This window comes from Kitasatospora sp. NPDC057223 (assembly GCF_042669755.1).
Lineage (GTDB): Bacteria > Actinomycetota > Actinomycetes > Streptomycetales > Streptomycetaceae > Kitasatospora.
Genome location: NZ_JBHUWW010000003.1, coordinates 115,343 through 162,126 on the forward strand (window position 1 = coordinate 115,343; position 46,784 = coordinate 162,126).

The window sequence follows — 46,784 nt, forward strand, 5'->3', positions numbered from 1 at the left end:
CTGCAGGAGGTGGGCGGCGATGAGCATGGCCTGGACACCGGAGGCACAGGCCGCCTGGGTGACGTCCAGGGGCAGGGCTCGGTGGGCGCCGAGGGCGTCCTTGACGATCAACGCGGTTGAGGGGAGCGGCTGGTCCCAGGTGTAGGTGGCGACGATGACCGCGTCCAGCTGGGCAGGCGCGACACCGGCGGCGTCCAGGGCCGGACGGGCTGCGGCAACGCACATGTCGGAGGTCGCCAGGTGCGGGGCCAACCGTCGGCGTTCACGGATACCGGTGCGGCTGGTGATCCATTCGTCGCTGGTGTCCAGGGTGCGGGTGAGCTGCTGGTTGGTGACGACGGTCGGCGGCAGGTACACCCCCGTCCCGGCGACGGCGAACGGCACGGGCAGGCCGGCGCCGGTCTGGTGGTAGAGCGTCTGGTCCGCGGTGACGGTCATAGCGGGGTGCTCCCCCCGGACTCGATCGGTTCGCCGCGAGAGGCTCCCATCATCCCTTTCCTTTCCTTCTCAATGCCGGTCCGTACATGGCTCAGCACAGTCCGGTCTACCGGTATTCTTTTCCGTACATCGCATCACTCCACGGCATATCAGGAAAGGCGCACCCTGATCCGCGAGGGCGACAAAGTCACGCATCGTTTGACGTCACGTCGATCCGACACCTCGCCCGGGCAGGCACACAAGGCCCGGCAGGCCACGGTGCACCTCCCCGCCCGCACGCTTGCCCGCAGGCCTCCCCACGGCATGCGCAGATCCCACGGCAATCGGATTTCCGGAATTGATCCGTACGCGAAAAAGGATACACCGCCCCCGTTCCTGATTTTCCTCCGAGAAAAGGGTACGAAAGGGGAACGAGTGAACGATCCAAGGCTTTCCGGCGAGGTTCCGACAGCCGGGGTGCCAAGCCGGGACCTCTCGACGGTGGCGCGGGAGGTGGTGCGCCGTCGCCTGGCGGCCAAGCGGGCAGGCGACGCCCGAGAGCGCTCTGCGTCACGACCGGGCTCCCGGCGCCTCACCAGCGGGACCAGCGCGTCGATCTCGTGCACTACCTGGTCTTCGGGCCGGACCTTCTGACGCCGCAGCTGGTCGAGATGCCGGGACCCAGGAATGCCGGGGCGGCTCATGCGGTAGGCGGCGTAACGAGCGGGCCGCCGTGACTGTCGTCGCCATATCCACTGCTCCGGCCGGAGGCCCCAAGCCGTTGGCGCCCAGGCCCACGAAGCAGTGCCAGTCGCCTTGTCAGTCGCCACCGGCACCGGGCGTCCCGAGCAGTCTCCGGCGTCCTGGGCGGAGCGCGGTGTGCAGGGCCGTGCGGGTGAGGTGCCGGACGGCCTGCGGTGGAAGCTTCTTGAGGTGTGCGTTGCTGGGCGTTGCGGTCCGGACCTCGGTGCCGCAGTTCGCCCATCGAAGGAGTTCCATGCGCAAGCACCTGCCGACGGCTGCACTGGCCGCCCTGGTCGTCACCACGGCGATCGCCGTCGCCGCTCCCGCCCACAGCCTCACCACGCATCGCGCCACCACCCAGGCACCGGCCGACGTGAAGGAGCGGGACGGTCTTCGCGCGATCGGCCTGACCGACGACCAGCGGCTCGTCGACTTCCCTGTCGAGCACCCCGAATGGGCCCGCACCCTCGGGCAGGTCTCGGGCCTGACGGGGGACCAGCGGATCGTCGGCATCGACTACCGGGTCCAGAACGGCATGCTCTACGGCGTCGGCGACCAGGGTGGTGTCTACACCCTCGACGACAGCAGCGCCTGCGCCACCAAGGTCTCCCAGCTGACCGTCGCCCTGACGGGCACCTACTTCGGCGTGGACTTCAACCCGGCGGCCAACCGGCTGCGGATCGTCTCCGACACCGGCCAGAACCTGCGCCACAACATCGACGACCCGGCGGGCGCCCCCGCCGCCGGCACCACCGCCGTCGACGGCACCCTCACCAACCCCGCCGTACCGCCCGCCACCACCGGCACCACCGCACTCGGCATCACCGGCGTCGCCTACACGAACAACGACCTCGACCCGGCCACCGCCACCACCCTCTTCGACGTGGACACCACCCTGAACCGCGTCGCCCTGCAGTCCCCGGCGAACACCGGCACCCTCGCACCCACCGGCGGCCTCGGCGTGGACGCCGACCCCGACGCGGGCTTCGACATCTACTACTCCCCCACCCGCGCCACCAACCAGGGCTACGCGGCCCTCGGCGTCGGCGGCGCCCGCTCCCTGTACCGGGTCGACGTGCTGACGGGGAAGGCCGTCGCGATCGGCGCCTTCGCCACCGCCACCGCCGTCGTCGATCTCGCGCTGCCGCTCGCCCAGGACTGACCCCCAGCACAGAAACCGGGGCCCAGCCCCGCACACGGCGGCCTGTGACCGCCGCAGCCTGACCCATGTCGGGCAGGAGCCGCCCATCCTCCACGATGCTGCGAACGGCTCCCGCCCAGCGCACGGCGCCGCCTGAGAACACCGCCGCGCGCACCCCTCCTTCGCATCCGACGGCGCATCGGCCTGGTCCGTTCCCCCGTCCGGCCCAACCGGAGGGCGACGCGGCCAAGGCACCCGCCGACACCGGCCGCGAGCCGGACCTTCATTCGAGGAAGGCCGCCCTTCTCCGCGCGCAACACTCAGGTGCGCCCTCCCTGAACGGCCACGCCGACGCCGGTGAGGCCCACTCCCTGCCCGATCCCGCCCCCCTGTCACGCAGACCGGACCATATGGTCGGCCCGGCCGAAGAGCGAACGATCACCGGTGAGCGCCAGGATGCGTGCCGCCACGCTGCATGAGGGACTTCGTCTTCGGCTCCGCCTGCCTGCCTGCCTGCCTGGCGGTACCTGCTCCCACCGCTGATCGGGTTCTCCCTGGCCACGCCGGCCCTGGCATCGGTGGTCAACGCTGTGGGCGGCGCGTTCGGCTTCGGAGGGATCATGAAGATCTGGGCGCAGGAGTCCTTCCCGAGCCTGCTTCGGGCGACCGCCCAGAGCGCAGTCATCACCGTCGCCCGCCACCTCGCCGTCGCGTTGGCCCTGGCCACCCCGGCGCTGCTGCGGCTCGACCCGGCCCTGCCAGATGAGTTCGCGATGGTGATCGGACCGGTGGAGGGGGTGCGTTCTCAGGTGCCGTGGAAGCTCAGGCCGGCCCAGTCCACGGGGTGGAGGTAGGGGCGCGCGTCCGGGTCGCGCAGCCGCATGCCGCGCACCAGCGCGTGCAGGGCCTCGTCCTCGGCAGGTCCGCCGGGGGCGGGCGCGAGGTCCCGGATCTTCTCCCGGTTGGTGGTGTCCCGCAGCCAGCGCTGGGCGTTGCGCAGCGCAACGGCGGGTTCCTGCCGGCCGGTCCGCCAGAGCTGGTAGAACCTGGCCGTCAGGAGGCTGACCGCTTCGCTGCGCACCGCCCACTGGCTGGCCACCACGCCGGCCACACCGGCCTGGATGAGTCCGGTGGGCAGGGAGATCACCTCGTCGGGCAATGCGGTACCGGGTCGGTCGGTGTCGCAGGCCGACAGCACGCTCAGGCGGACTCCGGCTCCGCTGTCGGGGTGGAGGAGTCGCAGGTCCAGTATCCGGCGCAGGGTCAGTTCCTGGTCCCCGGCCAGGACCAGCGCGCTGTCCAGCGGGCTGTCGGTTCGGGCCCGGCCGTGGCAGATGAAGTGGTGAACCTGCGCCCGGACCAGGGCCGTCGTGACCGTCCCGAGCCCGGCTGCCTCCCCGGGCAGGACGTCCTGCTGCGGGAACCACCGGGCGGCCCAGGCTGCTTCGGCGGCCGCGTACCCGATCGGGGGCAAGGAGGTCGGCGCGGGGTCGGCGACGACCAAGGTGCGGGTCACGGTGGTGCGTTCCGCGATCTCGCGGGTGACGCCGAGAGCCCGGGCGTTGGGGACGTAGCGCACGGTCCGCTCGTCCAGCAGGTAGTGCCGCCCGCCCGGCACTCCGGGCTCGGGCCGCCAGGCGGCGTGCAGGGGGAGCATGGCGAGCGCCCCGGACGGCACCAGGACGATGTCGGCGCAGTCGCCTGCCAGGGACAGCACGGGGTCGGCGACGGCCGTCCAGGCCCAACGGGTGACGGCGTCCAGGGTGCCCTTCAGGGCGCCGGGCCGTCCCGTCTGGTGCTCGCGCAGCGCGGTGACGCGTTGCCTGACCGCGGCGGCCGTCACTGCGGGGAGTTCGCGGGCGGCCACCCGGCCGGACCGGTCGGTCGCCAGCGCCACTCCCCCGAGTTCGGCCGCGGCGAGGTAGACGACCACGCTGCCGTGGGGCACCGTGCGGGTGATGTCGGCGAACTCGGCGCCCGGCAGGAAGGAGCGGAAGCCGTCGAGAGAGCGGATCCGCTCGACCAGTTCGTCGACCGCGGCCCGGTGCGACCGAAGTGCGCCCGGTGCGGCGCCCCCTCGCATGGCCTCGTCCAGTGCTGCGACTGCGGCCCGGTAGTCGTCGGCCGTGCGGGCGTGCCCGCTGTCGGCGAGTCGGTCGAGGCTGGAACGGTCCGTCTCCAAGGCCTCCGAGAGCAGCAGGCTCCGTCCGGCCTCCAGCGTGGTGATCGCCTCCACCGGGCGGCCCGCCCGGAACAGGGCGTGGGCGGCCTCCGTCGGAAGCCCCTGGGACTCGGCCAGCCACGCCTCCTTGGCGCCCCGCTGGAGCTGGAACCGGAACAACTGCCCGGCGGCTTCGAGGCCGCCCGCGTAGGCTTCGCAGGCCTCTTCCCAACAGCCCCGCCGCGCGGCCCAGTTACCCCACCGCCGGGCGGCCGGGAGGGCCCATTCCAGCGCGTTCTCCAGGCCGGCCCGGACGGCTTCCCGGTAGACGTCCGCGACTTCCGCCGTGGTGTCGGAGGATTTGTCGCCGGTAGCGGCCAGGTCTTGCAGGGTGACGGCCAGGTTGTAGGCCCGGGACGCCCGTTCGGGGGCGTGGCGCATCGTCCGGGCGAGTGCGTGCCGGTACTGGGTGGCGGCCTGTCGGCCGAGTTCGGGGTCCCCGGTCGTCCTCCAGGCCGCAGCCAGGGCATTGCCCGCGTTGTTGTGCGAGGAGGCGCGCCGCCAGTCGTTCTCCTCGCGCACCTCGAGTGTCTTCAGCTGCAGATCGACCGCTCGGAGCAGATCCGCCGGGTCGCCGTACCCCTGGTAACGGGTCAGGAGGACGTTGCCCAGGTTGGTCAGGCTGATCGGGTCGGCCCGGTAGTCGTCGTCGCCGACTTCCACCGTCAGCAACCGGACCGCTTCGTCGAGCACGGTCGCGTTCCGCGTCCGCAGGTACTGGCGGCGCAACAGGCCGGCGAGCGTTCCGTGGAACGCGTTGCCCGTCCTCGGAGCCATGGTGTAGTCACGGCTCAGGGCTGCCCTGCGCAGCAGTTCGATGGCGCGTTCGAGATCGTCCAGGTTTCCGTGGGCGTCGTACCGTGTGGTCAGTTCGGAAGCCAGGACGTACTGGAACCGGTGGCCGAGCGGGGTGTCGCCGGCCCTGGCCACCGCCCACTCGGCGTGTTCCATGGCCTCCGACAGCTTCTTCGGGTCACCGTCGGTGTGGAAGCCGATCCCGAGGATCGACGCGAGACCGCAGCGGCACAGCGCGGCCAGTCTGGGGTCGGCTCCGGCGCAAGCCACGCTCTGCCGGGCGTGGACCAGCGCATCGGCCAGCAGCTCGGGCTGGTTGGCCCGCTGGTACTGGTTGACGAGCGTGTTGGCCAGGCCGTACTCCAGCCATGCCCGTTCCGGGCCGGTGTCCCGGGCCGACCGGAGTCCGTCGGCGAGGAGTTCGTGCGCTCGGGCCAGTTCGTCGTCGTTCGACTCCGCAACTCCGCACCAGTTGTGCGCCAACGCGGCCCGGAGGAGCACCAGCAGTCTGAACTCGGGCGGGGCGGCCGAGAAGCGGGAGTGCAGCACGATCCGGTCGAGTGCGGCGGCGAGGCGGCGCCGGGCGTCCCGGTCGCCGTCGACGTAGTCGGCGAGGGCGCGGCCGGCTGCCGCGAGGCTCCGGCGGAAGAGCAGCGGCGGGTGCGGGAGGGGCAGCCATCCCAGCCACTCCTCGGCAGCCTCCGCCCGTCGGGCGTTCACCCTCGCCTCCCCGGCCCCGGGCCCGGCAGCTCGTCGGGCCGGGTCACCGGAGCCGGACGAGCGGCCCGTGGCCGTCCGGGCACCCCTCGGGGACCGGCTCCCCGGCCTCGAAGACCGGGTACGTGTAGTCGCAGGTCGTGCATCCGTGGACGAACTCGGTCGACGGGTCGCCGTGACCCGCGAGCGGTGCGAACCCCGAGCCGGGCTCGGCCCCCCGATAGGTGTCGTGCTCGCCCGCCAGGCGGCGCCCCAGTTCCTCCCGGACCGCCGTCTCCGGCGTGAGGACCGCGAGGAGGTCGTCGCCCACCCGTTCGCCCGCCGCCGAACGCAGGAGAAGTGCCTCCGCCGTGTCGGCCCAGGAACCCCCGCCGGCCGCCCACAGGTCGGGGCGCTCCACGCGCACGGCGCGGACGGCCGACACGATGTCCTCGTCCCTGATCCCCATCCCAGCCCCTCCGCCGTCGTCGCCCACGCCGACGAGCCGGGCTCCAGCCACATCGTAGCGGCAGGGCGGAATCTCAACTGATGATCCGTCATAAATCTTTCCGGATGGGGATCCCCCCATTGCTTCAGGACCCGTGGAACCCGAACACCGCCCAGACGTCCGCGCGGCCGTAGGAACGTTCATCCAGGTCGCGCAACCGGAGCGCCCTGATCAGGCCTGCCGCGTCCTCGTCCGCGGGGTCGGGGACCGGGGCCGCCGAGAGGTCCTCGATCTTCTCCCGGTTCGTCGAGTCCCGCAGCCACAGCTGTGCCTGGCGCAGCGCTTGGGCGGGCCCGAGTCCTTCGCCCTGCCACAGCTGATAGAAGCGCGCCATCACCAGGCTCGCGGCTTCGCTGCGCACCGCCCACTGGCTGGCCACCACACCGGCGAACCCGGCCTGGATCAGTCCGGTCGGCAGGGATACCGCCTCATCCGGCAGCGCCGCGCCGGGCCGGTCGGTGTCGCACACCGAGAGGACCGCCATCCGGGCTCCGACGGGCACACCGTGCGACGATCGGACCGCCAGCACCTCGCGGAGGGTCAGATCGCGGTCCCCGGCCATGACCAGCGCACTGCGGAGCGGGTCGCCGGGGTCGGGTCGGCCGTGGCAGATGACGTGGTGCACCTCGGCGTCTGCGGCGGCGAGGGCTGTCAGCACGGCGTCCGCGGTGGCGTCCGGACCGGCGAGGACCCTGCTCTCCGCGAACCACTGCCGGACCCAGGCGGTCTCGGTCCGTGCATAGCCGATGGTGGGCCGGCTGCCCGGACCGGGATCGGCGACGACGAGCAGCCGGCTGCGGAAGGTGCGGCCGGCGGCGCGGGCGGTGACGGCGAGTGCGCGTGCGTTGGGCGTGTAACTGACGGCCCGTTCGTCGAGCAGGTGGTACCGGCCGGTCGGGGTGCCCGGGTCCGGCCGCCAGGCGGCGTGCAGCGGCAGCATGCCGATCAGCCCGGAAGGAACGAGGACGAGGTGCTCGGCCTCTCCGGTCGCGGGCAGGGCGGGCGCGAGCAGCGCCGACCAGGCCCAGCGGGTGACCGCGTCGAGGGCACCCCGCCAGACGCCCGTGGTGCCCCCCGTCGAGGGACGGTTGTCCAGCAGAGCGCGCGCACGTCGTTCCACTGCCGCACGGGTGGCGGCCGGCAGGTCGACCGCGGTGGCCTGCCCGGCCCCGTCCACCACGAGGGCGACGCCGCCGGACTCCGCCGATGCCAGGTACACCAGCACCGCGCCCACGGGGACGGCCCGGCACACGTCGGCGAAGCCGGGCAGGGCGAGGAAGCCCTCGTGGCCGTCCAGCGCCCTGATCCGGGCGACCGCCTCGTCAACGGCCTCCCGGTGCGCGCGCAGCACGGTGGGCCCGGCGCCGACCCTCATCGCGGCGTCCAGCGACCGGGTCGCTGCCTCGTAGTGCTCGGCCTCCGTGCGGTGGCCCGTGGCGGCCAGCCGTCCGAGGTCGGCACGGCCCGGTTCGAGGGCCTCGGACAGCAGCAGGGCCCGGCCCGCTTCCAGCGCGACGACGGCTTCCACCGTCCGGCCCGCCCGGACCAGGGCGACTGCCGCCTCGGCCGGCAGGCCCTGGACGTCGGCGAGCCACGCCTCCTTCTCCTCGCGCAACAACTGGACCCGGAACAACTGGTGGGCGGCGTCGAGCGCGTCGGTGTACGCCTCGGCGGCCTCCGTCCAACTCCCGCGCGTGGCAGCCCATCTCCCCCAGCGGTGGGCCGCCGCGAGCGCCCATTCGAGGCAGGTGTCGCCGCCGCTGCGGACGGCGTCCCGGTAGGCAGCGGCCACATCCGCCGCCGACACCGCGCTCTCACTGTCGCGGCCGTCGAGGGCGGCCGTCGTCTGCATCGTCTCCAGGAGCGAGCCGAGGTTGTAGGCACGAGACGCCCGCTCGGGCGCGTCCTCTGCGGTGCAGTCGAGGGCCGTTCGGTAGCTGGCCAGCGCGGCCCGACCCAGCCGGTCGTCGCCGGTGTCCTGCCAGGCCGCGGTCAGGGCGTTGCCGGCGTTGTTGTGGGCGACGGCCTGCTCCCGGCTTCCGCTCCTGCGGAGGTCGACCACTCTCAGCTGCAGGTCCACCGCCCGGAGGAGGTCCTCGCGGTCGCCGAAGTTCTCGTAGCGCGTCAGCAGGGCGTTGCCCAGGTTCGCCATGCTGACCGGGTCGGGGGCTGGGCCGTCGCCGACGACGGACTCCAGCATGCGTACGGCCCGGTCGAGCACCTCGGGTTCCCGGGTGCGCAGGTACTTGCGGCGCAGCAGCGTGCCGAGGGTGCCGGGGAACGGGTTGCCGACCACCGGCAGCGTCCGGAACGTGCGGGAGGTGCGCAGTCGCTCGAACAGGTCGATGGCGCGGTCAAGGTCGTCGAGGCTGCCGTAGGCGTCGTACCGGGCGGACAGCGCCTCGGCCAGGTTGTACCCCATTCGGTCGCCGATCGGGGAGTCGCCGCCCTCCGCCACCGCCTGCTCCGCGTGGCCGAGCGCCTGCGCCAGCACGCCGGTCCCGCCGTCCTCGCGGTACTGCGTGAGCAGCACCGCTGCCAGTCTGGACCGGCACAGCGCCACGAGCTGCCGGTCCTCGCCGGTGTACGCGACTGCGCGCCTCGCGTGGTCGAGCGCGGCCGGGAGCAGGGCAGGCTCGTGGGTGCGCCCGTACCTGCCGTGGAGGTGGTGGGCGAGGGCATAGTGCAGCCAGGCCTCGTCGGCGCTCGCGGCCGGAGCGAGCCGCAGCCCTTCGGTCAGCAGGCTGCGCGCGGTCGTCGTCGCTTCGGCGCTGTTGTCGCCGACCGCGCACCAACTGTGGGCGAGCCCTGCGCGGGTGAGGACGGCGACGCGGAACTCCGGGGCGCAGTCCGCGAAGCGCGGGTGCGAGAGCACGCCGTCCAGCAGGTCGGCGAGTCGGCGGGGAGCCGACGGTTTCCAGAGCGTGTAGTCCACCAGGACGTGCCCCGCCCTGGTGAACGTGCGGCGGAACCGGAGCGGCACCCGCGGGACGGGCTTCAGCCCCAGCAGTTGCTCGGCCTCGCGGACCTTGCCCCGGGTCACGGGGCTCCGCCGGTCGGTGGGTCGAGGACGGGGCCGCGTTCCAGGAAGGCTGTCAGGCTCCGCCCCATGGCGAACTCCTGTGCGGCGTCCGCCGGTTGACTCCAGCCGAGCCCCTCGTACAGGGAGCGGCGGTAGAGGTCGAAGCAGGTCTGGAGCAGTTGGCCGTAGCCCGCCGCCGCGGCCAGGGCCATCCGGTACCCCACCAGCATGCCCACGGCCGCCACCGGCAGCGCCCACCAGCTGAACACCGTCCAGAGGGCGAACAGCAGGCTCCAGAGCCACAGACGGGCGCCCTCGTCCAACCGGGCGCGGGCCGCCGCGACCTCCGTGCGCGCCTGCTCGGGCATGGTCAGCCAGAGCCGCGGCCAGCAGACGACCGCGTCGAGGCCGTAGCGGTGCCGCGGTCGCGACTCGGCGGCCCGCAGGACGTCACCCAGGGCGGTCGGCATCCGGTCCCGCGGTGTGGGTGGCACCGATGCCCGCCAGGCGTTGAGCGCCGTGTACTCCGCGTACTCCGGTGGCGTCAACTGGTTGCGGCGCCGGGCGAGTTCCCGCCACCGTGCCGTCCTTCGGTCGATCCTCCCGCTCCGGAGGGAGGTCAGTGCCGTCCTGGCCGGCCCCGCCCAGCGCGGCCAGTAGCCTTCCAGGGTCCGCAGGACACCGAAGGTGAGCGCCTCCGCCAGTCGTGTCGAGGCCGCGACCGCGAGGAGCCCTACGACCACCGCCAGCGCCTGGGTGGCCGTGGGCAGCGCGCCGAGCGACCGGTCCCACATGCCACCGAGCCGTCGCCACCACCCGTCGTAGCCGTCAGGACCGCTCCGTCCGAGTGCCCACGCCAGCGCACCGCCCAGCCAGAAGGCCAGTGCCGGGGACACCAGCAGCGTGGCCCACCGTTCCGTGACCTTGCTGCCGAGTCCGGACCAGAGCGCGGTCAGCACTCCCGATCACGCGGCCCTGCGCTGGGGCATCGGAAGGCACTTCCCCTGTGGACCGGTCGCGTGCTGTCGACACTGTGCGTGCCGTTCATCGTGGCTCCCTGAGAGCGTCGCGCCGCTGCGGGACACCCGTCGTACGACTCGGACAGATCAGTGAAGCGCAGAGGTGATGAACCGTCAAGCATGTCTCCCTCTTTCCCCAATGGCACCCGACAGCCGCGCCCACCCCATGCCGAGCGGGCGACATGCGGCCTCGGCCGGCCCACGCGTTCGTCACCGAGCGTGACAGTCAAACCGGCCGTCCGTGGAGAATTCCAGGTGGGCGCCGACAGGCTCTGCGGGTGATCAATTTGGCGGTGCGAGGTGACAGCGGGAACGTCGTGGCACGCGCCGAGGCCGACGTGGGGTGGACGGCCGGCCTCGTGGATCTGGATCCGCCGGAGTTCCCGATGCTCTGGGCCCTGACGCCGTAGGGGGATGCGTTCTTCAACCAGCGGCAGGTGCCGCTGCTGCTGGCGGAACTCGACCGGCTTCCTGCCGAGTTGGGCGGTGACTGGTTCGGGCGGACCCGTGAGCTGTGCCAGGTCGTCGAGCGCGGGCAGCACCTGTATCTGTGGTTTTTCGGGGACTGACCAGGTCAGTCGTCCCTCGGCCATGACCTGTTCGAAGCGCGTGCAGTCGACTCGTGTTCCGATGGCACGACCACAACACCACCCACCGAACCCGGTAGCCGGTGGCATGTACCCGCGCTGGCTGAGCCCTCGGCCGGCGCGACGAGAGCGGGAGCAGCCGAACGAGAAGCCGACATGCCGCGGGTCGATGCCGTACTGCTGACCGCAGCACGTCCCTGCCCGTCAGGCCTGGCATCGCCTCGGATTGGGCAGCCTCCCACGGGTCTCCCGCTCGCGCCACCGATGAGGAACCTGCCTGCCGCCGCAGAGGGGTTCCACGGATCTCCGCCCCTCGCACAGTGCCCCCGCCGACTGAACGGAGCATAACGATCATGGGGAGGTTCGTCCTGAAGTTCCAGGGCCGCCCGTGGCCCGACGGCGCCCGTGCCTTGCACGTCTACGCCCTGCCGGACCTGGACTTCGACCGGGAGCTGGCGCAGCTGGCCGAGACCTGCCGAGAGAGGCGATGCGGGAGCAACTGGCCGGCACAGTCATCACCCTGCGCCGCCTGATCCGGCGGTCCTGGACAACCCACCACCGGGACGGACACCCGACCCGCCGACCGTGATCCTCGGCCCCGCTCCCGTCACTTCGGCAGATCGGCGGACAGGAAGGGAGCAAGGAGCGCGAACAATGCGTCGGGGCGGTCGAGGGGGATGATGTGGCCACAGTCCTGGAGTCGGTGTCCGACCAGGTCATCGGCGATGGGACGGAGTTGGCGTTCCAGCCCGGTGCCGACGGGGTGCGAGCCGACGGCCATGGTGGGCATGGTCAGCCGAGCCGTCGCGACGGCGTCCTGGAGCTGCTGCGCGCTGGTGGGCAGGGCCCGGTAGTAGGAGAACGCACAGCGAAGGGCCTCGCTCCCGGTGTACGCGTGAACGAAAGCCGCGCGGATGTCGTCGGGCACTCCTCGCCCGAGGGTCCCCGAGTCTAGGAAGAAGTCGATGTACGGGGCCTCGTTTCCGGCCAGGACGGTCTCGGCGAGGCCGGGGACGGCGTGGAACCCGAACCACCACGGAGCGCCGCCCGCGACGAGTTCGACTCCGGACAGGCGGCCGAGCAGTGCCTCCATCACGACCAGCCGCCGGACGAGGGCGGGCCGGCGCAGCGCGAGCAGGACGGCGGGAGCGGTGCCCGCGTCGATGCCGACCACCGCTGCTGAGGGCTCGCCGAGTGCGTCGAGCAGCCCTTCGACGTCGGCGGCCAGGGTGCCCGCGTCGTAACCCTCGACGGCACGTTCACTGGCACCGAAGCCTCGCAGGTCCGGGGCGATGACCCGGTACCGTCCGGCCAGTCGGCCCATGATGCCGCTCCAGAGTTGCCAGGTGTGCGGGAAGCCGTGCAGCAGGAGAACCGCGGGCCCGTCCCCGGCGATCGCGACGTTGAGTTGGACGCCGTTCGTGGCGATGCGGTGCAGTTGGTGTGCGGTGGTGACGGGCATGACGGCTCCTCCGACTGGTTACCATTGGTGACCACAGAACGATAGGTAACTGTCCGACCGCTTCCTAGACGGCACTTTCAGGGAAGGTGGTGAGCCGCAGGTGACCACCCGAGGAGCCCGGGCCGCCGGTCGTGGGGTACGCGGCGATCTGTTCGATCCCTACTGCCCGACGCGGCAGTTGCTGGACCGCATCGGTACGAAGTGGACGTCCATGGCCGTCAAGACGCTCGCCGATGCCGCACCGGACGAGGTGCGCTTCGCGGAGCTGAGACGCCGGATGCCCGGCGTCTCGCAGAAGATGCTGTCCGTGACACTGCGAAGCCTGACCCGCGACGGACTGGTGGCGCGTCGGGTCGAACCGACCGTGCCGCCGCGGGTCTTCTACCGACTCACCGGACTCGGGCTGTCCCTGGAAGCCGCGCTTGCCGGGCTGCGGACCTGGGCGGAGGAGCACATGGCCGAGATCGACCGCGCCAACGAAGCCGTCGACCAGGAGGTCGATGAGGGATAGGCAGGCCGGTTCCGGGCGCAGTACCGGCTGGCCCGATCCGGTGCGGGATTCCGCGACCTCGCCGGCTTCTCGTCGGGCCTGCGCCCGCCGCGATGTCGAGGCCGTGGCGGGCGAGCAGCCGGGTCTGCAACAGGTCCCCCGGGCGACGTGCCGCACGCACCCTTCCGCGATCTCCGCCGCCCCGCCGGCCGGGCCTCACGATGACACTGACAAGTCGTCAGGTCTTCTCGCGGAGGATGCGGTCGACGGCAGACATGACCGCCTTGAGGGAGGCGGTGACGATGCTGGAGTCCGGGCCACGCCCCAGAAGGTGCGGCCGTCGATCGAGGCCTACACGTACGCGGCCGCGCGGGCGCCGGCACCCGGGGACATCGCGTGTTCCTGGAAGTCACCGACCCTACGTCGATGCCGGGCTCGCCGCCCGTCTCCGGAGCGTCGACGGGCAAGTACTCCCTGACGAACGCCTCCCACACGCGCGCGAGGGAGACCTCTCTTCAGGCGCGGGGCGGGGCGGCCGACCGTTGAGCGGCGATGGCGTCGCGCAGGCGTTCCAGTGCGGGGAGGGCGGCGGCCAGTGCTCGCCGGTCCGCAGCAGGCAGGGTCGCGGCCGCGCCGGTGACCAACGCGGTGCCGGCGCGGTCAAAGCGTTCGAACAGGTCAAGCGCCTTCGCGGAGACGGAGACCCGCACCTGGCGGCGGTCCTCGGCGCGCGGGCTGCGGGTGACCAGACCGGCGGACTCCATGGAACGCAGCAGGTTGCTGACCGTGGGGCGGCTCAGGTCCAACTGCGCGGCAAGCTCGCCGGGGGTCATGGCGGTGCCCTGCGGCAGGACCCGGATGATCTCGATCTGTGCGTCGGGGATCTCCGGCAGGTGCTCGGCCCTGCGCGCTGCGGCCGTCAGCGTCCGCCGCAGCGGCGGGACGACGGCGGCCAGCCGGGCGGGGTCGAAGCCGCCCGTCGGCCGACCGCTCGCAGGACGCGGCGGCGCAGAGCCGCCCGCCCTCGGTGAGCGCAGGCCAGCGATCCGATCGGACACACGCGCATCACGGTGTCCGGCCTCGTGCGTGCTCAGGGTCGCGGCAAGCCCGCCGATGCCGGCGCCGGCGATCACGATCGACAACCGAACCTCCTCCACGTCGTCGGTCGAATAAGTTTTGAGACAAAACTATCTACTGTCAAGGGGATGTGCTCCATGCTCTGCCGGGAGCTTGCGGGTCGCACCTCACGGCGGCGGCCGACGATGTGCGTAGAGTTCCGGCGGCACCGGGGCCCGAGCCGGCGGGAACGAGCGGGGGCGCGCCGCCACAGGAGTCGTGCTTCGAAATGTTTCGAAACCCACCTGGGTTACTTATTCGAAACTTTCGAGAACTTATCGGAAACAAGTTATTGACTGCCGCTCTCTGCTGAGCACATACTCTCCAGCGATCGACCCCTGTGACCAGGACCACTCCAGACACGGTCACACCCGTCTACCCGGCACGCCACACGCGCATGCCCGGAGCCGGAAAGCAGGGGTTGCGGTGATCGGCACGGCACGTGCCGACCCCTCACCGTCACCCCGATCGGCCTGCCGCTCCGAACACCCGGATCGGCGCATGCACGAGACCTCTGAAACCCAACGCGCCGTTACTTTGCGCAAACCATCAGCACCATTCCGGCTTTGACGACTGGTCAGGGAGTTTCCATGATGACGAGGAAAATACGCAGCGCGACGGCTGCCGTGATCGGCCTGGGCATCGCACTCGCCGTCACCGGCTGTGCCGGCGGCAGCGACGGCGGTGGCGGCGGTTCGTCCGACGGCAAGGTCACGTTGACCTTCTGGGAGAACGCGCAGCCCGGGCCCGGTGCCGAGTACTGGAAGACCGCCGTGGCGGCGTACCAGTCGCTGCACCCGAACGTCACGATCGAGGTCCAGACGGTCCAGAACGAGGACTTCGACGGCAAGCTGCAGACCGCGCTCAACTCGAGCTCCGCGCCGGACATCTTCCTGCAGCGCGGCGGCGGCAAGATGCAGGCCATGGTCCAGGCCGGTCAGGTCCAGGTGCTGAACCTGACCGACGCCGACAAGAAGAACGCGGGCGCCGCAGCCCTCGCGGGCTACTCGATCGACGGCAAGGTCTACGCGATGCCGGTCGACACGCAGCCCGAGGGCATCTACTACAGCAAGGACCTGTTCCAGAAGGCCGGCATCGGCTCGACGCCGACGACGATGGACGAGCTCGGGGCCGCTGTCGCGAAGCTGAAGGCGATCGACGTCGCGCCGATCGCGGTCGGCGCCAAGGACGCCTGGCCGGCCGCTCACTGGTACTACAACTTCGCCCTGCGCGAGTGCAGCCAGGACACCATGAAGAAGGCCGCCCAGTCGCTGGCGTTCACCGATCCGTGCTGGACCAAGGCCGGCGAAGACCTGGCCTCGTTCCTGAAGGTCGACCCCTTCCAGAAGGGCTTCCTGACCACCTCGGCGCAGCAGGGTGCCGGGTCGTCGGCGGGCATGATCGCGAACCACAAGGCGGGCATGGAACTCATGGGCAACTGGGACCCCGGTGTGATCGGCAGCCTGACCAGCGACCAGAAGCCGCTTCCCGACCTGGGTTGGTTCCCCTTCCCCGCCGTGAGCGGTGGCCAGGGCGACCCGGCTGCCATCATGGGCGGCCTCGACGGATTCTCGCTGTCCAAGAACGCGCCGAAGGAGGCTCTCGACTTCCTCCAGTTCCTCGTCACCACGGACCAGCAGAAGGCCTTTGCCAAGGCCTTCGTCACGATTCCGGTGAACAAGGAGGCCCAGGAGGTCGTCACCGACTCCTACAACGTCTCGGCACTGGAGGCCTTCAACAAGGCCCCCTACTCCATGATGTTCCTCGACACCGAGTACGGCCAGAACGTCGGCAACGCCATGAACACCGCCGTCGTGAACCTGCTGGCCGGCAAGGGCAGCGCGGCCGACATCGCCAAGGACACCAACGCTGCTGCCGCGAAGGGCTGAGTAGCAGACGATGAGCAATCCCCTGGGTACTGACACGGCCATCGGCGGGCAGTCGCAGGGCACGTCCGGAGTCGGGGGCGCGGGCAAGTCCGCGCTCCCGGCTCCGCCGCGAGCGGCTGTGCGCCGCAGCGGCCGTGCCAAGATGCGGCTCGAGATCGCGCTCCTGTCCGGACCGGCGATCATCATGTTCCTGGCGTTCGTGATCTTCCCGGTGGCGCTCGCCGCGTACTACGGTTTCTACCGGTGGCACGGCTACGGGGCGCCCACCGACTGGGTCGGCCTGAACAACTACAAGCTGATCCTCACCGACCCCGCGTTCCAACAAGTCCTGTGGCACACCGGCCTGGTGCTGGTGCTCTCACTGGTCGTCCAGGGGCCGCTGGCGATCACTCTTGCCCTCCTGCTCAACCAGAAGATCCGTGGCCGCTCCGTCATCCGCATCCTGATCTTCGTGCCCTACGTCATCTCCGAGGTCATCGTCGGCACCGGCTGGAGCCTGATGCTCCAGAGCGACGGCGCCGTCAACGACCTGCTGCGGCACGTCGGCCTGGGCTTTCTGCAGGCCGAGTGGCTCTCCGACCCGAAGCTGGCCATCTGGACGCTGATGGGCATCATCTCGTGGAAGTACATCGGCTTCGCGGTGATCCTGATGCTCGCCGGCCTGCAGTCGATCCCCGAGGAGCTCTTCGAGGCCGCTCAGATCGACGGCGCCTCCTACTGGCAGGTCCAGCGCCGCATCACGCTGCCACTGCTGGGGCCGACGATCCGCATCTGGGCGTTCCTGTCGATCATCGGCTCGCTTCAGCTGTTCGATCTCGTCTACATCATCTGGGGACCGTACGTCGCGGGCACCGCGGGTACCTCGACCATGGCGATCTACATGGTCGCCCAGGGCCGCAACGCGGGCAACTACGGCTACGGCAGCGCCATCGCGGTCGTGCTGTTCCTGATCTCGCTCATTGTCGCGCTGATCTACCAGCGCTTCGTCCTGCGCCGCGACCTCCAGGGTGCCGTCACTGAAGGGGCCCGCTGATGAGCTCGACGACCGCCAACTCCTGGTCCTCCTCCCGGGGGCCGAAAGCGCCCACCCGCCGTCGCGGGAATCGTGACCGGCCGGAGAAGTGGGGAAGCCCCTTCACCTATTTCGTCGCGCTGGTCTTCATCGGGCTCTGCGTCGCACCGGTGCTCTACATCGTGCTGGGTGGATTCCGCACCAACTCGCAGATCAGCACGAGCCCGGCCGGCCTGCCGCACCCCTGGGTCGTCAGCAACTACATCAGCGTCCTGGAGTCGGCGACGTTCTGGGGCGAATTCGCCAACTCCGTCATCGTCGCGCTCGCCAGCACCGTCGGCACCGTCATCCTCGGCCTGATGGTGAGCTTCGTGCTGGCGCGCTACGACTTCAGGCTCAAGGGCGCGTTGTACTCCCTGTTCGCGGCCGGCCTGATGTTCCCGATGGTCATCGCGATCACCCCGCTGTACATCGTCGTCAAGAACCTCGGCCTCGTCGACAACCTGTTCGGCGTGATCATCCCGCAGATCGCCTTCGGCCTGCCGACGACCGTCATCATCCTGGTGCCGTTCCTCAGGGCCATTCCGACCGAGATCGAGGAGGCCGCCGCGATCGACGGGGCGAGCCGGCTGGGATTCTTCTTCCGCATGGTGATCCCGCTGTCACTGCCCGGTGTGGTGACGGTCGGAATCCTCGGGTTCATCGGCAGCTGGAACAACTACGTCCTGCCCCTGTACATCCTCAATTCGCAAGCGAACTTCACCCTGCCGCTCGGTGTCCAGGCCTTCTCCTCGCAGTACTCCGTGGACACCGCGAAGGTCCTCGCGTTCACCTCACTCGCCATGCTGCCCGCACTGATCTTCTTCGCGATCTTCGAGAAGAAGATCGTCGGCGGTCTCACCGGCGCCGTGAAGGGCTGACCCGGCACCAGGATCCGCACCGGACCGTCTCACACCTGCTCCTGCCGGGCCTCCGGCAGGAGCAGGCCGCTGACCGGCGGCATCGCCCGGCACGCCCCGCGCCATCCCATCGAAAGGAGCATCGAGTTGCCCCGCGCACACATCGAGCTCGACAAGCAGGCCGTCATCGCCCCCGTCCGACGCCGCACCTTCGGCTCGTTCATCGAACACCTCGGCCGCTGCGTGTACACCGGGCTCTACGAGCCGCAGCACCCGAGCGCGAACGCCGACGGGTTCCGCATGGACGTCGTCGAACTCGTCCGGGAACTCGGCAGCACGACCATCCGCTACCCGGGCGGCAACTTCGTCTCCGGCTTCCGCTGGGAGGACTCGCTCGGCCCGCGTGAGAAGCGCCCGGTACGCCGCGACCTCGCCTGGCACTCGCTCGAATCGAACCAGGTCGGCCTCGACGAGTTCGCCAAGTGGCTCAAGCTGACCGACTCCGAACTGATGCTGGCGGTCAACCTCGCCACCCGAGGCATCCTGCCCGCCCTGGACCTGCTGGAGTACGCCAACCACCCGTCCGGCACCGCACTCTCCGACCTGCGCATCGCCAACGGCACACCGGACCCCCACAACGTGCGCATGTGGTGCCTCGGCAACGAGATGGACGGACCCTGGCAGACCGGCTTCATGACGGCCGACGACTACGGCAGGATCGCCGCCCGCACCGCCGCCGCGATGAAGATGGCCGACAAGGACCTCGAACTCGTCGTCTGCGGCTCCTCCGGATCCGGCATGCCCACCTTCGGCGACTGGGAACGCACGGTCCTCGAACACACCTACGACCACGTCGACTACATCTCCTGCCACGCGTACTACCAGGAGTACGACGCCGACCTGGGCTCCTTCCTCGCCTCCGCGATCGACATGGACTACTTCATCGACACCGTCATCGCGACCGCCGACCACGTGGGATACAAGAGACGCTCGAACAAGAAGATCAACATCTCCTTCGACGAGTGGAACGTCTGGTACCTCAAGGAACACCAGGAATCCAAAGAGGTCAACGACGAGTGGCGCCATGCCCCTCGGCAGCTCGAGGACAAGTACACGGTGGCCGATGCCGTCGTCGTCGGCAACCTGCTGATGACACTCCTCAAGCGCAGCGACCGCGTCACCTCGGCGTCGCTCGCGCAACTCGTCAACGTGATCGCGCCGATCATGACCGAGCCCGGCGGCCCGGCCTGGCGGCAGACGACCTTCTACCCCTTCTCGATCACGAGCCGGCTCGCCTCCGGCCAGGTGATCCGGCCCGTGACCGAGACGCCGACGTACAGAACGGCACGCCACGGCGAGGCACCCGTCATCGACGCGGTCGCGACCGTCGACGAGGACCGGGCCGCGGTCTTCCTCGTCAACCGCGACCTGAAGGACGCCGCGCAGGTCACGATCGACGTACGCAGCCTCGGCTCCTCGCGGATCACCGAGGCGACCACGCTCGCCGACTCCGACGTGTACGCGCGGAACACCCTCGCCGAGCAGCGCCGGGTGACCCCGTCCGCGAACCCGAGCGCGACCCTCGCCGACGGCATCCTCACCATCGAACTACCGCCGGTGTCCTGGACGGCGATCGCCCTCGACTGAGCAACCGCAGGGAACGGCTCCGACTCCGTCACGGCGTCCCGGACAACGGTCGAGGGATGCCCTCAGGGCGTGGCCACCGAGCCGCACCAGACGGGTGTGCGCCGACGCAGCCAAGCGCTCCCCGGCCGAAGGTGGAGCGGGACGGGGACAGCATCAGGCCGAACCGGCCGGCGTCGGCGTCGCGAGGCGGCGGACGGACGTCCCGTCAGTCAGGTGACAACCCGCCCGGTACCCCGTACCGGCCCCGACCGGGCGCCACCCGTGCGACCTGCCGAGTCTCCGCACCGTCAACACCGGCAAGCCCGGCATTCAGAAGGGATCCCGCCCTGTGCGGACGTACGACAACCCCGTGATCAGCGGGTTCCACCCGGACCCGAGCGTGTGCCGAGTCGGCGACGACTACTACCTGGTGTGCTCCAGCTTCGAGTACTTCCCCGGACTGCCGGTCTTCCACAGCAAGGACCTCGTGCACTGGCGCCAGATCGGCAACGTGCTCGACCGCCCCGGGCAACTGCCGCTGCCGCTGCCCGGCAGCATGGCCTCCCGCGGCCTCTACGCCCCGACGATCCGCCATCACGACGGCCTCTTCTGGGTGATCAACACCAATGTCAGCGGCGGCGGCAACTACATCGTGACCGCCGAAAACCCCGAGGGCCCCTGGTCGGACCCGGTGTGGATCGACCTCCCCGGGATCGACCCGGACCTGGCCTGGGAGGAGGACGGCACCTGCTGGTGCGCCTTCACCGTCCCCGGCATCCACATCGTCCGGATCGACCCGGTCAAGGGCGAGGTACTGGAGGGGCCCTTCCCCACCTGGTCGGGCACCGGCCTCAAGTGGCCCGAGGCCCCGCACCTGTACCGCATCGGCGACTGGTGGTACCTGCTGATCGCCGAGGGCGGCACCGAACGCGGCCATGCCGTGTCCGTCGCCCGCGCCCGCTCGCCGCGCGGCCCCTGGGAGGGCGCACCCGCCAACCCCGTACTGTCCCACAGCGGCACCGACCGGCCCGTCCAGAGCACCGGCCACGCCGACCTCGTCACGGCGCCCGACGGCACCTGGTGGATGGTGCTGCTCGGCACCCGGCCCCGGGGCTACACGCCCGGCTTCCAAGTACTCGGCCGCGAAACCTTCCTCACCTCCGTGGAATGGGACGGCAACGGCTGGCCCGTCGTGGCACCCGTGCACGAGCGCCACCCCGCGCCCGCCGGCGCCTGGCACCCCGTCCCGGCCCTGCCCGCCCGCGACGACTTCGACGCGCCCGTGCTCGCGCCGCTCTGGATCTCGCCGTACGCCCGTCCCGACGGCTCCTGGTCGCTGACCGACCGCACCGGCTGGCTCACCCTCACCGCCACCGGCCCCACCCTCGACCGCCCCGGCCACACCTTCGTCGGCCGCCGCCAGCAGCACCACGACTGCCGGGCCGCCGCCCTGCTCGATCCGGGCACGGGGCGGGGCGGCCTGAGCGTGCGCATGGACGAGGCGCACCACTACGACCTGGAGGCCGGTGAGGGAGAGATCCGTGTCGTCGCGCGCATCGGCCCGCTGCGCCAGACCGTGGCCCGCCGCCCGGTGCCGCCGGGCCCGCTCACCCTCACCGTGACGGTCCGTACCACCGAGATCGTGCCCCCGTCCCCCGAACTCGCCGGCATCGAGCCCCTGGGCCCCGACACCATCGCCTTCTGGCTCGGCGATCCCGACGCGCCGGACGCGCAGCCGCTCGCCGAACTGGAGGGGCGCTACCTGTCCACCGAGGTCGCCACCGGCTTCACCGGACGCGTCATCGGCATGTACGCGACCGACGGTACCGTCGCGTTCGACTGGTTCCACTACGTCCCGGCGCCCTCCGCCTGACCCCTGGGGGGCGACACCGGTCGGTACAAACCCTCTCCGGCGAGCTTGTCGGTCCTGTCGTTGCCCTCCGGGTTGGGCCTTTCACTGTCCTGCGGCTGGAAGTCCGGGCCGATGTCGGGGGCGGCGGGCCCAGGTGGCACGGGCGCCGTCGGGGTACAGCTGCCGGAAATCCAGGCCGCCCGAGGTCAGTGCCGGGCGAACTGGACCCGGGCGGGCTGCACGACGTCGGGTTCGAGGGCGATCCCTTCGACCGTCAGCTGTTCCCCGTAGACGTCGGTCACCCTGATCCCCCCACCGCACCCGTTGCCGTCGGCGGCGAGGAAGTAGTTGTAGTCGGTACGGGCCAGCCGCCGCCAGCCGTCCGTCGTCCGCACCTCCAGGCCGGCCACCGGGTTCCGGTGGCCGATCACCTGGACGCCGCACCAGTGGCGGCTGGACCCGGTCTTGTACCGGATGGAGAGAGCGTCGGACCCGGCCGGGCTCACCAGCGTCCAGGTGATCGGGATCCGACCGGCCGAGAGCTCCGCGAGCCTGGCGAACGCCTGTCGGCTGAGGTCGAGTTGACCGGGTGCGCACGGCAGCGGGCACTCGTTGACGATCCGCACGGTGACGGAGGCTCCGTTGGCGGCGCGGACCAGCACGTACGCGCCGCACGCCGTGGCCGTCTCGTAGTCGGCGTGGTTCATCGCCGCGATCATGAGATCGCCGGACGGGCCGTAGAGGCAGGCACCGCTGCCGTCGCCCGCCTCATAGGCGGTCGCCACCCCCTGGTAGCTGACGGCGGGTCTGATCCGTCCGGCCGAAGGGGCCGCCGAGGCCTTGAGCGCGCTGCTGGAGGCGGACGGGGCCGGGGTACTGCCGGCCGACGGCGGCGGACTCACGGCCGGCGACCGGGCCGCATCCGTCGTAGGGCCGGCCGCTGTGGAGCCGACCGGCGTGGGGCCCGCTGTAGCGGGGTCGGCCGTCGCGGGGTCGGCCGTCGCGGTCGGCGACCCGGCCGCGGGAACGCTCGCCGCAGTGGCTGTCACGGACGCCTCGGCGGTATGCCCGGCGTCCGCCCTGCTCCCCGGCAGGAGCACGACGACCAGGCAGACCAGGACACCGACGGCGAGCAGAAGCAGCGGAACGCCACCGGCCGGCCCAGGCCGCCGCGGGGTGCCGTGTTTCGTTGTCCTCATGCCCATCCGTTCGCTTGACCGAGTCGACGTTGCACCTCCTGGTGGCCGCCGAAGCCGGAAAGGTTGCCGCCGGATTCGACTTTTCCAGGAGGGGACGACCGGGAGCGAGCCGTCCCCCTCCCGCAAGCGTTCAGGACAGGTTGCCGCACACCACGCCGCTGCCACAGCCGTGGCCCTGGCCGCGCGGGCACACCCGGGGCAGGACCGGGCGCGCAGGGTCCGGCGCCCGCCGAAGACGGGCAGGGATGAGCAGGGGCCTGCTCCCTATGTCTCGCCGCGATCGGCCTGTGGCGGTCGAGGGACTCGGCGCCGGGTCAGATGAATCGCCACAGGTGGTCGTCGGTGCCGTTGTCGTCCCAGAGGACGGCCTGGGCCCCCGATGCGGTGGAGGCGCCGGAGACGCCGAGGACGCGGCCACTGTTGGCACACTGGATCCTGAAGGTGTCGCCGCCGCCGTGGCGCAGGCGCCACCGGTGGTCGGCGGCGCCGTTGTCCGCCCACTGGACGATCCGGGCGCCGTTGGCGGTGCCGCCGTTCTCCACGGCGAGGACCTTGCCGCTGTTGGAGTTGCGCAGGCGCAGGTAGCCGCCGGTGTCGACGACGGCCGTCCAGAGGTGGTCGGGGGTGCCGTTGTCGTCCCACTGGATGGCAGGGCCACCGTCGGCGGTGGACATGTCCTTCACCCCGAGGACCCGCCCGCTGGCGACGTTCTGGATGCGCCTGGCACCGTCGGGGGCGAACTGCCACTGGCCGGCGAGAGCACCGGTGTCGGGCAGCTGTACGGCTGCGGCGCCGTTGGCGGTGGAGCCGCCCGCGATGCCGAGCAGCTTGCCGGTGTGGACGTTCTGGAGCTTGTGGTAGCCGTTGCCCGCGTCGACGACCGTCCAGCGGTGGTCGGCGGTGCCGGTGTCGGCCCACTGGAGGACCGGGGCGTTGTCGGCGGTGGACATGTCCTTCACGCCGAGGACCTTGCCGCTGTTGACGTTGCGCAGCCGCAGTGCGGTGCCGTCGACGACGAGGATCCAGTCGTGGTCGGCGGTGCCGGAGTCGGTCCACTGCAGAGCGAGGCCGCCGTCGGCGGTGGACATGTTCTGGATGCCGAGGACGAGTCCGCTGGCCGCGTTGACGAGACGGAAGCCGGGACTGCCGGTCCGCCAGTAGACGGTGTAGTTGAAGCCCTGGGCGTCGTGGAAGGGGCCGAGGTTGACCGTCGTTCCGTCGGCGGTGGCCGTGAAGGCGAGGGCGGTGCCGCTGGTCCGGGTGATCGAGGAGGAGTCCAGGGCCGGGAGGGCGGACAGTGCGGTGCTGCCGTAGTTGCCGGCGAGGACGGCGGGGCCGTAGGTGATCGCCGCGACAGCCGGGTTGTCGTTGGCCGCCTGGAGGGCCACCCGCATGGGGAGCTTCACGGTGACGGTGTCGCCGGAGGCCCAGGACCGGGTGAGGGTGGCGTAGGTGCCCGGGTCGGCTGTCACGCTCTGGACGACGCCGTTGACGCTGACGGTGGCGCCCGACGTCCACGCGGGGATGCGGACGCGCATCGACCAGCTCCCGCCGACACTGCCGGTGACCTGGAGCGTCGTGGTGTCACCGGCCGGGTAGGAGGTGGCCTGGGTGACCGTGATGCCTCGCTCGGTCCAGTTCAGGACGGAGGGGAGGAACAGGTTCACCGTGAGGGTGGTGCCGTCGTGGAAGTAGATGGAGTCCATCAACTTCGTGTTGGACTCGACACCCGTTCCCTGGCAGCACCAGAACGTGCCGTAGTCGGTGCTCCAGGTGCCGCCGCCCCAGGCCGGGCCCCTGCCGCGGCGGCCGCCCGGGTTGAGGGGGGTGAAGTAGGTGACGTGTCCGTGCGGGTCCGCCGGGTTCTGGGCGCCGATGACATGGTTGATCAGCGCCTTCTCGTAGAAGTCGAAGTACGACGCCCGGTCCGGGTCCAGCTGCCACAACTCCCGCGTCAGCTTGAGCATGTTGTAGGAGTTGCAGAGCTCGCAGGTGTCGTCGACGAGGAAGCCCGAGATGGCGTTCTGGGCCCGGAAGTGCTCCGCCTGGCTGTTGCCGCCGATGGCGTAGGTGTGTGAGGTGGTGCAGATCGTCCATGCGTTGGTGGCGATGTCGCGGTAGCGGGTCGTCCCGGTGGCCTTGTACTCGCGGACGGCGCCGATCCACTTGGGCACCTGGGTGTTGGCGTGCAGGCCGTTGAGCTGGTCCAGGTTCGCGGCGAGGGGGTCGAAGACCGCGGCGTGGTCGAACCGCTGAGCCGTGGTCAGCCAGCGGGCGTCGCCGGTCTGTTGGTAGAGGTCCGCCAGCACCTCGTTCATGCCGCCGAACTCGATGCCCATCAACGACTGCATCGTGGTGCGGCTGAGCGGGGCGGTGCGTCGGTCGACCCAGCCGGCGAGCGCGAGGAGCACGTCGCGGGCCTGCGTACCGCCGATGAGGCGCCACACGTCGAGCAGACCGGCCATGGTCTTGTGGATGCAGTAGTACGGGACGTTGCCGTTGGTCAGCCTGCCTGCTTCGAGGCTGGTGAAGTCGGCCTCGGGGAAGCCCGAGAGGTATCCGGCGGAGAACCCCGCGCCGGAGTTGTTCGCCTGGCACTTGGCGAGTTCGGCCACCATGTAGTTCGCCTTGTCACGGCAGGCGGTGTCCCCGAGTGCGGCGTAGGACTGGGCCCAGGCCGTGAGGAAGTGGCCCTGCACGTGGGTGCGGAAGGGGAAGGCCGGATCGTCCCAGCCTCCGGTCGGGGTTGCGGCGTTGGTGGAGAGCCGGTGGTTGGCGCGGAAGTTGTACAGCAGGCGGTCGACGTCGACAAAGCGGAGGTAGGCCAGGGTGCGGTTCTGGTTGTCGAGCCACCGGCTGCTGGTGAGCCGCACCTGCCCCAGGCCGAACGGCACCACCGACACCCCGATGTCGGGCCTGACCGGGGACGTCTCGGCCGCAGCGGCACCGGGGCCGAGGACGGGGCCGGCAGTCGCGGCCACGGCCGCGACGCCGGTCGCCTTGATCATGGCACGGCGGCTGAAGGGATGTGCCGGCATGGTGAGCTCCACGGTGCGTAGGAGAGGAAGCCAGGGACTGGGTCGATGAGCAGCACCGGAGGCGCTGCACGGCGACACGGGCCGCCTTCGAGCGGTCGCGTCACCGTGGAGCGCATCGGGGCATGGGGCGGCCAAGGGAACTGTGCACAGGGGGCGTTGGGATCCGACCGGCTACTGTCGGTGGAGCCGCTGTTTCTTGCGTGGACATGCGTCGCCGACCCCGTCTCCGGGTGCGGCGCCCGCCCGTTGCAAGAGTGTTAACGCTCACAATTGCCGTGTCAATACTTTGCGCGTCCCGTGGGCCATTCCCCGGCGTGACGCTTCCTGCACCTGGACGCAGCGGTCCCGCTGGTCAGCGAAGCTGTCGATCGGTCAATCTTCGCTCGGCACTCGGCGCTCGGCGCTCGGCCGCATCCGGGCGCACAGGGGACGCGGCCCGTTCGTCCGAACGGCAGGATTTGGGTCAATCGTCCAGATGGGCGGGAGCGAACCGGCCCCCAGTCACGGTGAACTCACGGGACCTGGAGGCCGGCGAAGGGAACTCCACGAGGCGGGCCGCTCGGTACCGGGCGAGATCAGGGTGGTCGGGCGCGACGACACCCCGAGGCCGCCTACTTCGTTCCGCCGGAGAACACGTCCATCCTGCCGGCCGGCAAGCCCGGCCATCGCGGTGGCGCCGGTGAAGTCGTGCTTCAGCAGGTCGCGAACAGCCTGCTCGGCGGGGTCGCTGTCGGGACCGACGTAGACGCGGGCGCCTGCGGCCGGCGTAACCGGTACCGACGGGCGGCGGATGCGCAGTCTCATCAGGATTCCTCTGTCCGGGCCGCCCACTCGGGCCCCGCGTGACGGGCCGGCCCGGCCGGAAGGGGTGATGCTCCGGGGCCGTCCGGTCTGCGGGGGCAGGCAGGGGAGAGTATGTGACGGCCACGGAAGGCTCGTCAATGAAATCTACCGGAATTTCGACTGAAACTTTCTATCACCAGCGCCTCGGCGCAGGCTCGGGCCGGAGGATGCTCCAGCAGGCCGCCGAACAGCGCATTTCCATGCCCTGCGGCCGCATCCCCGGACAGAACGTCGGATGGCTGCGGGCAACCGACGCGGCTTCGCCCAATCTTCGATGCCTGCAACACCATTGACTGGGCAAGATTTCAGGGTCTAGCTTCAGGGACGTTCGATCCTGACTCCGAAACTTTCGAAGCCACCCTCTTCTCGTTGACCTCAAGGAGTTCGCAGTGAAGCTACGCCGCCAGTTCGCGGTCGCGGCCGGTATGGCCGCCGCACTCATGCTCGTTCCGTCCGCGGTCGCGGCGGCCGCCGGCGACAAGGCCCCGTCGGTACCGCGCGACTCGCTGCGCGCCCTGGGCGCACAGCAGAACCTGCGCATCGGCACCGCCGTCGACGACGCCCACCTGGGCACCGACAAGGCGTACACCGGCATCGTCGCCGACCAGTTCTCCGTCGTCACGCCGGAGAACGCCATGAAGTGGGAGGCCGTGGAGCCCACTCGGGGCAGCTACGACTGGGCGGCCGCCGACCGGCTGGTGCAGTTCGCCCAGCAGCAGGGCCAGGAGGTCCGCGGCCACACCCTGCTGTGGCACAACCAGCTGCCGTCCTGGCTCACCACCGGGGTCGGTAACGGGACCATCAGCACCGCGCAGCTGCGCGACATCCTCCACCGGCACATCACCGACGAGGTCGGCCACTTCCGCGGCAAGATCTGGCAGTGGGACGTCGCCAACGAGGTCTTCGCCAACTCCTGGGACAGCAACGTCCTGCCCAACGGCCTGAACGGCGACGACTTCTGGATCAAGAACCTGGGCGAGGGCGTCATCGCCGACGCCTTCCGTTGGGCGCACCAGGCCGACCCGAAGGCCCTGTTGTTCTACAACGACTACAACATCGCCGGCCAGGACGGCACCAACGCCAAGTTCACCGCCGTCCACGACTTCTTCGCGAAGCTGAGCGCGCAGGGGGTGCCCGTCGACGGCATCGGCGAGCAGGGGCACCTCGACACCCAGTACGGCTTTTCCGCCCAGCTCTTCCAGGCCGACCTTCAGGCCTACGGCGACCTCGGGCTGAAGACCGCCGTGACGGAGGCCGACGTACGCACCTTCGTGAACAACGCGACGGAGCAGGTCCCCACCAGCCAGCTGGCCGCGTTCGCCCAGCCGTTCGAGTTCTCCGAGATGCTGAAGGCCTGCCAGCTCGTCCGCCAGTGCATCTCGTTCACGGCCTGGGGCGTGTACGACGGCGACTCCTGGATTCCCGGTACGTTCAGCGGCACGGGCTACGGCCTGCTCTACGACGTGAACATGAAGCCGAAGGACGCCTACTTCGCCCTGCAGCAGGACCTGGCCATCGGCGCGGACACCGCGCACCGCGGCGGCAAGGGCGGCGGGAAGAAGTAGCCCCCCAGCGGCCGGCCCGCGGGAGCGCCCACCCCCACGGGGCGCCCTCGCGGGCCGGCACCTCGCTCGACGGTCCACCGGCGGGGCCGGTGGACCGTCGACGTCCGTCTGCGGAGTGTCCGGCATCAACTGCCGCGGGAACCTCAGCGGTTACCGCTGAACGGGGTCACCGCGGCCGGCGGGCACGCGGTGTCATCCCAGCTTCCACTGCTGGTTGCTGCCGCCGCTGCAGCTCCACAACTGGACGGGCGAGCCGTCGGCGGTGGCCAGGCCCGCCACATCGAGGCAGAGCCCCGACTGCATCCCGGTGACGGTGCCGTTCGAGTTCAGCTGCCACTGCTGGTTGGCCTGGCCGTTGCAGGACCAGACGACCACCTTGGTGCCGTTGGCGGTGCCCTTGGCGTTGGCGTCCAGGCACAGGGTGCTGCCGCCGACCGTCACGGTCAGCTGGTTCGACGACGTACGCGTCCAGGTCTGGCCGGCCCCGCCGTTGCAGGCCTGGATCTGCTGCTGCGTACCCAGCGCCGTGTTCACATCGGTCAGGCACTTGCCCGCACCCACCGCGCGCAGCGCGCCGGTCGTACCGCCGCCGGAGGAGCCGGCGTCCAGGCCCATGAAGTGGATGGCCTGAGCAGCCATCGCGGACCCCTTCACCGGCAGTTCGTGCCCGGCCCCGGCGATGCTGTACGCCTCGACCTGGGTGGTGCCGGCGCTGTTGTTGTACCGAGTACGGGTCCAGTTGGCCGCGGGGGTGTCGGTGGCCGACGGCGTCTGGCTCACGCCGAGGACGTCGGTCCACTGCTTGATCTCTTCACCGAGGTTGTTGTGGCTCAGGATGGTGTCGGCGGTCCCGTGCCACAGCTGCACGCGCGGACGCGGACCGCTGTAGCCGGGATACCCCGTGCCCCGTACCAGGCCGCCCCACTGCTGCGGGGTCATGGAAAGAAGGCCCTGGGCACAGGCCGAGTTCCAGCCGCGCACGGAGCCGGTGGAGAAGCAGTGATAGGGCACTCCCATGAACGCCGCACCCGCCTTGAACACATCGGGGTAGTCGGCGAGCATCACGTTCGTCATCATCGCGCCCGACGACTGCCCGGTGACGTACACGGCGTTGGCGTTGCCGCCGTAGTGCTGCTCCGTGTAGGTGATCATCGACATCAGCCCGACCGGGTCGCTGCCCCCGTTGCGGGTCAGCGCCTGGTCGGAGGAGACGTCCCAGCAGCTCCCGGCCGGGTTCGTCGAGGGGTAGATGACGAGGAACCCGTACTGGTCGGCGAGCGACGCGAAATCCTGACTCGAGTACAGGTAGGGCCCTGACCCCTGGCACCCGTGCAGGGCCAGCAGGATCGGGGGATTGGCCTTGACGTTGTTCGGCACGTACAGGTTCATCTGCAGGCCGGTCGGGTTGGTGCCGAAGTTCGTGATCTGGGTCAGCGAGGCGGCGGCAGCCGGGGGAGCTGCCTGCAGACTCAGGCCCGCTGCGAGGCAGGTCACGGCTGCGATGCCCAGGAGGCGGGACATGAGCGAGCGGAATCGGAACATGGGACCTCTCCGTAGGAATTGCCTTGGTTGTGATGGAAGTTCCGGCGCCGGCACGGAGCGACATCACCGATGCCGGTGACGGTCCGCCGCCGGCCGGGCGGACGGCCGCTGCGGTGGCGGATGTCAGGCCGAGGGGAAATCCGCGTGCAGGCGGCAGGTGTGGTCCAGGACTCGGACCGGGCCGATGGGCAAGGCGACGACCGCCTCGGAGCCGGCCTCGCCGGGGAGGAAGGTTGTCTGCACGGGTGCCGCCGCCTCGGCGACCGCGCGCCCCTGGGCGTTGAGGCGCCCCACCAGCAGTACCAGCAGTACCGGCACGACCGGCACGCCGGTGCCCGGCAGAGCAGCAATCAACTGCTGCTGTACGCCGGGTGGTTCCGGCGTCTCGACGTCGCAGCCCTCGCCACTGGTGCCGCGCCCGGACAGGCCGGCCCGGTCGCCGAGAGCGACGATCACCACCTTGGCAGTGTCGAGCAGCTCCTCGCCGGTCTGCGGGACGCTCAGGCCGGAGTCGGCCGGCGCCTTCCTGTTGCCGAACAGCAGCACAGGCCGGGTGCCGCGCATCGGGATGCCGCGGGACCTGCCGTCAACCACCGAGGTGTTGAACACCGCGGGCAGGAGGTTGCTCTCAGTCCCGGGTCCGCGGCGATCGCGTCGTCCGGCGGGAGCAGCAGGTCCGCCTTCACGTACGGCTGGATGCTGTCGCCGCCGCAGGTGACGAAGACGTCCGTTGCCCGGCTGTATGGATGACGGTGTTGAGCTTGGCCTGCTACTCCGCGCCGAGGACGGTGTCCAGGACGGGCTTGACCCTCGACGTCTTGATGAAGGTCTCGGCCGGCTGCTTGTCGACCTTGTCGCGGACGCCCCCGTAGCCCCGCAGGTGGATCACGCCGGAGTCTCCGCCGACGGAGGAGAACCCGCCGCTGCTACAGCGGTCATCCCCGCCAGGCCAGGGTCAGGCCGGGTGCACCAGCGAGTGTGCGCCCCACCATCAGGTCTCTCACAAAAGTTTCGACCCACTTCTCGAAACTAATGCTTGCCCAGGACGCTAAGTCGCCGACATGTGTCGGGTCAACCCCTCGCACCGAGGGTTATTGAAGCGTGATCCGCCAACTGCCCGGCTACGCCCGTGCCCTATGCTGCGTCCATGGATAAGGGCGATGAACTGGGACGGGTGACCCTCGCGGACATCGCGCGTGAGGCCGAGGTCTCCGTTTCGACAGTTTCGAAGGTTCTCAACGGCCACACCGACGTCTCGGCATCCACCCGTGTACGTGTCGAGCGGGTCCTGAGCGACCACGACTACCAGCGCGCCGCGCGCAACAGTGGCGAAGCGCCCCTCATCGAGATCGTGTTCCACGAGCTCGACAGCCTCTGGGCGATGGAACTCCTGCGCGGCGTCGAGGCCGTGGCGAGCGAGAACGGGGCGGCTGTCGTGGTCACCCACAGCGGTTCACGCCACGCCCCGGGGCCGGAGTGGATCGAGGCGGTACTGCGCCGGCGCCCCCTCGGTGTGGTACTGGTCTTCTCCAGCCTGCCGCCCGAGCTCAAGCGCCAACTGCGCGCCCGGTCGATCCCGTTCGTGATCATCGACCCGGCCGGCAACCCAGACCCGGACGTCCCGTCGGTGGGCTCGGCCAACTGGGCCGGCGGCCTCGCCGCCACCCGGCACCTGATAGAACTCGGCCACCGGCGGATCGCCATCGTCACCGGCCCCGAGGACACCCTCTGCTCGCTGGCCCGGCTGGACGGCTACCGCTCCGCGATGTCCATGGCCGGCCTGGTGGTCGACCCCGCGCTGACCGCCTTCGGCGACTTCCACGCCGAGGGCGGATTCGCCCAGGCCAAGCGGCTTTTGGAGCTCCCCGAGCGGCCCACCGCGGTCTTCGCGGGCAGTGACCTGCAGGCGCTCGGCGTCATGGAGGCCGCCCGGGTCTGCGGCCTGCGCGTGCCCGAGGACCTGTCCGTCGTCGGCTACGACGACCTGGACATCGCGCAGTGGACCAGCCCGGCCCTGACCACCGTCCGTCAGCCCCTGCGCGAGATGGCCGAACAGGCGACCCGCCTGATCCTCATCCTCCGCTCCGGGGAGGTCCCGGCACCTCCCACCCGCCTCGAACTGGCGACCACGCTCGTGGTGCGCTCCAGCACCGTGGCGCCCTCCCTGACCTGAACGGAACGGGGCCCCGGCTCGCGAGCAGCCCCGCACACGGTCCGGCCCGGCCCTGAGCCTGCCCCGGACACACCTGGGGAACCCCCCGACATGCCGGGGGCTCGACCTGGACTCCCGGCGCACCCGTCACCAGGGCAGCACCTTCGGCCTGCCGTCGATGACCGGAGCGACGGGTGCAAGCCGCCTCGGCCGCGTCGGTGACGAACGGCTGGTTGCCGGAGGAACGGGACTCCCCCGGGCACCGATTCGCACGCCCCTGGGGTTCGTCCCGCGGACCGGCCGGGTGACCGTGCAGGGCGCACCTGTGGCGCCCGGGCCGAGCGCCGGACACCGGAGTGAGCGCCGGGCACGGGGGTGAGCGCCGACGCCGCGGCCATGTCGTCGCCCGTACCGGCGCGACCCGCGTGCCCCCTCAGCTGTCTCGGCCCCGCCCGGGACCACCCGAGACCACCCGGGACCACCCCACGGAGCAGCAGCGAAACTTTCGGTGGAACCCTCCCGTCAGTCGCGGCCCGAGATGGGGGCGATAGCGCGGGAATCGGCAAGGCATCGGCCGGGCACTCGACCCCGCATTGCCTTGAAGGCCATTTGACCAGGAACTCTGCCGACGGGACCGGACTCGAGAAGTGTCGAATCTATCGCCGTTTCAGTCGAAAGCGTTGACACTCTGTCGGGCGCAGGTCAACACTATCGCCGTCGACACGTCCGAACGGCCCTGGATCCGGGTCGCCCCCAACCAGCCTCGGACACAACAGTCTTGATGACAGCACGGTCCTGTGCACCGTCGCGCGACGCCGTCCGGCCGGCCCCACCCCATAGCGGCCGCCGCTGGCGCAGGACCGCGTCCACACCACCCCCACCCATCGGCAGGACGGATCGCTCCCGTGAACTTCTCCCCCACCAAGAGCCGTAGAGCAGGCCATCCCTGGCGGATCGTCAGCAAGGCGCGCGTCCTCCCGCTGGCTCTCGCGGCCGTCGTGCTGCTGCCCGGCACCGCCGACGCGGCGACCGTCTCCACGAACCAGACCGGCACCGACGGCGGGTACTTCTACTCGTTCTGGACCGAGGGCACCGGCGCGGCCTCGATGTCCCTCAACGGCGGCGGCAACTACAGCACCTCCTGGAACAACGCCGGCAACTTCGTCGCCGGCAAGGGCTGGAGCACCGGATCACGCAACCCGGTCACCTACTCCGGCACCTGGAACACCAGCGGCAACGCCTACCTCTCCCTCTACGGCTGGAGCACCAACCCCCTCGTCGAGTACTACATCGTCGAGAACTACGGCACCTACAAGCCCACCGGCACCTACAAGGGCACCGTCACCACCGACGGCGGCACCTACGACATCTACCAGACAACCCGCTACAACGCCCCCTCCATCGAAGGCAACAAGACCTTCAAGCAGTACTGGAGCGTCCGCCAGTCCAAGCGGACCGGCGGAACCATCACCGTCGGCAACCACTTCGACGCATGGGCCAGGAACGGCATGAACCTCGGCACCATGAACTACGAAGTCCTCGCCACCGAGGGCTACCAGAGCAGCGGCAGCTCCAACCTCACACTCGGCACCTCCACCGGCGGCGGAGGCACCGGCGGCGGCGGAACCGGCAACGGCTGCACCGCCACACTCTCCGCCGGCACCTCCTGGAGCGACCGCTACAACCTCAACGTCTCGGTCACCGGATCCACCACCTGGAAGGTGACCGTCAAGATCCCCTCCCCCGAGAAGGTCAGCTCCACCTGGAACACCACCGCCACCTACCCCGACGCCCAGACCCTCGTCGCCACCCCCAACGGCTCCGGCAACAACTGGGGCATGACCATCACCAAGAACGGCAGCACCACCTGGCCGACAGTGTCCTGCAGCACCAGCTGACACCCGACACCGGCCCACCACGAACACCCCGGGGCGTGGCGACCGAAACCGCCACGCCCCACCACCCCCGCGCAGCCATCGACCACGTCCGGCCCACGCTGCGCCAAGTATTGACAACTCGCCGCGCCTGATGCAGATTTCACCCGAGCATATCAAGCAGGCGGGTTTGCGCCACGAAGTGAATTGTTAGCGCTAACAGACCTGGCGGCGCAGTCGACAGTCAGGCGTCGATCGCCGCCGTCGAACGGGCACCCACCGCCGGCTCCGCGCGGCAGGAACTGCCCGGCGAAGCAGGCGCTCGCACAACCGCCAGGACGAGGCGCCGGCCCCCAACCGGCGCGCAGGACTCCCCCACCCAAGGAGAACGATCCGTCATGCCACGCTTCACCAGCAAGCCCCGTCTCCGCAAGATCCTGACGTCGGCCGCATGCATGGTCGTCGGCTCGGTCACGGCCGTCACCGCGATCCCGGTTGCCCATGCCGCCGGGGCGACCACGCTGGGTGCCGCAGCGGCCGGCAGCGGCCGGTACTTCGGCACAGCGGCGGCCTCGGGCAGGCTCGGCGACTCGACGTACGCCACCATTCTCGACCGGGAATTCAACATGGTCACCCCGGAGAACGAGATGAAGTGGGACACCGTCGAGCCTTCTCGCGGGTCGTTCAACTTCGCCCCCGGCGACTCGATCGTCAGCCGTGCGACCGCCCACGGCCAGCAGATGCGCGGCCACACCCTGGTCTGGCACTCCCAACTGCCCAACTGGGTCAGCTCCATCAACGACGCCAACACCCTGCGCAGCGTGATGAACAATCACATCACCCAGGAGATGACCCACTACAAGGGCAAGATCTACGCCTGGGACGTGGTCAACGAGGCCTTCGCCGACGGGAGCACCCAGCACCGCAGCTCGGTGTTCCAGAACGTGCTGGGCAACGGCTTCATCGAGGAGGCGTTCCGCACCGCCCGGAGCGTCGACCCCGCGGCCAAGCTCTGCTACAACGACTACAACATCGAGAACTGGTCCGACGCCAAGACGCAGGGCGTCTACAGCATGGTCAAGGACTTCAAGGCCCGCGGTGTACCCATCGACTGCGTCGGCCTCCAGAGCCACTTCGGCGCAGGCGGCCCGCCGGCCGGCTTCCAGACCACCCTGTCCAACTTCGCCGCGCTCGGCGTGGACGTCCAGATCACCGAACTCGACATCGCCCAGGCCTCCACCACGGCGTACACCAACACCGTCCAGGCCTGCCTCAACGTCGCCCGCTGCACGGGCATCACGGTCTGGGGCATCCGCGACAGCGACTCCTGGCGCACCGGTGAGAACGCGCTGCTGTTCGACAACAACGGCAACAAGAAGGCCGCCTACAACGCGGTTCTCACCACCCTGGGCGGCGCCGGCGGCGGCACCCCGGGCGGCGGCATCAACTCCGGCACCGTCTACACGCTCTCCGACGTGGCCGCCGGACGCGTTCTCGACGAGCCCGCGGGACAGAACGCCAACGGCACCCTGCTCCAGGTGTGGGACGCCAGCGGCGCCGCCAACCAGCAGTGGCGGGCCACCCAGAACAGCGACGGCTCCTACACCCTGACCAACATCGCCAGCGGCCGGGCACTCGACGAGCCGGGCAACCAGACGGGCAACGGGACGCGGATGGAGGTCTGGGACTCCAACGGCGGCGCCAACCAGCACTGGCGGGCCGCCCGCAACAGCGACGGCTCCTACACCCTGACCAACGTCGCCAGCGGCCGGGCGCTGGAGATCCCCGGTGGTCAGACCGCCAACGGCACGCCCGTCCAGATCTGGGACTCCACCGGCGGCGCCAACCAGCACTGGAACTTCAAGTGAGTTGAGCCGCAGGGCATCTGTCGCCCCGGCCCCTTCTCCCCACCGGACCCCCCTCGCGAAATCCCCACACGGGAATCCCACACGGGAAGTTCGCGCGGGAAGCCCCCGCAAGCCGCCGGGGGATGTGACACCACCCAGCACCTCAACCCTGTCCGCACAGCTGACCTGGTCATGTTAACGCTCACATAGTCGTGCGGCAGCTCCACCCACCCAAGGAGAGAACCCCATGCACAGCCGAAATTCGAGCCGCAGGCGGTTGTCCGTGCTGCTCACCGCCGTGATCGCGGCCGTGGCGGCGCTGGCGGCGATGCTCGTCGCCGGCCCGGCCCAGGCGGCCACCACCGGCGCCCTGCGCGGTACGGGTTCAGGCCGTTGTCTCGACGTGTCGAACGCCAGCCAGACGGACGGCGCGTCCCTGCAGATCTACGACTGCTGGAGCGGGACCAACCAGCAGTGGACGCTGACGTCCGGCAACCAGCTGACCGTGTACGGCAACAAGTGCCTCGATGTTCCGGGCCACGCCACCACGGCCGGTACCCGGGTGCAGATCTGGACCTGCACCGGCAGCGCGAACCAGCAGTGGCGGGTGAACGCCGACGGCACGATCGTCGGCGTCGAGTCCGGACTGTGCCTGGACGTCACGGGCACCAGCACGGCCAACGGCACGGCGGTGGAGATCTGGACCTGCAACGGCCGCAGCAACCAGCAGTGGACCGGCCTGTCCGGGACGACGACTCCGCCGGGCACCGCCTGCCCCCTTCCCTCGACGTACCGGTGGAGTTCGACGGGCGCACTGGCGCAGCCGGCGAACGGATGGGCGTCGGTGAAGGACTTCACCGACGTCGTGTACAACGGCAAGCACCTGGTCTACGCGTCCGACGTGTCGGGATCGTCGTACGGCTCGATGATGTTCAGTCCCTTCACCAACTGGTCGGACATGGCGTCGGCCGGCCAGACCGGGATGAGCCAGGCCGCGGTGGCACCCTCGCTGTTCTACTTCGCGCCCAAGAACATCTGGGTGCTGGCGTACCAGTGGGGCGCGTGGCCCTTCATCTACCGCACGTCGAGCGACCCCACCAACCCCAACGGCTGGTCCGCCCCGCAGCCGCTGTTCACCGGTAGCATCCCCAACTCCGGTACCGGTCCGATCGACCAGACCCTGATCGCCGACGACCAGAACATGTACCTGTTCTTCGCCGGCGACAACGGCAGCATCTACCGGGCGAGCATGCCGATCGGGAACTTCCCCAGCAGCTTCGGCTCCTCGTACACGACGATCCTGACCGACACCACGAACAACCTGTTCGAGGCCCCGCAGGTCTACAGGGTCAAGGACCAGAACCAGTACCTCATGATCGTCGAGGCCCAGGGCGCGAACGGGCGCTACTTCCGCTCGCTCACGGCCTCCAGCCTGAACGGCTCCTGGACCCCGCAGGCCGGCTCCGAGAGCAACCCCTTCGCGGGCAAGGCCAACAGCGGCGCCGGCTGGACCAACGACATCAGCCACGGCGACCTGGTCCGTAACAACCCCGACCAGACCATGACCATCGACCCCTGCAACCTGCAGCTCCTCTACCAGGGCAAGTCCCCCACCGCGACGGGCCCCTACGACCAGCTCCCCTGGCGCCCGGGCGTCCTCACCCTCCAGCACTGACCTGTCTGATCCACGGTGACAGCGGTCGGGCGCGGCCGGCAGGCGCACGGAGGAACGGTCCACGGCGTGGGCAGCTCCACCTGCTGACCGACACCCACCGCATCGAGGAACCCCAGCCGTTCGCCGGTTGGGGTTCCTCTCTTCGGTGGACCTTCATCGCGGTACGGACCGAAGCCCGAGGACGCCGCCGCAGCGACCGCTCACCACCCCTGACGTCGCGATTGCCGACCCTCGCCCATGCCGGTCGGGCCACATCCCGGTACTCGGACAACGCCCCCGTCCGTGGCAGCGCTCTGCTCGCCGGAATCATCAAGGAGTTTTCGGAGCTGCGGAGTTGAGGAGGCGTCGACCACGGACGGCATCAGCGGCCGGGTACCGCACGGCCCCGTCGCCCGGTCGGCTCAAGACGGAGTTGGGGCTGCGGCCCGGGCGCCGGCACCGGAGGCCCACCGGCAATCAGCTGACCGCGCCACTGGGCACCAGTCGAAGCATGGTGCGGGAAGCGGTCCGAACCCTCTCGGCCCGCGGCGGATCCGGGACCGGAACGGGCGCGGGCTCTTCCGCCCCGACGACGCGGCCGGCCGTGGGCTTCTCAGGGCTGGGGAAAGGGCGGGTGCGGCGCCGCAAGACGGGCCTGGCGTTGCTCCGAGGCGCGGGCGAGCGTCTCCAGCGGTCGGGTGAGCACCTCGGAGAACGCCAGTTCGGCGGCGCCGATCAGGACGGTGTCACCGCCGAGTTCGCTGACCCGCAACCGCAGGTTCTCCCGCACTGCTGCCAGGGCATTGGTGTTGATCCGGCTGCGCACCTGTGCGGCGGATCCGAGAAAGACGTCCCGGAGGGTGCCGCCGAGGATGACCAGGTCCGGATCGAAGAGGTTGACGAGGTTCGCGATGCCGATGCCGAGCCAGTCTCCGACGCGGTGCAGCGCCGCGCGCGCGGTGACGTCTCCGTGGTCGGCTGCGATGACCACCGACCGTACGGCGTCGGCCCCGGTGACCCGGCCGTCCCGACCGGCGGCTTCGAGGAGGGCGCGTTCACCTGCCTCGGCTTCCAGGCAGCCGTGGGCGCCGCAGCCGCACGGCCGTCCCTGGTACGGGTTGACGTTCATGTGACCGATCTCGCCGGCGTACCCGCGCTCGCCGCGCAGGAGTTCACCGTCGGTGATCACTCCGGCGCCGATGCCGATCTCACCGTGGAGGTAGACGAGGTTCTGGCTTCCGCGGCCGATGCCGCGCCGGTGCTCGGCGAGCGCGCCGAGGTTGGCTTCGTTCGCGACGAGGACCGGGATGCCCAGGCGGAGCCGGTCGGCGAACGCACCGGCGAAGTCGATGCCCTTCCAGCCCATGTTGGGGGTGAGACTGACCAGCCCGTCGGGGTGGCGGACGATGCCGCGTACCGCCACGGCGATGCCGACGCACGAGCTGCCGGCCGGTGCGCGAGCCAGCATCTCGTGGGCGAAGCCCGCGAGGATGGCGGCCACTCGCGCGGGGTCCTGCGGGTGCCCGTCGGGCCATGGGCACTCGCGCCGGTCCAGGAACACGCCGCCGAGTCCGATGAGGGCCGCCGCCAGGCGCTCCACGCCCAGGTCCACCGCCAGGACGTGCACGCGGGTGGACTCCGGCTTCACGACCAGCGAGGGCCGTCCGGCCCGGCCGGTCTCCTGCGGCAGCTCCTCGCGGACCAGGCCCGCGGCCGTCAGATCGCCGACCAGGCCCAGAATGGTGCTGCGGTTGAGGCCGAGCCGGGTCGCCAGGGCGGCTCGCGAGGTGGGCCCGTCGAAGTGGACGTGGCGCAGCAGGGCGCTCAGGTTGTGCTGGCGGATCTCTTCCTGGGAAGGACCGGCTTTCATGGCTGGCGACCCTCATCGTTGGGCTGAGCGGCGGCGGGACATGGCGTCCACGCCGGCGGCCACCAGCAGAACCGATCCCGTGACAGCGTACTTGACGCCTGAGGAGTAGCCCATCAGGCCCATGCCGTTCTGGATCACCGCGACGACCAGGCCGCCCAGCACGGCGTCGACGACGCGGCCGCGACCGCCGAACAGGCTCGTACCGCCGATGACGGCACTGCCGACGGCGAGCAGCAGGACGTTGCTCCCGCCGGTGTTGGGGTCCACGGAGTTGCCCCGGGAGGCGGCGATGATGCCGCCGACGGCTGCCAGGCAGGAGCAGATGACAAAGGCGGCGATGCGGATGAAGGCGACGTTGATCCCGGCCCGGCGGGCGGCTTCGGCGCTGCCGCCCACGGCGTAGATGTGCAGGCCGAAGCCGGTCCGCTGCAGCGTGAACGTCCCGAGCAGGAGGAGGGCCCCGATCACGGGCACGACGATGGGCACACCCTTGAGGGAGCTGACGATGACGTTGCGGCTGCGCTCCTGGTTCAGCAGGTACACGGCCGCACCCCCGAGCACGACGACGGCGCCGGTCCGGATGGCGAGGAGCGCCGGCGGGGTTCCGGCGAGGCCCCGGCCGAGCCGGTCGCGGCTGCGGCGCAGTTGCAGCGCGGCGTAGCCGGCCGCGCAGCCTGCCAGCAGGAGCCAGCCGAGGACGGGGCTGAGGTTGTCGTTCGCGATGGCCAGGATGGTCGGGTCCTTGACCGAGACGTTCGTCCCCTCCTTCAGCAGGATCAGTACGACGCCCTGGAAGCCGAGGAACGCGGCCAGCGTCACCACGAAGGAGGGGATGCCGACCTTGGCGACGAGCGTGCCGATGAGCAGGCCGATGACCGCGCCGGTGAGCATGGCGGCGGCCACCGCGGCGTACCAGGGCCAGCCGTGGTTGGTCAGCAGGATCGCCAGGACCGCGGCACAGACGCCGCTGGCGTACCCGGCTGACAGGTCGATCTCGCCGAGGAGCAGGACGAAGACCAGCCCCATGGCGATGGCTATGCTGCCCGAGCTCTGTGTGAGCAGGTTGGCGAAGTTCAGGTTGGACAGGAAGACCGGGCGCAGCAGGGCGAAGAACACGCACAGGACGACCAGGCCGGCGACGGCGGGAAGGGCGCCGAGCTCGCCCGCGCGCACCTGCTCCAGGTAGCCGCGGCCGACGTCCCCCAGGCGGGTGGTGGTCGAGGGCCGGCCTTCCTCGGGGTCGGTGGGCCGGTTCGGCCGCTCGGGCTTCCGGGGGGCGAGGGCGGCGGTCATACGGCGGCTCCGTTGGGGGTGGTCTGAGGGCCGAGGTTGCCGCTGCGGCCCGAGGTGATCAGTTCGACGACCTGGGCGTGTGTCACGTCGGAGGCCTTGACCTGAGCGGCCATCCGCCCGAGGTAGAGCGCGGCTATCCGGTCGGAGACCGCGAAGACGTCGTTCATGTTGTGCGAGATGAGCACGACGGCCAGGCCGTTGTCGGCCAGCCGGCGCACGAGTTCCAGGACCTGCGCGGTCTGGGCGACGCCCAGGGCCGCGGTGGGCTCGTCGAGGACCACGAGCTTGCTGTTCCACAGCACCGCCTTGGCGATGGCGACGGTCTGGCGCTGGCCGCCGGAGAGGCTGGAGACCTTCTGGCGAAGGGACTTGACCGTGCGCACCGAGAGTCCCCTGAGCGTCGCGGCGGCCATCTCCTCCATGGTCGAGTCGTCGAGCACCATGCCGCGGTGCTTCTCCCGCCCCAGGAACATGTTCTGCACGATGTCGAGGTTGTCGCACAGTGCGAGGTCCTGGTAGACGATCTCCACACCGAGCGCGGCGGCCTCGCGCGGGCTGTGCACCTGGACCGGCCGCCCGTCGAAGAGGTAGTCCCCCGCATCGATGGGGTGGATGCCGCCGATGCACTTGACGAGCGTCGACTTGCCCGCGCCGTTGTCGCCGATGAGTGCGGTGACCTCCCCCGCGTACGCGCTGAGCGCGATGTCGTGCAGGACCTGGACGGGGCCGAAGCTCTTGTCGATCCCGCGCAACTCGAGAGTCGGTGTCTCTGTCATGGGTGGGGCTCCTGGGGATTGACGGGGTGGGCCCCGTGCCACCGACGGCCGGGGCCCACTGGTACAGCCGGGCGCTCGCGCGCTACTTGATGCCGGCCTTCGTGCAGAGCGCGTCGTAGTCGCCGGTGCACAGCTGCGCCTTGGTGACGAAGCCGTCGGTGATGACGTCCTGGACGTTGTCCTTGAAGACGGCCTGGGGGGTCAGCAGCGCCGCCGGGACGTCACGGTTGCCCGTCGCGTCGTGGACGGTGGCGTTGGTCTCGCCCTTCTTGCCGTTGGCCAGGGAGACCGCGAGAGCCGACGCCGCGTCGGCCTCCTTCTTCACCGCCTTGTAGACGGTCATGCACTGGTCCCCCGCCAGGATGCTCTGCAGGCCCTGCACCGTGGCGTCCTGACCGGTGATCGGCACCTGCCCGTTGCGGTGGTTCTTGCGCAGCACGGCGATGGCCGAGTTAGCCAGACCGTCGTTGGCCGCGAGCACCCCGCCGATGTTCGGCTGGCTGGTGTACATCTGCTCGAAGATGGTCTGCGCCTGGGCGTTGTCCCAGTCGGGCACCGACTGGTTGGGGCCCTTGATGTACTCCCCGGAGGCGTACAGCGGGGCCAGCACGCCGTTGTAGCCGTTGGCGAACAAGGTGGCGTTGTTGTCCGTCGGGGAGCCGTTGAGTTCGGCGACGACGGGGTTCTTGGCGCCCATCTCGCCCAGACACTTCGTCAGGCCCTCCCCCTGGAGCTTGCCGACCTGGGTGTTGTCGAAGCTGACGTAGTACTGGGCGGAGCCGCCGAGGGTGAGCCGGTCGTAGTCGATGGTGGCCACGCCCTGGGTCTTGGCCTTGTCGAGGACGGCCTTTCCGGTTCCGCTGTCGAGGTTGACGATGATCAGCACGTTGACGCCGCTGGTGATCATCTGGTCGGCGATCGTCTGGAACGCCTGCTTGTCGCCCTCGGCGTTCTGGATGTCGTAGTCCACACCTGCGGCCTTGAAGGCCGCCGCGAGGTACGGCCGGTCTGCGGTCTCCCAGCGGACGGACGATTTGCTGTCCGGCAGGATCACCCCGATCTTCGGCTTCTTGGCGCTCCCCGAGCCGGCACCGGAACCCGAGGAGCCGCAGGCGGTGACCGTGGAGAGCAGGGCCGCTGACACGGCAGCGGTGGCGAACAGGAACCCCTTGCGCATGGGCAGGGTCCTTTCGAGGCGTGTCCGACCTGTGCCGGACGTGCGTTGGCTGATGAATGGTGGGGATGGCACGAGCACCGGAGCGGGGAGCAGCTGACCCCAGTTTGTTGCCTGCGACAACATACGGCCCGGCGATGAGCCCGCCAAGCCCCTGCGCCGACCCGCGTGCGTAACGATCGAGTTACCGGAACCTGGCCAGTGCGTTTGCGAGTCAGGGCAGGGTCGACGCCTGCACAGGCCGGCCTGGCGTTCGATCGGTGGGAGATCTGCAGGCAACTGGGCGAGTACAGGTTCGGTGGTACCGGCCTTCGCCGGGGGGCCGGGCCACCGCGCAGCCGAAGGTCTCAGGCGACGGCCGGGTGGGCCTCAGGCCAGGGACGGTCTTCTCTCCTGCACGGGATCGGCTCGACCGCAAGGAAGCACTGACCGCGCATGCGGCTGCACGCGGCTGGTACCGGCAACACTGACTGCCCGGCCCGGCCTGAGTGGATGTACAGGTCTCCGGGGCTTCCTCAAGGATGCAAGAGGTGTCCGTAGCGGCCGCAAGCCGGGCTGAGCACGAACTCTCCCAGCTCCTGCCACGACGGCCGGCCGGGCCCGCCAACTGATCGACGCTGAACCGGGCTGCCACTACGGCTCGGGAATGCGCAAACGCCGTTGGGACGCCGACGCCGTCCGTGACGACCTACGCACCAGCGCGGGCGTTCCGGACGGCCTGGTGTTCGCGACAGAGCCCCAACTCGCCGTGCAAATGGTCGAGCGGGCCCGGGATGCGGGACCACCCGCGCGCTGGGTCGCGGGAGACGAGGCCTCCGGCGACAGTCCGCCTTTACAGACGGCTCTGGAACAGCATCGGACCAGCTCTGTCCTGACTGTCTCCCGCACCCACCTTGTCGTCACGCAAGTGGGGTAGTTCAAGGCAAGGACTCTGGCTGTGCGGATCCCGAAGCAGGCCGGACCGGACCCGGCGACCATGCGTTCGGACGCTCCCGCGGCGGCCTGTGCACGAAGATCCACCTCGCCGGCGACAGCCTTGCACGCCCCCTCGCCCTTTGCGTCACCGCGGGCCAAGCCGGCGACGCCCCGGCCTTCGAGCCCGTCATGGCCGGCATCCGTGTTCCGCGAAGCGGGTCGGGCGGATCGAGGACCCGACCCGATACCGTCCTGGCGGGCCGCGCGTACTCATCCCGCGCGATCCGAAAATACCTCCGCCGACGTGGAATCCGCGCTGCCGTCCCCCAGCCGTCCGACCAGATCGGCCACCGTCTACGGCGAGGCCGCGCCGGCGGTCGCCCACCGGCTTTCGACGCCGAGGCGTATCGGCAACGCAACGCGGTCGAGCGATGCATCAACCGGCTGAAGCAGTGCTGCGGCCTGGCCATGCGCACGGACAAGCTCGCCATCGCCTACCGGGCCGCACTCCACCTCGCCGCCATCCTCATCTGGGCACGCCGATGACCACGGAACAAGAACCTAGACCCGTTCCAGCGGGCGGTGAGGGGGCGGCGGGAGCTCGACCTGGACGGAATCGCCGGGGCGGACGGTCCCTCCACGGCGGACCACAGCCATGACGCCACACTTGAACGTGAACTCGCCGGACAAGGGGTCCATGGCGAAGACCTCACCGAGCAGCCCCTTGCGGAAGTCGTTGATCTTCGAACACGGGTTACGCAGTCCGGTCACCTCAAGCACCGCCTGCTCCCCCAGTTGGAGCAGAGCGCCGGTGGGCAGGCCCAACAGGTCCATCCCGCGCGTGGTGATGTTCTCGCCGAGCTGGCCCGCAGAGACCCCGAAGCCCTTGAGTGCGAGTTCGTCGAAGAGTTCCTCGTGCATCAGGTGGACCTGGCGCAGGTTGGGCAGGTTCGGCTCGTAGGTCATGCGGAACTGGTGGCGGATCGTCTCACCTGCGTGAACGTCTCCTTCCACTCCGAGCCCCGTGAGCAGCCTGATGGAATCGCGATTGGGCTTGCTGAACGAGTACCCCTCGTTGCGGCTCACTGCGGTCACCTGACCAGGCATCACGCCCTCCACCTGTCGTCATTCTGCGGCTGGTCGATCATAGAGGCGGTGCAAGCAGCCCTGCGAGGGAAGCGTGCAGTGAACGGACCTCATCGAGCGGATGGGTCATGTCCGACTCCTGATCGGCACCATCCCGTCAACGAACACCAAAGAGACCGTTCCTAGGTCCGCCGCTGGGCCTCCTGGCGTCGCTGGGTCACCCTCGCGATGCTCGGCGACGCTTCCCTCCCTCGCCGTCACGCAGCCATCAAGAGCCACGACCGGCGCGCCCCCGACGGCCTGATCCCCCTGACCGGCAACGAGATCCAGCACCTGTTCGCAGCTTTGATCAGCCCCGTCCACGGCCTCGCGCACCGACTGCGCTGGTCACTCCGGCGACGACAACACCAGGCCCGTGCACGCCAGTGCCACTACCGGCGGCAAGCGGCACTCCAACCATGAAGATCTTGATCTACGACTGGATTACTGGGCACTCGGCCTGAGCCGGAACCACATGTCGACCTGCGTGGCCCGCCTACGGTGCACCCGCCACGCCCCCGCCCCCGCCCCCGCCCCCGCCGGGAGAGAAACACTCCAGGAGTCGAGCTGGAGCTACTCCAAGGCCCGAAGCAATGTGCAAAACCGAGAGGAGGGAGGGATTGCGTCGGCCGTGCTCGATATAGGCGATCCCCCTGAAACTCATGGCGTTCCTGCGGTGCCGACGCCGAGCGTCCGGCCGCGGCATGGGGACTCACGGCCACGTCGCTGTGCGCCAGGCCGGCGCCATTCTGTGCCTGCGGGACCCCAGCCGCTGTCGCGATACAGCCGTGCGCCGGGCCCAGGACAGCGAGTACCGAGTCCGGCGAGCCCTGGCTGGGGCAGCGGCCCAAGAGAGTTCCAGGGGAACCGAATTGGCTAACGCGCTCCTGGAACTACTTGTCCACAATCCTCGCCATGGCGTCATCCGCTTCGCGGAGCAACTGAGCACACCTTGCTGCCTGCCAAAGGTCTACGCCACCGGAGGCACGGGTCGGGCCCACAGGAAGGGGTGGGCACGACCCGCATGTTGCGCGTCGCTGGGCGAAATTGGGCCCGCACGTCAGATGCACTGACTTCTATCAGGTGGCAAAAAGCTCCCCACGCTCGACGGCCCCGCGCAGGACGGCGGCGAACTCCTGGGGAAGGAGGTTGACGGTGTCGAGCGCCGTGGTGGTGAGGGGGATCTCCTCCAGGATGTACTCGCCTCGGCCTTCCTGGCTGAACTCGGGGCCGGTGCGGTCCTCGAAGCTCCACTTCTCGATCGTGGCCAGGTAGAAGGTCTCGTGGTCGGTGTCGGTCTGGTGGGTGTGGAGGACGCTGACGATCTGGGCTTCGCCGGCGATCTCCTCGCGGACCTCACGTCGCAGGGCGTCCTCGGGGTCGGCGTCGGTCGGTTCGATCTTGCCGCCGACGATGACCCAGTACGGATCGAGGCCGGGGCGGATGCGCTTGATCAGCAGCATGGTGTCGTTCGGGGTGAGGAGGACGGCTCGGACGCGGTGCTGCATGGCACTCTCTTCCAGTCTCGATGGTGCAGGGCGGTCAGTGGAGGATCCAGCCACCGTCGACGTGCAACGACTGACCGGTGATGAGGGACGCGCTGGGGCCGGCGAGGAAGGCGACCGTTGCGGCGACATCCTCGGGGCGGCCTCGGCGCCGGACGCACTGGCGGCCGATCTGATCCTCCGGGCTGGCGCGGTGGTGAGTGGGCAGGTCGTTCTCCGCCTCGACCTGGATGGCCCCGGGCAGAACAGTGTTCACGCAGATTCCGGCTGGTCCAAGTTCCCTGGCCAGCGACCCGGTGAGCCCGAGCAGCCCGGCCTCGGCGGTGTTGTAGGCGACTGGCCCGGGGCGGCCGGTGCGGGCGTTGACGCTGCCCATGTTGACGATGCGACCCCAACGGCGCTCTGCCATACCCGGGGTGATGGCCCGGCAGGTCCGGTAGTGGATGGTGAGGTTGGACTCGATCGTCCGGGCTCACTGGTCCTCGTCGAGTTCGTCCCACGGGCTCCGGGGGTGGGCGCCGGCGTTGTTGACGAGGATGTCGATCGGGCCGAGTGCGGACTCGACCTGACTCGTCAGCGCGGCCACGGCGTTCGACGTGTGAGGTCGGCGCTGACCTCGATGCCGGTGCGGCCTTCGCGGCGTACGTCCCCGCTCGGCGGCCACGATCCCGTTCCCCTCGATCCGCGCCTCACAGACCGTGATGTCCTCGACAGCCGAGACACCGGCGGCGTAGCCCTCGATCGTTCGACCCGGCGACAGCCCGCGCGGTCAGGTTCCGCCGCAGCTGAGTTCATGCGGACAGGCGCGACTACGTCTTCACGTCCCGTTGTCTCCGGGGAGACGTCATCGCGGGCAGGCTGTTCGCGGGCTCGCGCTCCCGAGCCCTCCATGGCCGTACGCCGGCCGCCCATCGGG

The 46,784-nt window shown here is 70.1% G+C and carries 34 protein-coding genes and 3 pseudogenes (1 of these 37 cut by a window edge); 17 read left to right on the forward strand and 20 right to left on the reverse strand.

Annotation, left to right across the window (positions count from 1 at the left end):
- Positions 1–438, reverse strand: the beginning of a protein-coding gene (locus tag ACFUK0_RS02470) for a 3-oxoacyl-ACP synthase III family protein (RefSeq protein ID WP_380246145.1). It extends 597 nt beyond the left edge of the window; the window shows 438 of its 1,035 coding nt (coding positions 1–438); it begins with the start codon at positions 436–438; its stop codon lies beyond the left edge, outside the window.
- Positions 439–1,236: 798 nt separating this feature from the next.
- Positions 1,237–1,416: a hypothetical protein gene (locus ACFUK0_RS02475; RefSeq protein WP_380246146.1), complete on the reverse strand. Its 180-nt coding sequence runs from the start codon at positions 1,414–1,416 to the stop codon at positions 1,237–1,239.
- On the opposite strand from ACFUK0_RS02475, the gene ACFUK0_RS02480 reads away from it, so the two are divergent.
- Together ACFUK0_RS02480 and ACFUK0_RS02485 are read left to right on the forward strand one after the other, a co-directional pair.
- Positions 1,415–2,323 (forward strand): DUF4394 domain-containing protein, encoded by a 909-nt coding sequence (locus ACFUK0_RS02480; RefSeq protein ID WP_380246147.1) that lies wholly within the window; start codon positions 1,415–1,417, stop codon positions 2,321–2,323. The genes ACFUK0_RS02475 and ACFUK0_RS02480 overlap by 2 nt on opposite strands.
- 599 nt (positions 2,324–2,922) lie before the next feature.
- Complete coding sequence (locus ACFUK0_RS02485) at positions 2,923–3,156, forward strand: hypothetical protein (protein WP_380246148.1); 234 nt, start codon at positions 2,923–2,925, stop codon at positions 3,154–3,156.
- On the opposite strand, the gene ACFUK0_RS02490 is transcribed toward ACFUK0_RS02485, so the two are convergent.
- The 4 genes from ACFUK0_RS02490 to ACFUK0_RS02505 form a co-directional block, all read right to left on the reverse strand.
- A complete protein-coding gene (locus ACFUK0_RS02490) occupies positions 3,108–6,038 on the reverse strand; it encodes a CHAT domain-containing protein (protein ID WP_380246149.1) in 2,931 nt (976 codons plus the stop codon). The genes ACFUK0_RS02485 and ACFUK0_RS02490 overlap by 49 nt on opposite strands.
- Positions 6,039–6,081: 43 nt before the next feature.
- The gene (locus ACFUK0_RS02495; protein WP_380246150.1) at positions 6,082–6,483 is read right to left on the reverse strand and encodes a hypothetical protein; all 402 of its coding nucleotides are present in this window, start codon (positions 6,481–6,483) and stop codon (positions 6,082–6,084) included.
- 124 nt (positions 6,484–6,607) lie between these two features.
- Positions 6,608–9,565 carry a CHAT domain-containing protein gene (locus ACFUK0_RS02500; RefSeq protein ID WP_380246151.1) on the reverse strand — a complete coding sequence of 986 codons (2,958 nt, stop codon included), beginning with the start codon at positions 9,563–9,565 and terminating at the stop codon, positions 6,608–6,610.
- Positions 9,562–10,503 (reverse strand): hypothetical protein, encoded by a 942-nt coding sequence (locus tag ACFUK0_RS02505; RefSeq protein WP_380246152.1) that lies wholly within the window; start codon positions 10,501–10,503, stop codon positions 9,562–9,564. Before ACFUK0_RS02505 ends, ACFUK0_RS02500 begins: the two co-directional genes overlap by 4 nt.
- 497 nt (positions 10,504–11,000) lie before the next feature.
- Between ACFUK0_RS02505 and ACFUK0_RS02510 the strand changes: the two genes are divergently transcribed.
- Both ACFUK0_RS02510 and ACFUK0_RS02515 read left to right on the forward strand, forming a co-directional pair.
- Positions 11,001–11,132: a hypothetical protein gene (locus tag ACFUK0_RS02510; RefSeq protein WP_380246153.1), complete on the forward strand. Its 132-nt coding sequence runs from the start codon at positions 11,001–11,003 to the stop codon at positions 11,130–11,132.
- Between the two features lie 371 nt (positions 11,133–11,503).
- Positions 11,504–11,683 carry a hypothetical protein gene (locus tag ACFUK0_RS02515; protein ID WP_380246154.1) on the forward strand — a complete coding sequence of 60 codons (180 nt, stop codon included), beginning with the start codon at positions 11,504–11,506 and terminating at the stop codon, positions 11,681–11,683.
- Positions 11,684–11,757: 74 nt separating this feature from the next.
- Here ACFUK0_RS02515 and ACFUK0_RS02520 read toward each other — a convergent pair whose 3' ends face one another.
- On the reverse strand, positions 11,758–12,612 hold the full coding sequence (locus ACFUK0_RS02520) for an alpha/beta fold hydrolase (RefSeq protein WP_380246155.1): 855 nt from the start codon (positions 12,610–12,612) through the stop codon (positions 11,758–11,760).
- 100 nt (positions 12,613–12,712) lie between these two features.
- On the opposite strand from ACFUK0_RS02520, the gene ACFUK0_RS02525 reads away from it, so the two are divergent.
- The gene (locus ACFUK0_RS02525) at positions 12,713–13,123 is read left to right on the forward strand and encodes a winged helix-turn-helix transcriptional regulator (protein ID WP_380246156.1); all 411 of its coding nucleotides are present in this window, start codon (positions 12,713–12,715) and stop codon (positions 13,121–13,123) included.
- Positions 13,124–13,617: 494 nt separating this feature from the next.
- On the opposite strand, the gene ACFUK0_RS02530 is transcribed toward ACFUK0_RS02525, so the two are convergent.
- Positions 13,618–14,235 carry a MarR family transcriptional regulator gene (locus tag ACFUK0_RS02530; protein ID WP_380246157.1) on the reverse strand — a complete coding sequence of 206 codons (618 nt, stop codon included), beginning with the start codon at positions 14,233–14,235 and terminating at the stop codon, positions 13,618–13,620.
- A 573-nt stretch (positions 14,236–14,808) separates the two neighbouring features.
- Between ACFUK0_RS02530 and ACFUK0_RS02535 the strand changes: the two genes are divergently transcribed.
- From ACFUK0_RS02535 to ACFUK0_RS02555, 5 genes are all read left to right on the forward strand, one after another.
- The gene (locus ACFUK0_RS02535) at positions 14,809–16,107 is read left to right on the forward strand and encodes an extracellular solute-binding protein (protein ID WP_380246158.1); all 1,299 of its coding nucleotides are present in this window, start codon (positions 14,809–14,811) and stop codon (positions 16,105–16,107) included.
- A 142-nt stretch (positions 16,108–16,249) separates the two neighbouring features.
- Entirely contained in the window at positions 16,250–17,140 is an 891-nt protein-coding gene (locus ACFUK0_RS02540) for a carbohydrate ABC transporter permease (protein ID WP_380246159.1), read from the forward strand.
- On the forward strand, positions 17,140–18,039 hold the full coding sequence (locus ACFUK0_RS02545; RefSeq protein WP_380246160.1) for a carbohydrate ABC transporter permease: 900 nt from the start codon (positions 17,140–17,142) through the stop codon (positions 18,037–18,039). The genes ACFUK0_RS02540 and ACFUK0_RS02545 overlap by 1 nt, the downstream gene beginning before the upstream one ends.
- A gap of 126 nt (positions 18,040–18,165) precedes the next feature.
- On the forward strand, positions 18,166–19,665 hold the full coding sequence (locus ACFUK0_RS02550) for an alpha-N-arabinofuranosidase (RefSeq protein ID WP_380246161.1): 1,500 nt from the start codon (positions 18,166–18,168) through the stop codon (positions 19,663–19,665).
- Positions 19,666–19,993: 328 nt separating this feature from the next.
- Positions 19,994–21,517: a glycoside hydrolase family 43 protein gene (locus ACFUK0_RS02555; protein ID WP_380246162.1), complete on the forward strand. Its 1,524-nt coding sequence runs from the start codon at positions 19,994–19,996 to the stop codon at positions 21,515–21,517.
- Positions 21,518–21,702: 185 nt separating this feature from the next.
- Here the strand turns inward: ACFUK0_RS02555 and ACFUK0_RS02560 are convergent, their stop codons facing one another.
- The 3 genes from ACFUK0_RS02560 to ACFUK0_RS02570 all read right to left on the reverse strand — a co-directional run bounded on the left by ACFUK0_RS02560 (position 21,703) and on the right by ACFUK0_RS02570 (position 26,537).
- Complete coding sequence (locus tag ACFUK0_RS02560) at positions 21,703–22,398, reverse strand: expansin EXLX1 family cellulose-binding protein (RefSeq protein WP_380246163.1); 696 nt, start codon at positions 22,396–22,398, stop codon at positions 21,703–21,705.
- A 611-nt stretch (positions 22,399–23,009) separates the two neighbouring features.
- A complete protein-coding gene (locus tag ACFUK0_RS02565; protein WP_380246164.1) occupies positions 23,010–25,733 on the reverse strand; it encodes a beta-L-arabinofuranosidase domain-containing protein in 2,724 nt (907 codons plus the stop codon).
- 501 nt (positions 25,734–26,234) lie between these two features.
- On the reverse strand, positions 26,235–26,537 hold the full coding sequence (locus ACFUK0_RS02570) for a hypothetical protein (protein WP_380246165.1): 303 nt from the start codon (positions 26,535–26,537) through the stop codon (positions 26,235–26,237).
- 428 nt (positions 26,538–26,965) lie between these two features.
- On the opposite strand from ACFUK0_RS02570, the gene ACFUK0_RS02575 reads away from it, so the two are divergent.
- Positions 26,966–28,141 (forward strand): endo-1,4-beta-xylanase, encoded by a 1,176-nt coding sequence (locus ACFUK0_RS02575; RefSeq protein ID WP_380246166.1) that lies wholly within the window; start codon positions 26,966–26,968, stop codon positions 28,139–28,141.
- Between the two features lie 192 nt (positions 28,142–28,333).
- Here ACFUK0_RS02575 and ACFUK0_RS02580 read toward each other — a convergent pair whose 3' ends face one another.
- Complete coding sequence (locus ACFUK0_RS02580) at positions 28,334–29,683, reverse strand: PHB depolymerase family esterase (RefSeq protein ID WP_380246167.1); 1,350 nt, start codon at positions 29,681–29,683, stop codon at positions 28,334–28,336.
- A gap of 180 nt (positions 29,684–29,863) precedes the next feature.
- Positions 29,864–30,160, reverse strand: a pseudogene (locus ACFUK0_RS02585) (glycosyl hydrolase); the annotation flags it as partial.
- Between the two features lie 670 nt (positions 30,161–30,830).
- Between ACFUK0_RS02585 and ACFUK0_RS02590 the strand changes: the two are divergent.
- From ACFUK0_RS02590 to ACFUK0_RS02605, 4 genes and pseudogenes are all read left to right on the forward strand, one after another.
- Entirely contained in the window at positions 30,831–31,856 is a 1,026-nt protein-coding gene (locus ACFUK0_RS02590) for a LacI family DNA-binding transcriptional regulator (RefSeq protein WP_380246168.1), read from the forward strand.
- A gap of 884 nt (positions 31,857–32,740) precedes the next feature.
- Positions 32,741–33,733, forward strand: a complete 993-nt coding sequence (locus tag ACFUK0_RS02595; RefSeq protein ID WP_380246169.1) for a glycoside hydrolase family 11 protein — start codon at positions 32,741–32,743, stop codon at positions 33,731–33,733.
- 431 nt (positions 33,734–34,164) lie between these two features.
- Positions 34,165–35,574: pseudogene (locus ACFUK0_RS02600) on the forward strand (endo-1,4-beta-xylanase); the annotation flags it as partial.
- 229 nt (positions 35,575–35,803) lie between these two features.
- Positions 35,804–37,231 (forward strand): non-reducing end alpha-L-arabinofuranosidase family hydrolase, encoded by a 1,428-nt coding sequence (locus ACFUK0_RS02605; RefSeq protein WP_380246170.1) that lies wholly within the window; start codon positions 35,804–35,806, stop codon positions 37,229–37,231.
- Positions 37,232–37,823: 592 nt separating this feature from the next.
- On the opposite strand, the gene ACFUK0_RS02610 is transcribed toward ACFUK0_RS02605, so the two are convergent.
- The 4 genes from ACFUK0_RS02610 to ACFUK0_RS02625 all read right to left on the reverse strand — a co-directional run bounded on the left by ACFUK0_RS02610 (position 37,824) and on the right by ACFUK0_RS02625 (position 42,326).
- Positions 37,824–39,080 (reverse strand): ROK family protein, encoded by a 1,257-nt coding sequence (locus ACFUK0_RS02610; RefSeq protein WP_380246171.1) that lies wholly within the window; start codon positions 39,078–39,080, stop codon positions 37,824–37,826.
- A gap of 12 nt (positions 39,081–39,092) precedes the next feature.
- Positions 39,093–40,373 (reverse strand): sugar ABC transporter permease, encoded by a 1,281-nt coding sequence (locus tag ACFUK0_RS02615; RefSeq protein WP_380246172.1) that lies wholly within the window; start codon positions 40,371–40,373, stop codon positions 39,093–39,095.
- A complete protein-coding gene (locus tag ACFUK0_RS02620; protein ID WP_380246173.1) occupies positions 40,370–41,149 on the reverse strand; it encodes an ATP-binding cassette domain-containing protein in 780 nt (259 codons plus the stop codon). Before ACFUK0_RS02620 ends, ACFUK0_RS02615 begins: the two co-directional genes overlap by 4 nt.
- Before the next feature lie 82 nt (positions 41,150–41,231).
- Positions 41,232–42,326 (reverse strand): sugar ABC transporter substrate-binding protein, encoded by a 1,095-nt coding sequence (locus ACFUK0_RS02625; RefSeq protein ID WP_380246174.1) that lies wholly within the window; start codon positions 42,324–42,326, stop codon positions 41,232–41,234.
- A 643-nt stretch (positions 42,327–42,969) separates the two neighbouring features.
- Here ACFUK0_RS02625 and ACFUK0_RS02630 point away from each other — a divergent pair.
- Positions 42,970–43,239 carry a transposase gene (locus ACFUK0_RS02630; protein ID WP_380246175.1) on the forward strand — a complete coding sequence of 90 codons (270 nt, stop codon included), beginning with the start codon at positions 42,970–42,972 and terminating at the stop codon, positions 43,237–43,239.
- 50 nt (positions 43,240–43,289) lie between these two features.
- A pseudogene (locus tag ACFUK0_RS02635) lies at positions 43,290–43,784 on the forward strand (IS5 family transposase); the annotation flags it as partial.
- A 15-nt stretch (positions 43,785–43,799) separates the two neighbouring features.
- Here ACFUK0_RS02635 and ACFUK0_RS02640 read toward each other — a convergent pair.
- The 3 genes from ACFUK0_RS02640 to ACFUK0_RS02650 form a co-directional block, all read right to left on the reverse strand.
- Entirely contained in the window at positions 43,800–44,345 is a 546-nt protein-coding gene (locus tag ACFUK0_RS02640; protein WP_380246181.1) for an MOSC domain-containing protein, read from the reverse strand.
- A gap of 1,097 nt (positions 44,346–45,442) precedes the next feature.
- A complete protein-coding gene (locus ACFUK0_RS02645; protein WP_380246176.1) occupies positions 45,443–45,871 on the reverse strand; it encodes an NUDIX domain-containing protein in 429 nt (142 codons plus the stop codon).
- A 34-nt stretch (positions 45,872–45,905) separates the two neighbouring features.
- Positions 45,906–46,277, reverse strand: coding sequence for an SDR family oxidoreductase (locus ACFUK0_RS02650; protein WP_380246177.1), 372 nt, complete (start codon positions 46,275–46,277; stop codon positions 45,906–45,908).
- Positions 46,278–46,784: the final 507 nt, after the last annotated feature.

Coding starts and splice junctions, on each gene's coding strand:
- ACFUK0_RS02610 (WP_380246171.1), bottom strand. CDS start 39,080: ATGAAAGCCGGTCCTTCCCAGGAAGAGATCCGCCAGCACAACCTGAGC.
- ACFUK0_RS02640 (WP_380246181.1), bottom strand. CDS start 44,345: ATGCCTGGTCAGGTGACCGCAGTGAGCCGCAACGAGGGGTACTCGTTC.
- ACFUK0_RS02565 (WP_380246164.1), bottom strand. CDS start 25,733: ATGCCGGCACATCCCTTCAGCCGCCGTGCCATGATCAAGGCGACCGGC.
- ACFUK0_RS02590 (WP_380246168.1), top strand. CDS start 30,831: ATGGATAAGGGCGATGAACTGGGACGGGTGACCCTCGCGGACATCGCG.
- ACFUK0_RS02630 (WP_380246175.1), top strand. CDS start 42,970: ATGCGCAAACGCCGTTGGGACGCCGACGCCGTCCGTGACGACCTACGC.
- ACFUK0_RS02495 (WP_380246150.1), bottom strand. CDS start 6,483: ATGGGGATCAGGGACGAGGACATCGTGTCGGCCGTCCGCGCCGTGCGC.
- ACFUK0_RS02485 (WP_380246148.1), top strand. CDS start 2,923: ATGAAGATCTGGGCGCAGGAGTCCTTCCCGAGCCTGCTTCGGGCGACC.
- ACFUK0_RS02520 (WP_380246155.1), bottom strand. CDS start 12,612: ATGCCCGTCACCACCGCACACCAACTGCACCGCATCGCCACGAACGGC.
- ACFUK0_RS02615 (WP_380246172.1), bottom strand. CDS start 40,373: ATGACCGCCGCCCTCGCCCCCCGGAAGCCCGAGCGGCCGAACCGGCCC.
- ACFUK0_RS02480 (WP_380246147.1), top strand. CDS start 1,415: ATGCGCAAGCACCTGCCGACGGCTGCACTGGCCGCCCTGGTCGTCACC.
- ACFUK0_RS02620 (WP_380246173.1), bottom strand. CDS start 41,149: ATGACAGAGACACCGACTCTCGAGTTGCGCGGGATCGACAAGAGCTTC.
- ACFUK0_RS02580 (WP_380246167.1), bottom strand. CDS start 29,683: ATGTTCCGATTCCGCTCGCTCATGTCCCGCCTCCTGGGCATCGCAGCC.
- ACFUK0_RS02540 (WP_380246159.1), top strand. CDS start 16,250: ATGCGGCTCGAGATCGCGCTCCTGTCCGGACCGGCGATCATCATGTTC.
- ACFUK0_RS02605 (WP_380246170.1), top strand. CDS start 35,804: ATGCACAGCCGAAATTCGAGCCGCAGGCGGTTGTCCGTGCTGCTCACC.
- ACFUK0_RS02515 (WP_380246154.1), top strand. CDS start 11,504: ATGGGGAGGTTCGTCCTGAAGTTCCAGGGCCGCCCGTGGCCCGACGGC.
- ACFUK0_RS02645 (WP_380246176.1), bottom strand. CDS start 45,871: ATGCAGCACCGCGTCCGAGCCGTCCTCCTCACCCCGAACGACACCATG.
- ACFUK0_RS02475 (WP_380246146.1), bottom strand. CDS start 1,416: ATGGAACTCCTTCGATGGGCGAACTGCGGCACCGAGGTCCGGACCGCA.
- ACFUK0_RS02545 (WP_380246160.1), top strand. CDS start 17,140: ATGAGCTCGACGACCGCCAACTCCTGGTCCTCCTCCCGGGGGCCGAAA.
- ACFUK0_RS02650 (WP_380246177.1), bottom strand. CDS start 46,277: ATGGCAGAGCGCCGTTGGGGTCGCATCGTCAACATGGGCAGCGTCAAC.
- ACFUK0_RS02570 (WP_380246165.1), bottom strand. CDS start 26,537: ATGAGACTGCGCATCCGCCGCCCGTCGGTACCGGTTACGCCGGCCGCA.
- ACFUK0_RS02625 (WP_380246174.1), bottom strand. CDS start 42,326: ATGCGCAAGGGGTTCCTGTTCGCCACCGCTGCCGTGTCAGCGGCCCTG.
- ACFUK0_RS02535 (WP_380246158.1), top strand. CDS start 14,809: ATGATGACGAGGAAAATACGCAGCGCGACGGCTGCCGTGATCGGCCTG.